Below are 57545 nucleotides of genomic sequence, written 5' to 3' on the forward strand. Positions count from 1 at the left end.
TCAGCGCTCGGGCATTGTCATCGATGCAATAGCCGTGGCGGCGATCGGGCACCGAATAGATCGAATGCTGGAGCATGGCGGTCGAGTCGGTCATCCGCTCGACCGCGCTGAAATCGGGCTTCAGCGGGGCGAACGACGCGGCGACGCCCGCCAGCCGCCTAGGGCGGGCGGCCACCATGTCGCCGATCGCCTGCATGCCGAGTTCGGCAAGGCGCGGCCAGATCATCGTGCGACCGCGCGCATAGGCACGTTCCGACAGGCGCTTGCGGTTGCGGTCGCTGCCGAGCAGCGCGTTGATCTCGCGCGCGAAAGCGGCGCTGTCGCCGAAATCGACCAGCACGCCGTGCCCGTCCGCCAGGATTTCCGTGGCGTGGACGTAGGGCGTGGAGATGACAGCCTTGCCGACGCCGACCGCGTAGCTGAGCGTGCCCGAGGTGATCTGCGCCGGGTTCACATACGGCGTCGCGTAGATGTCGGCGGCCTGCAGGTAATTGATCAGGTCGTCGTGATCGAAGAATTCATCGATGAATTCGATATTGCCCGACACGCCGCGCTCGGCAGCGAGCGCCTTGAGGCCGTCGCGATACTTCTCGCCCTCATGCGCGACGAGGTTCGGATGCGTCGAGCCAAGCACGACATAGAGCAGTTCCGGGTGCTGCGCGGCGACGGCGGGCAGCGCCTCGATCATCGTCTCGATGCCCTTGCTGGGCGCGAGCAGGCCGAAGGTCAGCACGACCTTGCGCCCCTGCCAGCCGAAGCGCGGCTTGAGCGTATCGGGATCGACGAAGGCGCGATCGGGAACACCGTGCGGGATCATCACGATCGTGCGGTCGCTGGCGCCGTAGACGCGCTCGAGGATCTCGCGGCCGCGCTCGGCCATCACGACGACCTTCGACGCACGGCGGAGCAGACCCTCCATCACGCGGCGCTCGTCCGGGTTGGGCTTGTCGAGGATGGTGTGCAGCGTGACGATGACCGGCAGCGTCACCCGGTCGAGCAGCGCGAGGATATGCTCACCGGCCGGGCCGCCGAAGATGCCATATTCGTGCTGCAGCCAGATCGCCTTCGCCCCGCTCTGCTCGATCTCGCGAGCGGCGGTGGAATAGGCGAGCCGGTCCTGATCGGGGATGCTCATCGTCACTTCGGGCGGGTAATCGTAGAGGCCCGGATGATCGTCCATCGCGTAGACGTCGATCTTGAGATCGGGGAAACGGCCCTTCAGCGCGGTGTAGGTGTCCGTCGTATATGTTGCGAGGCCGCATTTGCGGGGGAGAAAATTGCCGATCAGCGCGATGTGATCGATCGGAGATACCGCATCTGCTGCTTGCGTCATCGGTGTTTCCCTACGTGAACCTGGGCTTAATGACCCACTCTGGCTATCTCCGAACGGCCTAGTGACAATATGGTTGCACTCATGCTGCACCGCAACAGATGAATCGTGTTAACGCCGATCAACCCGGCGCTGGATTCGGGCCCTTCAGCCTCTTCCGCGATATCCTGGCACATCCTGCGACGGCAGCCAAAGGCCTTCGGGCGGTGGGCCGGACTGCCAGAACACATCGATGGGAATGCCGCCGCGCGGATACCAATAGCCGCCGATCCGCAGCCACAGCGGCGCCATTTCCGCGAACAGCCGCTCGCCGATGCCGACGGTGCAATCCTCATGGAAGGCCTGATGATTGCGGAAGCTGCCGAGGAACAGCTTGAGCGACTTCGATTCGACGATCGTTGCTGCGGGTGCGTAATCGATCACCAGATGCGCGAAATCGGGCTGTGCCGTCACCGGGCAGAGCGACGTGAACTCCGGCGCGGTGAAGCGCACCAGATACGGCCGGCCCGTGCGCGGATTGGGGACGTAATCGAGGACGGCTTCCTCGGGCGATGCGGGCAGCGTGCTTGGCTTGCCGAGATGGGTCGGTGTCATGGCGCGTGATGTAGCGCGCAGCGAACTCGACGCAATGACCGGGTGGGGTTAGAGGGTCGCTAACTGCATTCGGCCCATTCCACCGTTCGGGCTGAGCCTGTCGAAGCCCTGCCCTTTCTTCGGGCCAAGAAGGACAGCCCTTCGACAAGCTCAGGGCGAACGGGGAAGGTTCGGGGATCAATATGGACGCTCTTGTAACCACCGACTGGCTCGCGGGCGAAAGCGACGCCGCCGATCTCCGCATCGTCGATGCGACCTATTTCGCGAATTTCCCCGGCGAGCCGCCGCGCGACGGGCGCAGCGAGTACGAGGCCGCGCATATTCCCGGGGCGGTGTTCTTCGACATTCCGGCGATTTCGGACAAGGCGAGCCCGCTGCCGACCATGCTCCCCTCGCCGGAGCAGTTCACGGCGCAGATTCGCGCGCTCGGCATTTCGGATGCGACCCGCATCGTCCTTTACGACAACGCCCCGCACAAGACGGCGGCGCGCGCGTGGTGGATGCTGCGGACGTTCGGCGCGCGGCACGTCGCGATCCTCGACGGCGGCCTCGCGAAATGGCGCGCCGAGGACCGCCCGCTCGCGAACGGTGGTGAGACCCCCGCGCCCGGCCACTTCACCGCCGCGCTGAACGCGGGCGGCGTGCGATCGATCGGGGAGATCAAGGCCAATCTCGACACGCAGGCCGAACAACTGATCGACGCCCGATCCGCCAGCCGCTTCACCGGCGAGGAGGCCGATCCCCGCCCCGGCGTCGCATCCGGCCATATTCCGGGCTCACGCCACCTCGTCTATTCGAAACTCTTCAACGCCGACGGCACGTGGAAGCGCGGCGAGGCGCTGCGTGCCGAGTTCGATGCCGCCGGAGTCGATCTCGCCAAGCCCTTCGTCACGACCTGTGGCTCTGGCATCACCGCCGCGATCCTGCTGTTCGGCGCGCATCTGCTCGGCGCCGACGGCGCGCTTTACGACGGGAGCTGGTCCGAATGGGGCGCGGACGCGGACGCCCCCAAGGCGACGGGTGCGGCATGAGCGGCAGCGACACGCCCAAGGGCCCCTCCACCAAGGTCGTCGGCGCGGGGCGGCGCAAGGAATGGACGCAGGGGATCGTCAACACGCCGGTCTGGCGCGCCTCCACGATCCTCTACGACACCGTCGCCGATCTGCGCGCGAGCGGAGCGGCCGACACGCACCACCGCCTGTTCTACGGCCGGCGCGGCACGCCGACGCAGTGGAGCCTCGCCGATGCGCTGACCGAGCTGGAACCCGGCGCGGAAGGCACGTTCCTCTACCCCTCCGGCGTAGCGGCGATCGCCGCCGCGCTGCTGTCGGTGCTGTCGCCGGGCGACGAACTGCTGCTGGTCGACAGCGCCTATGATCCGACGCGCGGGATCGCGAACGGGCTGCTCAAGCGGATGGGGATCACTACGCGCTTCTACGATCCGCTGATCGGTGCCGGCATTGCCGAACTGATCGGCGACAAGACGAAGGCAATCCTGCTCGAAAGCCCCGGCAGCCTCACCTTCGAGGTGCAGGATATTCCCGCCATCACCGCCGCCGCCAGGGCGCGCGGGGTCGTGACGCTGCTCGACAATACCTGGGCGACGCCGCTGTTCTTCCCGGCGATCGAGCATGGCATCGACCTGTCGATCCTCGCCTGCACGAAGTATGTCGTCGGCCATAGCGACGTGATGCTCGGCTCCGTCACCGCTGCGCCGGGGCATTTCCGCAAGCTCCGTGAAACGAGCTTCCAGCTCGGCCAGGTCACCAGCCCCGACGACGCCTGGCTCGGCGCGCGCGGGCTGCGGACGATGGCGGTGCGGCTCAAGCAGCATGAGGCGAGTGCGCTGAAAATCGCGCATTGGCTGGCCGAGCAGCCCGGCGTGGCGCGCGTCTTGCACCCGGCGTTGCCCTCCTGCCCCGGCCACGACGTGTTCGTGCGCGACTTCAAGGGATCGTCGGGGCTGTTCTCCTTCGTGCTCGACGGCGGGGACGAGGCGGCGCGCGCGGCGCTGATCGACGGTCTTGCGCATTTCGGTATCGGCTATAGCTGGGGCGGGTTCGAGAGCCTGGCGCTCCCTGTCGATCCTGCGCGGCACCGCAGCGCAACCACGCGCGACGATGCCGGCCCGATGATTCGCCTGCAGATCGGCCTTGAAGATGCCGACGATCTGATCGCCGATCTCGACGCCGGCCTTGCGCGCTTCCGGGAAACCTCCGGCAAATAATCGCGCCTGTTCAAAGAAGTCCGGTTTGCCACGTCTTTGGCGCGGCTTTCGCGGTGTTGCGCGCGAGCCACACACGAGAAACAATTCAGACACGATCCAGCCACGCATCAGCAATATTTTGTTGTGCAACGCGGCATTACTCGGCAAGCAAAGAACACCGACGGCAAGTCTCGCGGGGGATTTCGATCCTTACAGACGCGGCTGCCTGAGTGTGCAGGCGGGGACGACGCATTTTCGAAAGGGAATCGATGCGCATCTCCACAATCGCTATCGGCGGGCTGATGCTCGCTGCCTCCGCCACGCCGGCCTTCGCGGATGACGCCGCGCCGCCGCCGGAATTCACCATCAACGGCACCGCCGCCGTCGTCAGCGACTATCGCTTCCGCGGCATCTCGCAGACCGACAAGAATGGCGCGATCCAGGGCTCGATCACGATCACGCACAAATCGGGCTTCTACGCCTCGGTCTGGGGTTCCTCGATCGACGATTACGTGACGGCTGCCGGCACCGGCAATCAGGAAATCGACATCATCGGCGGCTACAGCCACAGCTTCGGCTCGATCAAGCTCGACGGCGGCGTGCTGTACTACTTCTACCCGAAGACCAAGGTCGCGGGTGTCAGCTCCGACTTCTTCGAGCCGTATTTCGACGTCTCGACCACGGTCGGCCCGGTTTCGGCCAAGGCGACGGTCAACTATGCCCCCGCGCAGAAAGCGCTCGGCGTCTGCCAGGGCGGTTGCGGCGAGAAGGCCAATGACAACGTCTATCTCGCGGGCGACTTCTCGGTGGCGATTCCCAAGACGCCGCTGGGCCTGACCGCCCATGTCGGCCACTCCTGGGGCCCGACCTGGCTGACGATCGGCAACGAATATACCGACTACAGCTTCGGCGCGACGGCGACCTACAAGATGCTGACGCTGGGCGTGTCCTATGTCGGCACCGACGGCGACTTCATCACGCCGAGCGGCAAGAACGCGAGCAGCGGCGGGGCCGTCTTCTCGTTGACCGCCGCTTTCTAAAACCAGGCGTCATTCGAAACGAAAAGGGGGAGCGGTGCGAACCGCTCCCCCTTTTTGTGTCTTACCTCCTCCCGCGAAGGCGGGAGGAGGCGAGAAGCCGATTACTTCGAGGTCGAAGCGCGCGCGGCCTGCCCGTCGCCCTGCGGCGCGGCGACGAGATCGCGCGTGGTCGAGCCCTTGTCGACCACCGTCGTGCCGGGATCGTCGACCGAGCTGCGGATGCCGGGATCGTCGCTGTCCGCGCCGGCCGCGCCGATCGTCGCGGTCTCCGCGCCGCTGCGCGCAGCCGCACCGCCGAACAGCGCGTCGAGCGCCTGCGCGTTGGGGCTTATGTCGTTGGCGCGCGCGGCGCCCGGCTGCGGCGGGGCCAGCGAGAAATCGGGCGGGATCACCAGCGGCGCCTGGCGCGCGACGGCGTATTCGTCCGGCCCGCTGGTGCGGCCGATACGCTGACGGGCGCACCCCGACAGGAGGACGGCAGCAAGCCCGAGGCCGCCCACGACGATCGCCACTTTACGCATTCGAATTCTCCACAGAAGCTCGTTCCGCCCGGGGTTTGTCGCGAACCAGAAGCGCGCGCGCGAACAGTACGAGCACCCCCATCGTAATCATCACATCGGCGGTGTTGAAGACCAAAAACGGTTGCCATGCGCCGATGTGAAAGTCGAGGAAATCCACGACATAGCCGAGCCGCACGCGATCGAGGATATTGCCCAGCGCGCCGCCCAGCACGCTGCCGAGCGCAATCTGCTCGACCCGGTTCTTCTCGCGCAGCATCCACACCAGCACGCCGCCCGCGATCAGCCCGGTCATCACCACCAGCGCCCAGCGCATCGTGTCGCTGTCGGCATGAAGCAGCCCGAGCGACACGCCGCGATTGGCGACGAAGCGGATGTTGAAGAAGCTGGTGACATAATGTTCCAGCGTCAGTTCGTTCAGGCCCATCACCTCGGTGACGCCGTATTTGGCGGCCTGATCGGCGACGAACAGGACGAGGGCGGCGGCGAGGCCGGCGATCGGCAGCTTGCTCATGCGCCCACCACCTCTTCACAGCGCGCGCAGAGCGACAGGTCTTCCGTCACCTCGGGCAGCAACCGCCAGCAGCGGCCGCATTTGTGGAAATCGGTGCGCGTGACGGCGATCGGCGCGGTGTTGGCGCCGGTCGTCACCTTCGCGACGATGAAAACCTCCGCCAGCGCTTCGGGCTTCAGCGGCGCGCGCGGCACCGCCACCTCGGCCTCGAGGCTGGAGCGCACGATCTTCTCGCGGCGCAGCGGCTCGATCGCCTCGGTCACCTGCGCGCGCAAGGCCCGCACGTCGGCCCATGAGGTCGAGACCGCATCGTCGCCCGGCAGGCCCGGCAATTCGGGCCATTCGAGGAAATGCACTGACCCGTCCTCGCTCGGGTAGCGCGCCTGCCACACTTCCTCGGCGGTGAAGCACAGGATCGGCGCGGCATAGCGCACCAGCGCGTGGAACAGGATGTCGAACACCGTCCGCGCCGAGCGCCGCTTGATATCCGTCGGCGCGTCGCAATAGAGCGAGTCCTTGCGGATATCGAAGTAGAAGGCCGACAGATCCTCGTTGGCGAAATCGGTCAGCAGCCGCAGATAGCGGTTGAATTCAAAGGCATCCGCCGCCGCCTTCAGCTCCATGTCGAGGTTGCCGAGCAGGTGGAGCACGTAGCGCTCCAGCTCGGGCATGTCCTTGGGGGCGACCTTCTCCGCCTCCTCGAACCCGTCGAGCGCGCCGAGCAGGTAGCGGAAGGTGTTGCGCAGCTTGCGATATGCGTCGGAAGTGGTGTTGAGCACCTCCTTGCCGATGCGCACGTCCTCGAAATAATCGACCGAGGCGACCCACATGCGCAGGATATCCGCACCGCTCTCACCGATCACCTTGAGCGGATCGACGACGTTGCCGAGGCTCTTCGACATCTTCCGCCCGTTGCCGTCGAGCGCGAAGCCGTGCGTCAGCACCGCATCGTACGGCGCACGCCCGCGCGTGCCCGCGCTTTCCAGCAGCGACGACTGGAACCAGCCGCGATGCTGGTCCGATCCTTCGAGATAGAGGTTCGCGCGCACGCCCTCGCCGTAGCGCGCCTCGATCACGAAGGCGTGCGTCGAGCCGCTGTCGAACCACACGTCGAGAATGTCGGTGATGACGTCGTAATCGGCGGCGTTGTAGCCGGGGCCTAGCAGCGCCTGATGATCGGCCGCGAACCACGCATCCGCACCGCCCGCCTTGAAGGCGTCCACGATGCGTGCGTTGACGGCGGGATCGTTGAGATACGCGCCCGTCTTGCGATCGACATACAGCGCGATCGGCACGCCCCACGCGCGCTGGCGGCTGATGACCCAGTCGGGCCGCTGCGACACCATCGCGTTGATGCGATTCTTCGACCGCTCGGGCACCCAGCGGGTGTGTTCGATCGCGTCGAGTGCGATCTCGCGGAGGGTGGCGCCGTTTCCTTTAAGCCCCTCCCCTTCAGGGGAGGGGTTGGGGTGGGGCCGTGCCGCCGGCTCCCACGCCTCGCTTCGCGAGCCGATCTCCGCGCTGCGACCATCCCCCGGATGGTCGCTGTTCGCGCTCCGATCCATCGGAATGAACCACTGCGGCGTGGCGCGGAAGATCACCTTCGCCTTCGAGCGCCAGCTATGCGGATAGCTGTGCGCGAAATCGTCCGACGCCGCGAGCAGCGCCCCCGCCGCGCGCAGGTCCGTGCAGATCGGCCCCTCGGCGCTGACGAACTTCTTGTTGATGACGCTGCCCTGCCCGCCCAGCCACAGCCAGTCGTCACGGTACATGCCAGCACCATCGACCGCGAAGACCGGATCGATGCCGTTCGCCTTGCACAGCAGGAAATCGTCCTCGCCGTGGTCGGGCGCCATATGGACGAGGCCCGTACCCGCATCGGTCGTGACGAAATCGCCCGCGAGGAACGGCCGCGGCTTGGCGAAGAACCCGCCGAGATGGTGCATCGGGTGGCGAGCTACGGCACCGGCAAGTTGGGAGCCTTTGCCAGTCCACAGCGTGTAGACGTCATCGAGCGTAACGGCAGCACCCCACTCCACGGCGCGCTTCAGCGAAGCCAGCACGCGTGCAGCGAAAGTGTCGATCAGATCGGTCGCGATGAGGAACGAGTTCTCGCGAAAGAAATCAACGCTGGCCATCCAGGCATGAAGCTCTGGCGAGCCATCTGAAAGGTCTCGTTCGATATCGAAACTGAGATTGATGCGCTTATACTCAATCTCCGGCCCATACGCCAAAGCCTGGTTCACCGGGATCGTCCACGGCGTCGTCGTCCAGATCACCGCATGCGCGCCGACCAGCTCGGGCGCGTTCGGTGCCTCGACGATCTCGAACGCGACGTCGATCTGCGTCGACACCACGTCCTCATATTCGACCTCGGCCTCGGCCAGCGCGGTCTTCTCCACCGGGCTCCACATCACCGGCTTCGCGCCGCGATAGAGCTGGCCGCTCTCCGCGAACTTCAGCAGTTCGCCGACGATCGCGGCCTCGGCCTCGTATTTCATCGTCAGGTACGGGTCTTCCCAGTCGCCCATCACGCCCAGCCGCTCGAACTGCGCGCGCTGCACCGCGACCCATTTCTCGGCATAGGCGCGGCACTCGGCGCGGAACTGCGCGACCGGTACCTGATCCTTGTCGAGCTTCTTGGCGCGGTACGCCTCCTCGACCTTCCATTCGATCGGTAGGCCGTGGCAGTCCCAGCCGGGAACGTAGGGCGCATCCTTGCCCATCAGCGACTGGCTGCGGACGATGATGTCCTTCAGCACCTTGTTCATCGCATGGCCCATGTGAATGTCGCCATTCGCATAGGGCGGGCCGTCGTGGAGGATGAAGCGCTCGCGCCCCTGCCGTTGCTTGCGCAGGCGATCGTACAGGCCGAGCTTCGCCCAGCGCTCGAGGATCGCCGGCTCCTTCTGCGCGAGGCCGGCCTTCATCGGGAAATCGGTCTTCGGCAGGAAGACGGTATCGCGCCAGTCTGGTGGGGTGGTGTCAGTCATGGAACGGCGGCCTTAGCCGGAAGGCGCGCGCTCTAAAAGCCCCGTGATCCCCAGCGAAGGCTGGGGCCCAGTCGGGAAAAGCGGCGGCAACGGATCGCAGCGCCCGATCACCGAACGCTCCGTAACTGGGCCCCAGCCTTCGCTGGGGATCAGGACAGCGCCAGTACGGTATCATACAAATCCGCCCATTCGGGATTGAGGCCCTCGATCTCGCGCACTTTCCATGCGCGCTTCCACGCTTTCATTTGGCGCTCGCGAACGCGCGCGGCCTCGATGGAATCGCAGGCTTCGTACCAGACCAGCAGCGTGCAGCCATATTGCTTGGTGAAACCGTCGATCGCGCCGGTGCGGTGTTCGTGCGCGCGTTTTGCAAGGTCACTGGTCGCGCCGAGATAGATCGTGCCGTTGCGTCGGCTGGCCATGATGTAAACAAAGCCAGGCTTCTCCATCGAACGTCCCGCAACTGGACCCCGGCCTTCGTCGGGGATCTACTTTCGGCTAAGCCCTCACCACCGCGACACCATCCCCACGTCGCGGAACGGCTTGGGCTCCAGCGGCGGGAGGCTCGCCTGGTTGAGCTCGCATTGCCAGAAGCCGACGTCGATCCAGCGGCCGTCCTTGTAGCCCGCCTCGCGCAGCACGCCGGTGCGCTTGAAGCCGACCGACTCGTGCAACCGGATCGCCCAGTCGTTAGGGAGCGTCAGCACCGATATGGCGTGCGCGAAGCCCTGCGTGCGGAGGGTGTCGATGAGCGCGTGATAGAGCTGCCGCCCGTTGCCCTTCCCCTGCGTGCCCTGCGCGAGATAGACCGAGGTCTCGACGGTATATCTGTACGCCGGCCGGTCGCGGAACGGCGTCGCGTAGGCGTAGCCGATCACGGTGCCCTCGGCCCCCGCCTCGCCCTCGACCACCACCAGCCACGGCAGGAAGCCGTCGGAGGCGAGCATGCGGCTGCGCATCTGCCCGGTGTCGGGCGCCTTGGTCTCGAACGAGACGGTGCCGCTTTCGACATAGGGCCGGTAGATGCCCGCGATCGCCGACGCATCGGCTGGCTCCGCCGGCCGGACGGCGATCACCACCCGAAGCGCGCCAGGATCAGCTGCATCAGCGCGACGTCGCCCTGCACTGGCCGCTGGCTGCCAAGCGCCTCGCACTCCAGGCAGCGCGCCTGGACGGCGGCACCCGTGCCGATCCGCTTCACGTCGCCCACCGCGCGCGCGAACACCGCGCGCCGCTCGGCCGAGATGCGCGAGAAGGCGTCGCCGCCGCTCGTCGCGGCATCCTCGTCGTCATTGTTGCTCTTGGTGAACTGCTCGATCAGCTTGGCGAAGGCGCCCGGCTTCTTCTCGAGATATTCGGCGTGGTAATCGCCCGCCTTCAGCCCGGCGCGCTTCGCGGCTTCGGCGATCGCGTCGTTCAGGCCGCCGAACTGATCGACCAGCCCGAGCTGCCGCGCGGTGCCGCCGTCCCACACGCGGCCCTGGCCGATCTCGTCGACCTGCGCCGGCGTCTTGTGCCGGGCATTGGCGACGCGCGTGATGAACTGGCGGTATCCGTTCTCGATCCCCGCCTGGAAGATCGCGTCGGTTTCCGCATTGGTGCCGGAATAGATGTCGGGCTGGCCCGAGATCGGCGTGGTCTTCACGCCGTCGGTGGTGACGCCGATCTTCTTGAGCGTGTTCTCGAAGGTCGGGATGATGCCGAAGATGCCGATCGAGCCGGTGATCGTCGTCGGCTGGGCGAAGATCCTGTCGCCAGCGGTCGACACCCAATAGCCGCCAGACGCCGCGACGCCGCCCATCGAGACGACGATCGGCAGCTTCTGCGCCTTGGCCTGCGAGATGGCGGTGCGCATCACTTCGGACGCGAGCGCGGAGCCGCCCGGCGAGTCGACGCGCACGACCAGCGCCTTCAGATCCTTCTTGGCGAGCCCGTCGAGCACCAGCTTGGCGACGGTGTCGCCGCCCGCGCTGCCGTTCTGCGACTTGCCGTCGATGATATCGCCCGCGATCGTGATGACGCCGATCTTGCCGCCGGTGTCGGACAGCGGATTGGCGGCGAGGTACGCGTCGTACTTGATCGTCTTGTAGCTGCCGGCCGGCTTGTCCTTCTCGGCACCGACGAGGTCCGCGACATGCTTGTTGAAGTCGAGACGGCTGCCGAGCTTGTCGACGATACCGGCGTCGAGATTGGCCTTGGCGATATCGCCCTGCGCGGCGACGATCACCTTGTCGGGCGTCGCCAGGAAATCGGCGATCCGTGCCTTCGGACGCGCCTTGGCGACCGCTTCCTTCCACTGGCCCCACAGCACTTCGTAGAGCTTGACGACCTCTTCCTTCGCTTCCGGCGACGCGGCGTCGCGGGTGTAAGGCTCTACGAACGACTTGTACTTGCCGACGCGGTAGACGTGAGCGTTGATGCCGAGCTTGTCGATGAGGCCCTTGTAGTAGAGCTGCGATCCGCCGAGGCCCATGAACAGCGTGCCGCCCATCGGGTTCATCCAGATTTCGGAAGCGTTGGCGGCGAGACGGTATCCGCTGTCAGTGTAGGCGGTCGCGTAGGCCAGCACGGTCTTCTTGTCGCGCACGCGGCGCACGGCCTCGGCCACCTCGTTGGTGACGGCCGGATAGCCGCCGCCGAACGAATCGAGATCGAGCACGACCGCCTTCACCTTGTCGTCGCTCGCCGCCTTGTCGAGCGTGCGCACCACGTCGCGCAGGCGGTATTCCTTGGGGGAACCGTCACCGCTCAGCGCGGCGAAGGGATCTGCCTCGCTGGTCTGTTCGACGATCGGACCGTCGAGCTTGAGCAGCAGCGCGCCCTCACCCACCGGCTTCGCGCCGCCGCCGCGCGCCGCCATCGCGCCGAACAGCACGCCGAAGAACAGCAGCATGGCGGCCAGCACCATCAGATCCTTGATCCCGACCAGGATCTTCCACATGGCCCGAAGGAATTTCACCCTGCCGCTCCCCTGTTGGCATTCATGAACGCGACGCTAGAGCATCGCCGCGGGCACGTAAAGCACCCGTATTAGTCGCGCAATACAGGTTCGGAAGCGGAAACATTTTTCACGTCGTGCCTGCCGCCCGCCGGTTGACGAAGTCGGGGGCCAGGCACATATGCCGGCCGCTGGCACTCGCCTGCGATGAGTGCTAACAACGATTCACATTACCTAGCAGAAGGACTAAACGCATGGGTTTTCGGCCGTTGCATGACCGCGTCCTCGTTCGCCGTGTCGAGGCGGAAGAGAAGACTGCGGGCGGGATCATCATCCCCGACACCGCCAAGGAAAAGCCGCAGGAAGGCGAAGTCGTCTCCGTGGGCACCGGCATCAAGAGCGAAGAGGGCAAGGTTACCCCGCTCGACGTCAAGGCCGGCGACAAGATCCTGTTCGGCAAGTGGTCGGGCACCGAGGTCAAGGTCGACGGTGAAGACCTGCTCATCATGAAAGAGTCGGATATCCTCGGCATCGTTGGCTGAGCTTCCGTTTTCTCCTCACAATCTAATCTGAAAGGTCAGCCAACATGGCAGCCAAGGACGTAAAATTCAGCCGCGACGCGCGTGAGCGCATCCTGCGCGGCGTCGACATCCTCGCCGATGCGGTGAAGGTCACGCTCGGGCCGAAGGGCCGCAACGTCGTGATCGACAAGAGCTTCGGCGCGCCGCGCATCACCAAGGACGGCGTCACCGTCGCCAAGGAGATCGAGCTCAAGGACAAGTTCGAGAACATGGGCGCGCAGATGGTGCGCGAAGTCGCCTCGAAGACCAACGACATCGCCGGTGACGGCACGACCACCGCGACCGTTCTGGCGCAGGCGATCGTTCGCGAGGGCATGAAGTCGGTTGCGGCCGGCATGAACCCGATGGACCTGAAGCGCGGCATCGATCTCGCCGTCATCAAGGTCGTCGAGGACATCAAGTCGCGCTCGAAGCCGGTTGCCGGCACCTCCGAGATCGCCCAGGTCGGCATCATCTCGGCTAACGGCGACAAGGAAGTCGGCGAGAAGATCGCGGAAGCGATGGAGAAGGTCGGCAAGGAAGGCGTGATCACCGTCGAGGAAGCGAAGGGTCTCGATTTCGAGCTCGACGTCGTCGAGGGCATGCAGTTCGACCGCGGCTATCTGTCGCCGTACTTCATCACCAACCCGGAGAAGATGACGGTCGAACTCACCGATCCGTACATCCTGATCCACGAGAAGAAGCTGTCGAACCTGCAGGCGATCCTGCCGATCCTCGAAGCCGTGGTGCAGTCGGGCCGTCCGCTGCTCATCATCGCGGAAGACATCGAGGGTGAGGCTCTTGCCACGCTCGTCGTCAACAAGCTGCGCGGCGGCCTCAAGGTCGCGGCGGTCAAGGCTCCCGGCTTCGGCGATCGCCGCAAGGCGATGCTCGAGGACATCGCGATCCTGACCAAGGGCGAGCTGATCTCGGAAGACCTCGGCATCAAGCTCGAGAACGTCACCGTCGGCATGCTCGGCACCGCCAAGCGCGTCTCGATCGACAAGGACAACACCACCATCGTCGATGGCGCCGGTGATGCCGAGGCGATCAAGGGCCGCACCGAGGCGATCCGTGCGCAGATCGAGAACACCACCAGCGACTACGACAAGGAGAAGCTCCAGGAGCGTCTCGCGAAGCTCGCCGGCGGCGTGGCCGTCATCAAGGTCGGCGGTGCTTCGGAAGTCGAAGTCAAGGAGCGCAAGGACCGCGTCGACGACGCGCTGCACGCGACCCGCGCAGCCGTCGAAGAAGGCATCGTCCCCGGTGGCGGCACGGCCCTCCTCTACGCCACGAAGGCCCTGAACGGCCTGACCGGCGCGAACGAGGACCAGACGCGCGGCATCGATATCGTCCGCAAGTCGCTGACTGCGCTGGTTCGCCAGATCGCGCAGAATGCCGGCCATGACGGTGCGGTCGTCTCGGGCAAGCTGCTCGACCAGAGCGACACCTCGTTCGGCTTCAACGCTTCGACCGACGTGTACGAGAACCTCGTCACCGCCGGCGTGATCGACCCGACCAAGGTCGTCCGCACCGCGCTGCAGAACGCGGCCTCGGTCGCCGGCCTGCTTATCACGACGGAAGCCGCCGTGTCCGAGCTGCCGGAAGACAAGGCTCCGGTCGGCATGCCCGGCGGCGGCATGGGCGGCATGGGCGGCATGGACTTCTGATTTTCGACCGGGGCAGCAAAAGCTGCCCCGAACAGAAAATCAGAATGGCCGGCAGGTCGGCGAAGCCGAACCTGTCCGACGAGGCCACGGCTTTGCCGGGGCTGTTCAGATCACCAGTCCTCTACGGCTGTACCAAAAGCAAAGGGCCGCAGGAGCAATCCTGCGGCCCTTTCGCGTGGCTCAATCGTCGTTGGTGTACAGCAACTCGGGCCGGGCCGCGACGGCCGCCGGGGCGGGCGCCGCCGGCATCCGGCACCGCTTCGCCAGCCCGAGGCCCTTGAGATAGCCGCGCCGGATCGATCCGGCATAGACCGCCGCCTCGACGCGCCGCTGCTGCTTGTCGGCGCCGGTCAGCACCTTGACGAGCCCCAGACCGGGGATGAGCGTGTTGACCAGCGCCCGTGCGCCCGCCGCCGCCACTGCCGAGCTTTCGCCCTTCTTCACCGGATCGGCATCGACGTCGCGGCCGAGTGCCTTGTCGAGCGCGGTGATCTCGCTGGCGATCGCCGCGCAATTGCCGGTGTGCGCGTCCGAATAGGGTGCGGTCGCGGCATATTGCAGCACCTCGGGGATCTTGTCGTCCTTGATGCGGGTGACGCGCAGCGGCTCGGTCGCGGCGCGGCCGACGCTGTCCTGCTGCTGGCCGGCGAGCACCGGCACCGGCGCAGCGATGAGAGAAGTGGCGAGGATCAGGGAAATCGTACGCATGGCGGATCGTCCGTTCGTGAATTGCCGATGCCCCCGCCAACGCACGTAAGGCCGGATTGGTTACATGCCCGGCACGATCTTGCGACGAAGGGATTTACTCTGGTCAGGCACCGCGCCGCTTGGCATCAAAGCGGCAACATTTCCGACAGCAAGGGCCCTTCGCCATGACCGATCTTTCCCGCCGCGACGCGATCGCCGCCGCTTCCATTGCCGTGCTTGCCACGACAATGCCCGCCTGGGCGCAGACCGCGACCGCGGGTGGCGCGGCGTGGGATCTGAGCGATCTGTACGCCGACGAAGCCGCTTGGGACGCCGCGCGCAAGAAGGCGCTCGCCGACCTCCCCGGCCTCGCCAAATACAAGGGCAAGCTCGGCAGCAACGCGGAGACGCTCGCCGCAGCGCTGTCGCTGCAGACCGCGCTCGATCGCGTCATCTCTCGCGTCTATGTCTATGCCAGCCTGAAGGCGGACGCCGATCTCCGCGTTTCCGCCAGCCAGGAAAAGCAGGCGCAGGCGATCAACCTCTACACCGCCTTCGGCGAAGCCTCGTCGTGGATCGCGCCGGAGCTGCTGACGATCGGCAAGGCGAAGATCGACGCCTTCGTCGCCGCCAACGAAACGCTGCGCACGCATTTCGATTTCATCCTCGCCGATGCGCTGCGTCAGGCTGAACACACGCTGTCGCCCGAGGGGGAGATCCTGCTGGCGGGCACCGCTGCGCCGTTCAGCGGCGCGCGCGACATCCGCGAACAGCTCGCCGCGTCCGACATTCCCTGGCCGACCGTCACGCTGTCGACCGGCAAGCAGGTGCGGCTCGACGACCAGGCCTATACGCTCAACCGCGACGCGCCGAACCGCGCCGACCGCAAGCTCGTGTTCGACAGCTTCTGGGGAGAATACGGCAAGTTTCAGAGCTCGCTCGGCGCGGCCTATCTCAGCCATGTGAAGGCCGACATCTTCGGCATGAAGGCGCGGAAATATCCGACCTCGCTCGCCGCCGCTCTGTCAGGTGGAAACGTGCCGGAAGCGGTCTACCGCAGCCTCGTGAAGGAAGCGAATGCCGGCCTGCCGCAGCTCCATCGCTATTTCGAGCTGCGCCGCAAGCTGCTGAAATTGCCCGACATGGCATATTACGACATCTATCCGCCGCTCGTGCAGCTCGACAAGAAAGTCGGCCTTGCCGAAATGCGGACGACGACGATGGCTGCGCTGAAACCGCTCGGTCCGGAATATGGCGCGATGTTCGCCGAGGCGACGGGCAAGAAGTGGATGGACCCGCTGCCGCGCCCCGGCAAGAAATCGGGTGCGTACATGAACCCCGGCGCGGCATTCGACGTGCATCCCTATCTGCTGCTCAACCTCGGCGAGAACTACGAGGGCATGACGACCTACGCCCATGAATGGGGCCATGCGATGCACACTTTGCTCGCGAACAAGAACCAGGTCTATGAAAAGACCAACTACCCGATCTTCCTCGCGGAAATCGCCTCGACCTGCAACGAGATGCTGCTCGCCGCGTACATGGTGGCGAACGCCAAGACCAAGGCGGAGAAACTCTTCTACCTCGGCCAGCAGCTCGAGGCGATCCGCGGCACGTTCTTCCGCCAGACGATGTTCGGCGAATTCGAGCTTCTGATCCACGACAAGGCGGAAGCCGGCGAAGGCCTGTCGGGCGAGGCGCTCAGCAAGCTCTATCTCGACCTGCTGCGCCGTTATCACGGGCCGAAGGTAGCGGTTTCGGACACATACGGGTCTGAATGGGCGTACATTCCGCATTTCTATTCGAGCTTCTACGTCTACCAATATGCGACCTGCATTTCGGCCGCGTCCTATTTCTCGCGCGCGATCCTGAAGGGCGGCGCGAAGGAGCGGGACACGTATCTGGCGGTGCTGAAAGCTGGCGGATCGGACTATCCGGTCGATATCCTGAAGCGTGCGGGTCTCGATATGACGGGCGGCGCGCCGTATCAGGCGGTGGTCGCGACCTTCAAGGATACGCTCGATCAGTGCGAGGCGCTGATCTCGTAACGCGCTTTACCGCGAACGAGGTCGGTGCTTCATCGATACGCAACACGATGAAGCGCCGTCTCGTTCGCGGCCATGACGCGGGCTCTGGCCTGCCACCAACGCCGGGAGGGAGCGTGGTGGGAGGCTGCCCTCTCACGAGATTGGGATTGGGCCGGAATCGTTACCGAAACCTTGCCGGCAGGGCTGCGGAGGCGGTGGTTTCGACCAAGGTCTAATGGGCTGGGAAAGAACGCGTTTTTTCAAGGGGCGCCGCGGCGGAGCCGCGTCGTCGGTCGGCGCTATTGCGCCGCCGTCCGGGCGAGCCGCTTCGCGCCGCTCGGCATAGCTTCGCTACGCCTTGGGTTCGCTCGCCTTCATCTTTTCGATCAGCTTCTTCACTTCCTGGCTGCGGCCGCGCGGCAGGATGAGGATGTCGTTGCCCGACGCGACAACGATCAGATCCTCGACCCCGACCAGCGCCACCCGCGCACCGTCGGTGCGGACGAGGCAATTCGCGGTGTCGATCGCGATAACTTCGCCGGGGCCCGCATGCGCGTTGCCGGCATCGTCGCGGTCGCTGATCTCGTGCAGCGCGTCCCAGCTGCCGAGGTCGCTCCAGCCCATGCTGACCGGCACCACCGCGACGCGCTCGGCCTTTTCCATCACCGCATAGTCGATCGAATCGTCGGGCGAGGCGGCGAAGGCATCCTTGTCCGGGTAGATGCGCGTGCCGTCGCGCACCGCCTTGTCCATCGCCTGCTGGCACGCCGCCAGCATGTCGGGCGCATGAACCGACAGCGCCCCGAGATAGATGTCGGCGCGGAACAGGAAGATGCCGCCGTTCCAGGCATGATCGCCCGCCGCCAGCATCGCCTCGGCCTTGTCACGCGGCGGCTTCTCGACGAACTTGGCGACGCGGTGGACGCCGCCCGAAATCTCCTCGCCGACATGAATCCAGCCATAGCCCGTCTCGGGCGCGAGCGGATCGATCCCGAAGGTCACCAGCCAGCCGTCTTCGACCAGGGGCAACGCCGCATGGATCGCCGCGTGAAAGGCATCGACATCGGCGATGACGTGATCGGACGGCATCACCAGCAGCGGGCTCTTGTCCCCGGCGGCGATCGCGGCGAGCGCGATCGCGGGTGCGGTGTTGCGGCCCATCGGCTCCAGGATCAGCGCCTGCGCCGCCGCCTCGACATGCCCGAGCTGCGCGTCGACCATGTCGGCATGGCGTGCGTTGGCGACGACGATCGGGCTCGCGAACCGCTCACCGGTCGCACGCTTCGCGGTGAGCTGCAGCATCGTTTCTTCCGCCGTCAGCGCCAGCATCTGCTTGGGGCGTTCCGGGCGCGACATCGGCCACAACCGCGTCCCCGATCCGCCAGAGAGAATGACAGGCACGATCGGCGGCGAAAGCGGCATGGGTATCCCTTCGGGTGAAACCGACGCCTAGACCAAGGCGGGGCTTGAGAAAAGCAATACGACCTTGATCGCAATCGGTTTCCGCCGTGGGGCGGCGTTCAACCTTTGTTTGTCAATTTCTGCGACAGCCGAACGTGTGTCGGAATTGCTTACACACGCCACTTAAGGCCCGCTGCGACGATGATCAGGCTGTTCAAGCATTATATCCCCAATGCCGTGCTGCTGCTCGGGCTGTTCGACATCGTCCTGCTGCTGCTTGCGGGCGAGCTCGGCTACGAACTGCGCCTGCACCAGCTCGGCAGCCTGGTTGATCCGGTGCAGAACCGTATCGCGCAGCTCGCGACCTTCGCAGGCTCGGTCGAAGTCGCGATGATCGCAGTCGGCGTCTACGGCGCGGGCGCGCTGCAGTCGCTGCGCTTCGCGACGGCGCGGCTGCTGGTGGCGATCTCGCTCGGCGTCGTCGCGCTGAGCGTCATCTACTTCCTGCTGCCGGGCGTGACCTTCTGGCGCTCCAATCTGCTCTATTCGATGGGTTTCGCGGCAGTGCTGATGATCGGCCTGCGCATCCTGCTCGGCAAGACGCTCGGCGGGCAGGTGTTCAAGCGCCGCGTCGTCGTGCTCGGCGCTGGCGCGCGCGCGGCGCGGCTGAAGGCACTGGCGGCAACGCCGGGCGCGGGCTTTGTCGTCGTCGGCTATGTCTCGATGAGCGAACCCGCGCGCGTCATCCCCGAGGCGATCGCGCGCGACGCAATCTACAACCTCGCCGATCATGTCGTGCTGCTGAATGCGAGCGAGGTCGTGCTGGCTCTGGAGGAACGCCGCAACGCCCTCCCCCTGAAGGATCTGCTGCGCATCAAGACGACGGGCGTCCACGTCAACGAAATCTCGACCTTCCTTGAGCGCGAGACCGGCCGCGTCGATCTGCAGAGCGTCAACCCGAGCTGGCTGATCTTCTCCGACGGTTTCTCGTCGGGCCGGATGCTGTCGAGCGCGTTCAAGCGGCTGTTCGATATCGCCGCGTCGGCGACCCTCCTCACGCTCGCAGCGCCGGTGATCATCGCGACCGCCATCGCCATCAAGTTCGAGAGCAAGGGCCCCGCCTTCTACCGTCAGCGCCGGGTCGGCCTCTACGGCGTCGGCTTCGACTGCATCAAGCTGCGCTCGATGCGGCAGGATGCCGAGGTCGGCGGCAAGGCCGTCTGGGCGGAGAAGGACGATCCGCGCATCACCCGCATCGGTCGCATCATCCGCAAATGCCGGATCGACGAACTGCCGCAGACGTGGAGCGTGCTGAAGGGCGAGATGAGCTTCGTCGGCCCGCGCCCGGAGCGACCGCAGTTCGTCGACGATCTCGAACAGCAACTACCTTACTATGCCGAGCGGCACATGGTGAAGCCGGGCATCACCGGCTGGGCGCAGATCAACTATCCCTACGGCGCATCGATCGACGATTCGCGGCAGAAGCTGGAATACGATCTCTATTACGCGAAGAACTATTCGCCCTTCCTCGATCTGCTGATCCTGCTGCAGACAATCCGCGTCGTGATCTGGCCGGAAGGCGTGCGCTGATTCCATGATCGCGGGGGTGATCCTATGGAGCCACGCGCTCGCCGCCCTGCTGTTCGCGGGCGTGGCGATCACGCGGCTGCGCGAGGCGGGGTCGGCATTGCCGCGCCTCACCTTCACGGTCGCGCTGGTCGCCACCGCGCTGTGGGCGTTGGCGGTGGCGGGGATCGATGCGCGCGATTTCGTGACGCGCGTGGCGGAGTCGTTCCGCAACCTCGCCTGGCTGGGCTTCATGTTCGCGCTGATGCGGCGCGATCCGGCATCGCCGCAGCGCAAGGCGGTAGCCGCAATCTACGGCATCGTCGGCATGCTGATCCTGACCAACATCGGCCTCGCGAGCGCGGAGGAGATCATCGGCCGCGGCGTCGTGCCGAGCCTGCACGAGATCCGGTTGCTGTTCCGGGCGATGGTGTCCGTCAGCGCGCTGGTGCTGGTGCAGCATCTCTATGCTGCGGCGGCCCCGCGCGCGCGGGGCGGCATCCGCCTCGTCGTCATCGCGCTCGGCGCGATGTGGAGCATCGACCTGCTGCTCTATGCGACCGCGTATTACACCGGCGAAGTGCCGACCACATTGATCGCCGGGCGCGGCATCATCATTGCTCTAACAGCGCCGATCCTGGCGGTGGCGGTGCAGCGCAACGGCGACTGGACATTGCAATTGTCACGCACGGTCGCCTGGCAGACGGTCTCGTTCGCGGCGATGATCCTCTATATCGTGGCGATGCTGGTGGCGGGGAACGTCATCGCGGCGTTCGGCGGCCAGAATGCGCGGCTGATCGAGACGGCCTTCGTGTTCGGCACCACCGCCGCGGGGCTCACGCTCCTGTCGTCGCCGTGGATTCGCGCCTGGGCGAAGGTGAAGCTCGCCAAGCATTTCTTCCGCCACCGCTACGACTACCGCGCGGAGTGGGTGCGCTTCACCGATACGCTGGGCAAGCCCGATGGTGCGGCACCGCTGGCGGAGCGTATCGTCAAGGCGGTCGCCGACCTGACCGATTCGCCCGCTGGCCTGCTGCTGGTGCCGGAAGGCGCCGCGCTCGGCATCGGGCCGGGCTGGAACTGGGACCGCGGCACGCTGCCGGCGACGGGGGCCGGCGAGGAGCTCGCGCAGTATCTTTCCGGCAGCGGCCGCATCGTCGAGCTCGACACGGTGCGCGGTGGTACTGCCGACGCAGCCGAGCTGGCTTGCGTGCCGGAGTGGATGCTGTCGACCGATGCCTGGGCTCTGGTGCCGCTCGTCCATCTCGGCCGCTTGCAGGGCGGCATCCTGCTCGCCCGCCCACCGATCGACCGTGCGCTCGACTGGGAGGATTTCGACCTGCTGCGCATCGCCGGGCGCCAGGTGGCGAGCTATCTCGCCGAAGCGCGCGCGCAGGAGGCGCTGGCGGAGGGCGAGCGGTTCGACGAGTTCAACCGGCGCTTCGCCTTCATCATGCACGACATCAAGAACCTCGTGAGCCAGCTCTCGCTGACCGCCCGCAATGCCGAGCGCCACGCGGAGAACCCCGCCTTCCGCGCTGACATGATCGCGACGCTGAAGGATTCGGCCGGGCGGATGAACGGCCTGCTCGCCGCCCTGTCGCAGCATCATTCGGGGCGGGCGGAGGCGCTGGCGACGGTCGATCTCAAGGCTCTGGCCGAGCGCGTCGCGGGGCACCGGCGCGCGCAGCATCCGATCACCGTGTCGGGCAAGGCGGGCATCACCGCGCATGCCGATGCCGGGCAGCTCGAACAGCTTCTCACGCACCTGATCCAGAACGCGATCGAGGCGAGCGGGCCCAACCAGCCGGTCGGCATCACGATCGGCGGCACGCCGGAGGCTCCCGCCGTCACCGTGTTCGACACCGGCTGCGGCATGTCGCCCGCCTTCGTGCGCGAGCAGTTGTTCAAGCCGTTCGTCTCCTCAAAGCCCGGCGGCTTCGGCATCGGCGCGTTCGAGGCGCGCAAACTCGCCGAGGCGATGGGCGGCAGCGTCTCCGTCACCAGCCGCGAGGGCGAAGGCACGCAGTTCACCGTCACCCTCCTCCCCGCTCAGATTACCACCTTGGAGCAGGCCGCATGAGCGCCCCTCAGACCGAACGCCCGAAACTCCTGATCGTCGAGGACGACCTTGGCCTGCAGCGCCAGTTGCGCTGGGCCTACGAAGGCTACGACGTGTTCGTCGCGGGCAGCCGCGCCGAGGCGATCGATATGCTGCGCGCGGAAGAGCCCGCCGTCGTCACGCTCGATCTCGGCCTGCCGCCCGATCCCGACGGTACGACCGAGGGCTTCGCCACGCTGGCGGAAATCCTCGCGCTGAAGCCCGACACCAAGGTGATCGTCGCCTCCGGCCACGGCGCGCGCGATTCGGCGCGGCAGGCGATCGCGGGCGGCGCGTGGGACTTCTACCAGAAGCCGATCGACATCGATGCGCTCGGCCTGATCGTCAGCCGCGCCTTCCACGTCCATGCGATCGAGGCCGAGAACCGCCGCCTCGCCGAGCGCGCGAGCGGTACGGCGCTGGGCGGGATGATTACCGCAGCACCCGAGATGCTGAAAGTGACGCGCACGATCGAGCGCGTCGCGGGCGCCGACGTGTCGGTGATGCTGCTCGGCGCGAGCGGCACTGGCAAGGAACTGCTCGCGCGCGGCGTCCATGACGCATCGCCCCGCAGCAAGGGCGCGTTCGTCGCGATCAACTGCGCGGCGATCCCCGATACGCTCCTCGAAAGCGAGCTGTTCGGCCACGAGAAGGGCGCGTTCACGGGTGCAGTCAAGACCACCGAGGGCAAGATCGAACAGGCGGATGGCGGCACGCTCTTTCTCGACGAGATCGGCGATGTGCCGCTGCCGTTGCAGGTGAAGCTGCTGCGGTTCCTGCAGGAGCGCGAGATCGAGCGGATCGGCGGGCGCAAGGCGATCGCGGTCGACACGCGCATCGTTTGCGCGACGCATCAGGATATCGATGCGATGGTCGCCGCCGGGACCTTCCGCGAGGATCTGTATTACCGCCTCGCCGAGATCGTCGTGCGCATCCCGAGCCTCGCCGAGCGCAGCGGCGACGCGAGTCTTCTCGCCAGCCATTTCCTGAAGAAATACGCCAAGCAGATGCACTCCGCCGTCACCGGCCTCGCGCCCGATGCGCGCGCCGCGATCGATGCCTGGGGCTGGCCGGGCAACGTCCGCGAGTTGGAGAACCGCATGAAGCGCGCGGTCATCATGGCCGAAGGCAAGCTCGTCACCGCTGCCGACCTCGACCTTGCGGAAGGATCCGAGGAAGTGCCACTCAACCTGCGCGCCGCGCGCGAGGGCGCGGACCGCAAGGCGATCCGGCAGGCGCTGGCGCGGGCGGAGGGCAATATCTCGAACACGGCCAAGCTGCTCGGGGTGAGCCGGCCGACTTTGTACGATCTGCTCAAGAGCTATGACCTCCATGCTTGAGACGCGGATCGAGAAGCGGACGTCGTCGCGCGACGGGCGGCGCCGCTCGTCGCGCACGGCGAAGCGGATGTGGCGGCGGATCGGGCTGTTCGCCGTCATCGCGGGCATGGCCGCGCTCGCCGTGACCCTGTTCGCGATCAACGCGGCCAGACCGCATGCCGCCGACCCTGCGCTGGCGCGCGACGAGGTGCGGCAGAGCATCGCGCTGCTCGACGCCGGTAACTACAGCGCGGCGCGGCTGCACGCGCAGAACGCGGTGACCGCCGATCCGAAATGGGGCCTCGCCCACGCCCTGCTCGCGCGCACCTTCCTCGCGCTCGGCAATGGCGACGCGGCCGAGGGCGAGCTCGACCGTGCGACCGATGCGGGCTTCGATCCCGAGCGCGCGCACCATCTCTACGCGCATGCCTGGCTGTTGCAGGACGATGCCGATGCGGCGCTGACCGAGGCGGCCAAGGCACCGCCGCGCTATGCCGGTTATGCCGTGCGCATCGGCGCGCAGGCGCTGGCGGCGCAGGGCGACGTGCCGCGCGCGCAGCAGGTGCTGAGCGACATGCTCGACGCCAATCCGCGCGACGCCGCCGCCTGGGCCGATCTCGCGCAGATCCGCGCCGACGCGGGCAATGGCGCGGGCGCGATCGACGCGGTCGGGCGCGCGCTCGCGATCGACGGCAACAACCTCGCGGCGTTGACGCTGCGCAGCGAGCTGGTGCGCGACCAATATGGCCTCACCGCGTCGCTGCCGTGGTTCGAGGCGGTGCTGAAACGCGACGCTTATTATTACGACGCGCTGATCGACTATGCCGCCACGCTCGGCGATGTCGGCCGCTATCAGGACATGCTGGAGGCGACGCGCAAGGCGCTGGCGGCGCGGCCGGGCAGCGCCGATGCCTATTACCTGCAGGCGGTGATGGCCGCGCGGGCGGGCAATTTCGACCTGTCGCGCACGCTGTTCGCGCGTGCCAAGCCGACCATCGGCGACACGCCGGGCGCGCTGCTGCTCGGCGGGACGCTGGCGTTCAAGGCGGGGGCGTACCAGCAGGCGATCGACCAGTGGCAGGCGCTGATCGACCAGCAGCCGATGAACCTGACGGCGCGGCGGCTGCTCGGCCTTGCGCTACTGAAATCGGGCGATGCGCGCGGGAGCCTCGATGCGCTGCGTCCGGCGGGGCTGCGCGGCGATGCCGACAGCTACACGCTGATGCTGATTGCGCGCGCGTTCGAACAGACGGGCGAGCGCGACTGGGCGGCGAAATATCTCGACCGCGCGGCGTGGCCCGCCGGATCGGGGGCCAGTCCGTTCGGGGTCGACGACGATACGCCGACTCTGGCCGACGCGGTAAAGACCGCGCCCGACGAGCCGACCGCGCGGCTGAGCTATGTGCGCGGGCTGCTCGAATCGGGCGACCGCGACGAGGCGCTCGCACAGGCGCAGGCGATCGTGAAGATGATGCCGGGTGCGCCGACCGCCTATCTCGCGCTCGGCGATACGCTGGCGGCGCTGGGGCGCTACGGCGAGGCGGCGGCGGCGTATCGGAGTGCCGCCGGCCTGCGCTTCGACGAGCCGACGATGCTGCGGATGGTCGACGCGCTCGACCGCGCGGGGCAGCGCCAGGCGGCCCTCACCGCGCTGACGCTGTACCTCTCGCAGAACCCGCAGAGCATCGCCGCGCAGCGCATCGCCGCGCACTGGCAGATCGCGGGCGGCGAGTGGGACGCGGCGATCGAGACGCTGGAGAACATCCGCCAGCAGACCGGCAGCCGCGACGTGGCCTTGCTGGTTGATCTGTCGGCGGCGTATCTGGGGGGCGACGATGCCGATCCCGATACGGCGCTCGCCTATGCGAAAGCGGCGTACCGGCTCGCGCCGATGAACCCGGCGGCGGCGGACGCCTATGGCTGGGCGCTGCATCAGACGGGGCGCGACGATCAGGCGTTGCAGTTGCTGCAGAAGGCGGTCGCGATCGCGCCGGGGAATGCGCAGGTTCGCGAGCATCTGGCGGCGGTGCGCAAGCCCTGAGACCGATCGCCCTGAGCATGTCGAAGGGCTGTCCTTCTTTTCCGAAGAAGAAAGGGCAGGGCTTCGACAAGCTCAGCCCGAACGGTAAAGGAAGCGCATGACCGAATCTCCTTCCACAGCCGACCCCCTGGACCGTATCGCGGCGGCGCTGGAGCGGCTGTCGCCGCCGCGCCCGCAGCCCGCCGACCCGCTCGCGCATCCGGCCTATGTCTGGCGTGGCGGGGCGCTGACCGCAGCGCGCGCGTTCGCGCCGCAGCCGCTCGACGCGCTCTACGGGCTGGAGGCGCAGAAGGCCGCGCTGTTCGATACGCTCAGCCGGCTGGCGACGGGTGCTGCGGCGCACGACGTGCTGCTGTGGGGCGCGCGCGGGACGGGCAAGTCGGCGTTGGTCAAGGCGTGCGTCGGCGCGGTGCAACAGGCGGGCGGCAATCTCGCGCTGGTCGAGGTGCCGGGCGGCGGGCTCGACAGCCTGCCCGCGCTGTTCGCCGATATCGCCGGCGCCGCCCGCGCCTTCGCGATCTTCATCGACGATCTCGGCTTCGACGCGGCGAGCGACGCGCGCGCGCTGCGATCGATGCTCGACGGCGGGGCGGAGGCGCGGCCCGCCAACGCGCGGCTGTTCGTCACCTCGAACCGCCGCCACCTCGTGCCGCGAGACATCGAGGAGCAATCCTCCGCGATCAATCCGCGCGACGTGGTGGACGACAATCTCGCGCTGGCGGATCGATTCGGGCTGAGCCTCGGCTTCCATGTCATCGATCAGGACGCCTATCTCGCCATCGTGCGCGGCTATGCCGAGGCGCACGGCCTGCCCTTTGACGCGCAGGAGGCGGTGGGGTGGGCGACCAGGCGCGGCAGCCGGTCGGGGCGCGTAGCCTGGCATTATATCGTTGATCTTGCAGGACGAAACGGGCGGGCGCTGGCGGAATGACGACGCTCTAGAGTGATAGCTCGCTTGACAGATTGACGCCTGAATCGAAAATGTAAGGCGCGATCGTTTCCAAAATTGCACCGATCGCGAACGCGCATCGCGGTTGCCCGCAAGGCCGCGTTTCGATGGAGGTAGCCGGCGATAAGAAAGAGCGACGGCGACTGTCGCAGATCGGCGGCGTGTAGGACAGTGGCCTTGTTTGCCCTCTCCCGCCTTCGCGGGAGAGGCTACGGAGACTTGGTCCGCATTCTTCATGCGGGCCTAGTCGTAGTCGGTGAGGGTCTTCTTCTTTTCGCCGACCACGCGAAGAAGAAGACCCTCCCCTGCCCCTCCCGCGAAGGCGGGAGGGGGGAAGAAGGTGGCGTCGGCGAAACCTAAGCCGTGCCCTCGACCATTTCCGCCAGTTCCAGCCAGCGCAACTCGGCCGCTTCCTTCTCCGCGCGGGCGGCTTCGATCGCTTTCGTCAGCTTCTCGAAGCGCGGGAAATCCTTGGTGTAGAGTGCCGGATCGGCGAGCAGCGCCTCGTCGCGGACGATGGTGCCGTCGAGTTCCTCGATCCGCTTCGGCAGCAGCTCGAAATCGCGCTGGTCCTTGTAGCTGAGCTTCACGCGCGGCGGCGGAGGTGGCGGTGCGGTCGGCTCGACCTTGCGCGGGCCGGGCTTGCCGCCGCCGCTCGCGCGCAGCTTGCGGCGCTTCGCCCAATCCTCATAGCCGCCCGCGACGACATCGACGCTGCCCGATCCGTCGAGCCCGAGCGTCACCGTCACGGTGCGATCGAGGAAATCGCGGTCGTGGCTGACGATCAGCACGGTGCCGTCGTAGTCGCCGATCACGTCCTGCAGCAGATCGAGCGTTTCGAGGTCGAGGTCGTTGGTCGGCTCGTCGAGCACCAGCAGGTTCGACGGCCGGGCGAATTCGCGCGCGAGCAGCAGGCGCGAGCGTTCGCCGCCCGACAGCGTGCCGATCTTGGCGTCGATCATGCTGCCGTCGAACAGGAAATCCTTGAGATAGCCGATGACGTGCTTGCGCACCCCCTGCACGTCGACCCAATCGCCGCCGTCTGAGAGCACGTCGCGCACCGTCTTTTCCGGCGCCATCTTGGTGCGCTGCTGATCGATGACGATCGCCTCGATCGTCTTGGCGAAACGGATGTGGCCGCTGTCGGGCTCCAGCTCGCCGGTCAGCAACTTGAGCAGCGTCGACTTGCCCGCGCCGTTCGCGCCGACGATGCCGATGCGGTCCTTGCGCGTGATGCGCAGCGTGAGGTCGTCGATGATCTTGCGCGCGCCGAACGCCTTGGAGACGTGTTTGGCGTCGATCACGACCTTGCTCTTCGCGTCGTCGGTGCCGATCGTGAGGTTGGCGGCCCCCTGCGGGCCGATCATCGCGGCGCGTTCGGCGCGCATCTCCTTGAGCTTGGTCAGGCGGCCCTGGTTGCGCCGCCTGCGGCCGGTGACGCCGCGCAGCAGCCAATGCTCCTCGATCTTGAGCTTGGCGTCGAGCTTCTGGGCGTTGCGCTCCTCCTCCGCATAGACTGCTTCCGTCCAGGCATCGAAGCCGCCGAAGCCGATCTCGGCGCGGCGGAGCAGCCCGCGATCGAGCCACAAGGTCTGCTTGGTGAGGCGCGTGAGGAAGGCGCGGTCGTGGCTGATGACGACGAAGGCGCCGCGAAAGCGCGAGAGCCAGTCCTCCAGCCATTCGATCGCGGCAATGTCGAGATGGTTGGTCGGCTCGTCGAGCAGCAGCACGTCGGGATCGAGCGCGAGCGCGCGGACGATGGCGGCGCGGCGGCGCTCGCCGCCCGAGGCGCTGGCGGATTCGCGGGAGAGATCGATGCCGAGCTGATCGGCGATGGCGTCCGCCTCATAGGGCTGCGGCGCGTCGTCGCCGGCGAGCACGTAATCGCGCAGCGTCGGAAAGGCGCGCAGATCGGGCTCCTGCTCCAGCAGGATCACGCGCGTGCCGGGCACGATCGTGCGGCGGCCCTCGTCGCTGTCGATGATTCCGCCGATCAGCTTCAGCAGCGTCGTCTTGCCCGCGCCGTTGCGCCCGATCAGCGCCAGCCGGTCGCGCGCGCCGATGTGGAGATCGAGGCCCTGGAACAGCCAGCCGGAGCCCTGGATGACGCCAAGGTTTTCATATGCGAGTATTGGTGCGGCCATAGGCGTGCGCCCCTAACGCCTTAGCGCAGCTAAAGCGAGGGCCACGCGCACGCCCGGCCGCCCTTCCCCGTTCGTCCTGAGGAGGAACGCGCGAAAGGGTATCGGCCGTTACTGAACACCAAGCGCCCTTCCCATTCATAGGCTATTCAACGCACCCCCCCTATGCGACACCCCATGAAGATGCCCGTCGCCCTAGCATTCTCCCTGTTGTTCGCCGCCGCCTCTGCGCCTCCCGCGGATGCCGGGGAGCAGCGCCGCGACCAGCGCGAGGCGTTCGATGCGCGCCGGCAGGGCCGCATCCTGCCGCTGCGCGAGATCGAGCAGCGCGTCGTGCCGAGCATGCCGGGCAGCCAGTATCTCGGCTTCGACTTCGAGGCCGAAACGGCCATTTACACGCTCAAGTTCGTGCGCGATGGCGTCGTCATCTGGGTCGAGGTGGATGGCCGCTCGGGGCAGGTCGTCGGCCGCACCGGGCGCTGAGCGAGAATAGCAAGGGGACTGACATGCGCGTTCTGATCGTCGAGGACGAACCGAATCTGGGCCAGCAGCTGAAGAACACGCTCGAAGGCGCGGGCTATGCCATCGACCTCGCGACCGATGGCGAGGAGGGGCATTTCCTCGGCTCCACCGAGAATTACGACGCGGTCGTGCTTGATCTCGGCCTGCCCGAGGTGGACGGGCTGACCGTGCTCGACCGCTGGCGCAAGGAGGGCAAGACGATGCCCGTCCTCGTGCTGACGGCGCGCGACAGCTGGTCCGACAAGGTCGCCGGGCTTGACGCAGGCGCCGACGATTATGTCGCCAAGCCGTTCCAGTCGGAAGAGCTGATCGCGCGGCTGCGCGCGCTGATCCGCCGCGCATCGGGCAATGCCTCGTCGGAGCTGACGGCGGGCGACGTGCGGCTCGACACGCGCAGCGGCAAGGTGACGCTGGCGGGCGAGCCGGTGAAGCTGACCGCGCAGGAGTATAAGCTGCTCAGCTATCTGCTGCATCACAAGGGCAAGGTGGTGAGCCGCACCGAGCTGATCGAGCATATCTACGACCAGGATTTCGACCGCGATTCGAACACGATCGAGGTGTTCGTCACGCGCATCCGCAAGAAGCTTGGGCAGGATGTGATCACCACGATCCGGGGGCTGGGGTACAGCCTCGAAGAGCCTGCATAAGATGACTCGCTCTTTCCCGTTCGGGCTGAGCCTGTCGAAGCCCTGTCCTTCTTTCTGACGATGGCAGAAGAAGGACAGCCCTTCGACAAGCTCAGGGCGAACGGTGGTGTAGCCGCGTCACCCCCCACCCCGCACCCGCGCGTGCGGACGACGGGATCGCTGTCGCGCCGCATGATCGTGATCGCGGCGGCGTGGATCCTGCTGCTGCTGGCCGGTGGCGGTTTCGCGCTGGACCGGGTGCTGAGCGCCGCCGTCACGCGCAATGCCGACGACCAGCTCGAATATGTCCTCAACGCGCTGATCCTCGCGTCGCAGATCGATGGCGAGGGGCAGGTGATGTTCACGCGCGAAGCCGCCGACCAGCGGTTTCTGGAGCCCAATTCGGGGCTTTACTGGCAGGTCAGCGCGCCGGGGCAGGAGCCGTTTCCGTCGCGATCCTTGTGGGACCGGCGGCTGGCCTACGGCGGCAAGCACAACGACCTCGGCGTGCATTATTACGACAGCAAGCAATTCCGCGACGAGGCACTGCGCATCGTCGAGCGCGACGTGCAACTGCCGGGGTCCAAGGTGCGCTGGCGTTTCCAGGTCGCGCAGACGCGCGCGGGGCTGGACGAGCAGATCAAGGTGCTGCGCAGCACGATCTTCAAGAGCTTCGCGATGCTCGGCCTCGGGCTGTTCGTGCTGGCGATCCTGCAGACCTTCTACGGCCTGTGGCCGCTGCGCAAGGTGCGCGAGGAGATCGCGCGGATGCGCGCGGGCAAGGCGCGACAGGTCGAGCGCGCGATGCCCAACGAAGTCGCGCCGATGGTCGAGGAGCTCAATGCGCTGATCGACCATAACGAGCGCCAGGCGGAAGAAGCGCGCCGCCACGCCGGCAACCTCGCCCATGCGCTCAAGACGCCGCTGACGGTCATCATGAACGCCGCCACCGCGCAGAGCGAGGATCTTGCCGAGACGGTGATCCGCGAGGCGCGGACGATGCGGCGGCAGGTCGATCATCACCTCGCCCGCGCGCGCGCCGTGGGGCGGCGCGGATCGGCGCACAGCCGCGCCGACGTGTGGCCGAGCCTCGAATCGGTCGAGCGCGCGGTGTCGCGGCTCTATCGCCACGTCCGCTTCGACGCCGACGGGCCGAAGGATCTGCAGGTTCATGTCGAGCGGCAGGATCTCGACGAGATGCTCGGCAACCTGATCGAGAATGCCGCCAAATACGGTGGCGGCAGCGTGTTCGTGACGGTGCGGGCGCTGGCCGGCTTCGTCGAATTCCTGATCGAGGACGACGGCGCGGGCATCCCCGAGGAGCAGCGCGTGCGCATCTTCGATCGCGGCGTGCGGCTCGACACCGGCAAGCCCGGCACCGGGCTCGGCATGGCGATCGTGCGCGACGTGGCGGAGATCTACGAGGGCACGGTCAGCCTCGAGGAGAGCGAGGATCTCGGCGGGTTGCTCGTGCGGCTGCGGTTGCCCGCCGCCAACTGATCCCGGCTCCTTGTTTCCGTTCGCACTGAGCCTGTCGAAGTGCTGTTCTTTCTTCGTGCCAAGACAGGGCTTCGACAAGCTCAGCCCGAACGGATTTGTGCGGCGTTACGCCGCGACCTTCAGATCCTGCATCACGGCCGCCGCGATCTCCAGGCTGCGCTTGCGGGCGTCGTGATCGAACATCATGCTCGTCAGCATCAGCTCGTCGACGCCGGTGCGCTCGATGAAATCCCCGACGCCGCGCGCGACGGTGGCAGGCGCGCCGATCGCCGAGCATTGCAGCACGTGCGAGAGCAAAGCGTTGCCCTGTACGCCCAAAGTCTCGCGATAGCCGCGCACCGGCGGCGGCAGGCGGCCCGGCGTGCCGGTGCGCAGCGCGACGAACGCCTGCTGCTGCGAGCTGGCGAGATATTCCGCCTCCTCGTCCGTATCGGCGGTGATGACGTTGAAGCCCGCCATCAGATACGGCTTGTCGAGCACCGCCGAGGGTTTGAAGTCGCGTCGGTAGATATGGATCGCATCCATCAGCGAATCCGGGGCAAAATGCGAGGCGAAGGCATAGGGCAGACCCAGCATCGCCGCGAGCTGCGCGCCGAAGGTGCTGGAGCCGAGGATCCACAGATCGACCTTCGCGCCCGCGCCCGGCGTGGCGGAAATGCCGGTCTGGCCGTCATCGGCGAAATAGCTCTGCAGCTCGAGCACGTCGCGCGGGAAGGCGTTGGGATCGCTCTGCAGCGTGCGGCGCATCGCCTGCGCAACGCGCTGGTCCGATCCCGGCGCGCGGCCGAGGCCGAGGTCGATGCGGCCCGGAAACAGCGCGTCGAGCGTGCCGAACTGCTCCGCGATCAGCAAAGGCGCGTGATTGGGCAGCATGATGCCGCCCGCCCCGACGCGGATCGTCTCCGTCGCGGCGGCGACATGGCCGAGCACGACCGCGGTAGCGGCGCTGGCGATGCCAGGCATGCCGTGATGCTCCGCCGTCCAGTAGCGCGTGAAGCCGAGGCGTTCGGCATGTTTCGCCAGATCGGCGGCATTGGCGAGCGACTGCGCGACGCTGCCGCCCTGCACGACGGGGACGAGATCGAGGAGGGAATATGGGGTCATGCGAGCGAATGTGGGGCGGCGATGGGCGCAACGCCAGCCCCGATCTCGCACCGGAAGCGCCTCAGCTGCGGTTGATCGCCTGCTGCGCGAGTGCCGCCTCGACGGCGGCAAGGCCCTCGATGCTTTCGATCGCGCGGTCGAGCGGCCGTCCGAGGCCGGCCTGATCCGTGTTGAGGAAGGTCATCGCGGCACCGGCCGGCAGGGATCGCAGCGCCGCGGAGACGACGCGCCCCTGCCGTGCGGCCTGATCGGCGGAGAGCCGGGGCTGGTCCTTGCGATGGCCGAACTGCCGCCGCGCGGGCGATTTCTTCTCGTACAGCGACGGCTCTTCGGCGGTGTCCGCAGTGGCGGCGGGATCGGCCGGCATCAGTTGCTCTTGTTCTGCGTGAGCTTGACCGCGTTCTTGTCGACGGTCAGCGGCGTGGTGGCCTTGGCCTCCACCTTCTTGGGTTTGCGCACTTCCTTGTTTCCGCGCTTCTGGGCCTTCGCCATGAGACGTTCCTTCGTGATGGTGGAAAATCGGCGAGCACCGGGCCCGCCGCCGGATCAGGCGCGGCGGCTCATGAAGGCGGTGCGCGCGACGGTGCCGGTGATGATGCTGGTGCGGAACGCCTTGGCGATCACCGCGGTGTCGTCCGCATTGTTCAGGACGACGCGGGTGCCGCCGGCGGGCAGCGCCTCGATCGCGCTGATCGCGACCTTGTGGCGCGTACACATGGCGGCGACTTCGGCTTGCGTGACGGTGAGATTGATGGCGCGAGACATGCAGACCCCTCTTTTCGAGCGGGAGCATATCGTCTCTCAGTCACGCCATGCCCGGAGCTTTGGCGCGATGGACCCTATATGGTGACGCCGTAACGATCCGCAACGCGCGCCGCCGGATATATTCCGTCGCTAGAAGCCCGCCGACCACCGGAACGCGCCGCCGACATCGGTCGGCAGCAGCGCGAAATTGCCCGGCTGGCGACGCACGAACAGATTGGTCTGCAGATTGCCGATCCAGACGGGGCGCGAATAGCGCGCCTCCATGTCGATCTCACGGCCGGTGGGGGCGAGATTGATGCGCTGCGTCGCCCAGGCGGAGACCGCGCCGGTGTCGTAGTCGTAGTCGGTCGGCAGGACGAGATCGAGCCCGCCGCTCGCCACGCGCAGCGGCTGCGCGATGCGAAGGCCGAAACTGTCGTGCCCGAATATGCCGTTCTTGCCGATGTCGGCGGCAAAGGCATTGGTGCGGAGGACGCCCCCGCCCCTGAGCCCGCCGCCGACCGAGGCGAAGGTCCAGCCCTGCCGCAGCGACCCGCTGAGCGACCAGCCGCCGTCCAGCTCCAGCCGCGCCGCCGCATCGAGGAACCAGCTCGACGCGCGCGCGCCGCCCAGGCCGCTGCCGAAATGCGCGCCGAGCATCGAGCCCTGTTCGTTGAGGTTGCTGCCCGTCACCGCCAGCGCCAGCCCGCCGAAACGCCGGTCTAGCGTCAGCGCGGTGCGATCGTAGCCGAAGCGGCGGTAGTTGCCGCGCGCCGCAGGCAGTGCGTCGCCGTCGCGCGACAGCACGTCGCCGCTTTCCGCCGTCGCGGTCAAGCCGTAGCGGCCGAGCTGCTGGCGGTATGCGGTCGAAGCCTTGACCGCGCTGTCGAAGCCCGCGCCGCGCACCGGATCCTGCGCGACGAGGAAACCGGGCGCGGAGATGCCGCCGAGCGTCTGCGACAAAGCCGCGCCGCTTTCCGAAAAGCCGAAGGCGATGCTGGAAGTACGGGTCAGCCGGTTGGTGATGATGCCGGCAACCGCGCGGGCGGTGCGCGCCTGCCCGTCGCTGAGCTGCAAGCGCCCGACCGAGACGCCGCCGCCTGCGGTGGGCTGCACCGTCAGCGCCATCGTCATGTTGCCCGAGGCGATCGAGAGGTTGCGCGTGCGCGACGAGAGCGAGGCGGCGAGCGTCCGCTCCGGCCCGCTGCGATTGATCGTGCCGGCGAGATCGACCGAAAAGGCGCGACCGAAGCCGTCGAGGATGACCGCGCCGAGCGGCCCCTGGTGCGCGTCGCCCATCGGTGCCGACAGCATCGCGTTCGAACCGAGCGACACGGGTGCGGGCACGCCCGCGATCATCGTCGTGCCGATCGGCGAGAAGGCGCGCGTCAGATCGAGCACGCCCTGACCGTAGATAGGGTCCACCCCCGCCGCCCCCGCGTCCCGCGCCGAGGTGAAGAGCAGGTTGACGATCTGGGCACTCGTCAACGTCGGGAAGGCTTGTGCGAGCAAGGCGGCGGCGCCGGCGATCTGCGGGGCGGAGAAGGAGGTGCCGGACCAGAGATAGGCGACGTTGTTCTGGTCGGGCGCGCGCACGCTTTCGCCGACCGCGGTCAGGAAATGCGCGGCACCGTCGCCGGCGCGGTCGCTGAAGGTCGAGATGACGTCGGCACCGGGGGTTCGCGAATCGTTCGCGCCGACCGATCCGGCGATGATGACGAGCCCGCGCGCCTGCGGGCGGTTGGCGATCTCCGCGAAGGGATCGGGATTGACGGTGCCGTCATTGCCCGCCGCGATGACGATGATGACGCCCGCCGCCGTCGCGCGGTCGATCGCATTGGTCAGCGTTGCATTGGGTGCGCTGCCGCCGAGCGACATATTGATGACGCGCGCGCCGTTGGCGACCGCCAGATCGACGCCGCGCGCGATCGAGCTGTCGTTGAACTTGCAATCGGGATTGCCCTTGGCATCCATCGTCGCGCAGGTGCCCGGCGTATCGGCGCGCGCGACGATCAGCGTCGCGTCGAAGGCGATGCCGTGCGTGCCCGCGTCGTTGCGCCGCCCGGCGATGGTGAAGGCGACGGCGGTGCCGTGGCCGCCTTCGTCATCGACGGTCGTGCCGCCCGCGACGTTGGCGGAGGCCGACGAGATGCGCGAACCGAACTCGGCGCTTTGCAAGTCGATACCGCTGTCGATCACGCCGACCGCGATCCCCGCGCCGGTGCCGCCGTGGCTGTAGGCCGTCAGCGCGTTGGCGGAGACGGCGCCTGCGGTCGCGCGATATTCGGCGGTGTCGTAGTTGATCGGGCTGGGCGTTGGCGTCGGAGTTGGCGTTGGGGTGGGTGTCGGAGTCGGCGTCGGCGTCGGCGTCGGCGTCGGCGTCGGAGTTGGGGTCGGCGTCGGGGTCGGAGTTGGTGTCGGAGTTGGTGTCGGTGTTGGTGTCGGTGTTGGTGTCGGTGTTGGTGTCGGTGTTGGTGTCGGAGTAGGTGTCGGTGTGGGTGTGGGTGTCGGCGCAGGCGTGGGCGTCGGGCTCGGCGACGGACTGGGGCTTGGCGAAGGGCTGGGGCTCGGCGAAGGGCTCGGTGCCGGAGTCGGCGCGGGCGTGCTGCCGACACCGCCGCCGCCACCGCCGCTGCACGCGGACAGACAGGCGAACATGACGAGCGCCGTCCCGGCCAGCAACGACGATCGACTCACGCCGCGCACCATCATGACATTCTCCCCCGAGGCCGCGCTTTGCTGACTGATACAGAGCCGGATTTTTGTTAACGAATCGTAAAAAGTCTATTCCGCAAGCACCCCGGGTTGACGCCGCCTCCCTTGCGCGCCGCCGCCTGTTTCACGTTGCCGATCCCCGGCGCACGCCGTACAGGCCGCCCTCGATGCTTGCGCGCCTTGGCCATATCCGCAACTGGATTTTCGATCTAGACAACACGCTCTATCCGGCGAGCGCGGACCTGTTCAGCCAGATCGACGCGAAGATGACGGGCTATATCGCCGATCGCTTCGATCTCGAATGGGCGGACGCGCGGCGCATCCAGAAGGGCTATTTCCTCGATCACGGCACGACGCTTGCGGGGCTGATGCGCGAGCATGACGTCGATCCGCACCATTTCCTCGATTACGTCCATGATATCGAGATGGACGTGCTGGAGGAGAACGCCCCGCTCGCCGCCGCGATCGCCAAGCTGCCGGGGCGCAAGATCGTCTTCACCAACGGCGACGGCCCCTATGCGACGCGCGTGCTGGCGCGGCTCGGCCTCGGCGAGACCTTCGAGGCGGTACACGACATTCACGCGATGGACCTGAAGCCCAAGCCGCAGGCCTCCGCCTATGCGGGGCTGTGCGCCGCCTTCGGGCTCGATCCGGCCGAAAGCCTGTTCGCCGACGACATGGCGCGCAACCTCGCGCCCGCCGCCGCCATCGGCATGACGACGGTGTGGGTCGACAACGGTTCCGAACAGGCGGCCGACGCCGACCGCAGCTTCATCCATTTCACCACGCACGACATCACGCACTGGCTTCACGAGGTTCTGGAATGAGCGACGACCTGCAGACGACGATCGAAGCCGCCTGGGAGGCGCGCGACACGCTCGGCTTCGCCACGACCGGCGCGGTGCGCGATGCGGTCGACACGGCGATCGGCCTGCTCGATGCCGGCAAGGCGCGCGTCGCAGAGCCGACGGCGGACGGCTGGACGGTGAACCAGTGGCTCAAGAAGGCGGTGCTGCTGTCGTTCCGGCTCAACGACAATTTCGTGGTCGAGGGTGGCTCGGGCGGATCGCCGGCGTTCGACAAGGTGCCCTCCAAGTTCGCGGGCTGGGGCGAGGCGGAGTTCCGCGCGGGCGGTTTCCGCGTTGTGTCGGGCGCGGTCGCACGGCGCGGGAGCTTCATCGGCAAGGGCGCGGTGCTGCTGCCGAGCTTCGTCAACATCGGCGCCTATGTCGGCGAGGGCACGATGGTCGATACCTGGGCGACGGTGGGGTCGTGCGCGCAGATCGGCAGGAACGTACACCTGTCGGGCGGCGCGGGCATCGGCGGCGTGCTGGAGCCGTTGCAGGCCGATCCGGTCATCATCGAGGACGGCGCGTTCATCGGCGCGCGCAGCGAAGTGGCCGAGGGCGTGCGCGTCGGCGAGGGTGCGGTGCTGTCGATGGGCGTCTACCTCGGCGCATCGACCAAGATCGTCGACCGCGCGACCGGCGAAATCTTCCAGGGCAAGGTGCCGCCCTATTCGGTGGTGGTGCCCGGCACGCTGGGCGGCGGGGACGGCAAGCCCGCGCTCTACTGCGCCGTCATCGTCAAGCGCGTGGACGCGCAGACGCGCAGCAAGACCAGCATCAACGAGCTGCTGCGCGACTGATGCGGCGGCTCGCGCTCCTCGGGCTCCTGCTGCTGACCGGGCAGGCCCCTGCCCCGCTGCCGCTGGAACCCGCGAAGGTGATCGCGCACTTCCCGCACGATCCCGGCGCGTACACCGAGGGGCTGTTCTACCGCGACGGCGATCTCTACGAGAGCACCGGGCTCGAGGGGCGATCGAGCATTCGCCGCGTCGATATCAAGACCGGCACAGTCCACCAGAAGGCGACGATCTCGCCGGCCTATTTCGGCGAGGGCATCGTCGACTGGGGCGACCAGATCATCAGCCTGACGTGGCAGAACGGCGTCGGCTTCCGCTGGTCGGTGAAGAGCTTCAAGCGGCTCGGTAGCTTCCGCTATCCGGGTGAAGGCTGGGCGCTGACCAAGGACGCGCACGACATCATCATGTCGGACGGGACGCCGGTGCTGCGCTTCCTCGATCCCAGGACGCTGAAGGTGCGCAAGCGCGTAACCGTCACGGTCGACGGCAATCCGCTCGAGCGGATCAACGAGCTCGAATATGTCGACGGCGAGGTGCTGGCCAACATCTGGCAGACGCAGCTGATCGCGCGGATCGACCCGGCGAGCGGGCATGTCGTCGGCTGGATCGACGTCAGCGCGCTGACCCGTCAGGCCGGCGTGAGCGGAGCGGACAGCGTGCCCAACGGCATCGCCTGGGACGCGAAGGGCCGCCGCCTGTTCGTGACGGGCAAGAACTGGCCGCTGATGTTCCAGATCGCGCCACCGAAGGGCAAGTAGAGGCGTAAACGCGCCCGAATCGCATCGACAACGTCACAATGCCTGCCTATCCGACTCGATAGGCCAAAGGGGAAAAACCGAACCATGCCCAACGCGACCGTCAGCAACGTCCTCGACCGTGTCCTCGTCCTCGAAATGGTGCGCGTCACCGAAGCGGCGGCGATCGCCTGCTCGACCCTGATCGGCCACGGCGACGAGAAGGCGGCGGATGCGGCGGCGGTCGATGCGATGCGGACCGCGCTCAACGAGCTCTACATGGACGGCACCGTCGTGATCGGCGAGGGCGAGCGCGACGAGGCACCGATGCTGTTCATCGGCGAGAAGGTCGGTTCGGCGATCGGCAAGGGGCCGAAGATCGACATCGCGCTCGATCCGCTCGAAGGCACGACGATCTGCGCGACCGGCGGTCCGAACAGCCTCGCCGTGCTCGCCGTCGCCGCCGAGGGCGACCTGCTCAACGCGCCCGACGTCTATATGGAAAAGATCGCGGTCGGCCCGGGCTACCCCGCCGGCATCATCGACCTCGACAAGTCGCCGACCGAGAACGTCAAGGCGGTCGCCGCGGCGAAGGGCGTCGATCCCAAGCTGATCGTCGCCTGCGTGCTCAACCGCCCGCGCCACGAGAAGCTGATCGCGGAGCTGCGCGCGCTCGGCTGCGGCGTGATGCTGATCGGCGACGGCGACGTGGCCGGCGTGATCGCGACGACCAACCCCGACACGACGGTCGATATCTACATGGGCTCGGGCGGCGCACCGGAAGGCGTGCTGGCGGCGGCGGCGCTGCGCTGCGTCGGTGGTCAGTTCAAGGGCCGCCTGCTGTTCCGCAACGACGACGAGCGCGCGCGTGCCGCCAAGTGGGGCGTCACCGATCTCGACAAGCAGTACGACCTGACCGAACTGGCCAAGGGCGACTGCATCTTCGCCGCGACCGGCGTGACCGACGGATCGCTGCTGGAAGGCGTGAAGCGCAAGAAGGGCATGATGACCACCGAGAGCGTGGTGATGCGCGCGTCGTCGGGCACGGTGCGCTGGGTGAAGGGCGAGCATCGAATCTGATCCGTCGCCCCGGCGCAGGCCGGGGCCGTTGCGTTTGACGCGGACCTGTTGCCCAAAATCCAGCGGCCCCGGCCTTCGCCGGGGCGACGGTTGTGGCTAGAGGCTCCGCTGCATGTAGAGCGTGTCGAGCAGCCGGCCGAATTTCTCGCCGATATTGCTGAGCCGCCCGGCCTCGCGGAAGCCCAATTTCGCGTGGAGCGCCACCGATGCCGGTTCCGGCCCGCCGATGACCGCGACGATCTCGCGGAAGCCCGCCTCGCGCGCGGCGACGACCAGCGCCGTCAGCAAAATGGTGCCGATCCCCGACCTGCGCAGACCGGCGGCGATGTAGATACTGTCCTCGCACGAGCGCGCGTAAGCGGCGCGGTCGCGGAATTGCGTGGCATAGGCGTAGCCGGCCACCGCCCCTTCCCGCTCCGCGGCCAGGAACGGCCATCCCTGCGCGGTGACCTCGGCGATCTTGTCGGCCCAGACATCGACTCCGCGAGGCGCGGTGTCGAAGGTCGCCGTGCCGTGCAGGACGTGATGCGCGTAGATAATGGCGATCGCCTCCGCATCGGCGGGTGTGGCGGGGCGGCAGGTGATCGCGCTCATCGGTGCATCTCACCGCCTTTGCGCGTGCGGATCAAGCCGCTACGCTTGCGCCTGCACTGGGAGACTTCGATGCGCCTCAGAATCCTCGCAACGCTGCTGGCTGCCCCGCTGCTTCTCTCTGGTGCCGCGCCCACGTTCGCCGCGCAGGACGTGCCGGCGATGCGCGTCGCCGACGCCTCGCCCTTCACCTTCGAAAAGGTGATGATCCCGATGCGCGACGGCGCGCGCATGGAAACGGTGGTGATACGCCCTAAGGACGCGAAGGGCGCGCTGCCGATCCTGTTCCAGCGGACGCCTTACGGCATACCGCAGTCGGCACCCAAGGCGACCTCCCCAGAGATGCAGGCGCTCGTCAGGGACGGCTATATCTTCGTCTACCAGTCGATGCGCGGGCGCTTCGGATCGGACGGTGTGTTCACGCTGTCCACCGCCGTGCATCCGAACGACCGCGCCGTTGATTCCGGGGCGGTGGACGAGGCCACCGACGCCTATGATTCGATCGACTGGCTGGTGAAGCACCTGCCCGGCACGAACGGCCGCGTCGGCATGTGGGGCATATCCTATGCCGGTCTTGCCGCCGGCATCTCGCTCGCGCATCCGCACCCTGCGCTGAAGGCGGTGAGCCCGCAGGCGGCCTGGGTCGATTACTGGCAGAACGACGACCTCCATCGGAACGGCGCGCTGCGGCTGAGCTACACCGCCGACTGGGTCTCCTCGCTGCAGGTCGACAAGACGCAGAACGAGCGGTTCGATTACGGCACCGTCGATACTTACGACTGGTTCCTCGCGCTCGGGCCGGTCGAGACCCTCGACACACGCTACTTCAAGGGATCGGTGCCGATGCTGCGCGCGCTGCTTGATCACCCAAATCACGACGCCTTCTACACCGATCAGAACTGGCACAAGACGCTCGGCAGGACGACGGTGCCGACGCTCAACGTCGCGGGCTTCTGGGATCAGGAGGATCCGTGGGGATCGTGGCAGATCTACGCCAGGCAGAAGGAGAACGACCCCGATCACCTCGCGCAGATGGTCGCGGGGCCGTGGGTGCATGGCGGCTGGGCGCGCGACAGCGACATGCTCGGGCATATCCCGCTCGGGCGCGATGCGGCGGCGGAGTTCCTCGACCAGATCCAGGCACCGTTTTTCCGCTACTGGCTGCACCAGAAGGGCCCGCGCCCCGCCTTCGAGGCGAAGATGCTGCAATCGGGATCGAACGTCTGGAAGACCTATGGGCAATGGCCGCCCAAGGGCACGACCGCGACCGACCTCTATCTCCACGACGACGGATCGCTGAGCTTCAAGGCCCCCGCAGCCGGCGAGGCCTGCCGGGACTACGTGTCCGATCCCGCCAATCCGGTGCCGTTCCGCCCGCGCCCGATCTCGCCGACCTATCCGCGCCCCGAATGGCGCTGGTGGGAGGCGGAGGACCAGCGCTTCGTCGATCACCGGCCCGACGTGCTGAGCTATGTTTCAGCACCGCTGGCGGCCGACCTGACGGTGACGGGCAAGATCGCCGCGACGCTGATGGCGAGCACGAGCGGCACCGACAGCGATTTCGTCGTCAAGCTGATCGACGTGCTGCCGCAGAATTTCGAGCAATTCGACGCCGCCGCCCCGCTTGGCGCCTACACGCGCCAGCTCAACGGCTATCAATGGCCGATCGCGATGGAGGTACGGCGCGGCAGGTTCCTCGCCAGCGACACGAACCCGCAGCCGCTGGTGCCCGGCAAGGTGATCGCGTGGGATGTCGCTTTGCGCGACCACGACCATGTCTTTCAGAAGGGCCACCGCATCATGGTGCAGGTCCAGTCGAGCTGGTTCCCGGTGATCGACCGCAATCCGCAAACCTTCGTGGCGAACATCGCGCGCGCGAAGCCGGGCGATTTCGTCAAGGCGACGCAGAAGGTGTGCGCGGGGTCGCGGATCAGCCTTCCGATAATGAAGTGACTACTGCTTGAGCCGCCAACCCGTGCGGAAGATCCACGCCACCACAATGAGACTGCCGACGAGGAACAGCGCCGTCACGCCGAGGCTGAGCGCGATGCTGACGTCGCCCTTGCCGAAGAAGCTCCAGCGGAAACCGCTGACGAGGTAGACGACCGGGTTGAATAGGCTGACCGTCCGCCACACCGGCGGCAGCATGTCGATCGAGTAGAACGCGCCGCCGAGGAAGGTGAGCGGCGTCACCAACAGCGACGGCACGAACGAGAGCTGTTCGAACCCGTTGGCCCAGATGCCGATGATGAAGCCGAACAGGCTGAAGGTGATGCTGGTGAGGATCAGGAACGCCACCATCGCCCAGGGATGTTCGATGTGCAGCGGCACAAACAGCGCCGAGGTCGCGAGGATGATGAGGCCGAGCGCGATCGACTTGGTCGCCGCCGCCCCGACGAAACCCGCCACCATCTCCATCGGCGTGACGGGGGCGGAGAGCAGTTCGAACACGGTGCCGGTGAATTTGGGGAAGTAGATGCCGATCGACGCATTCGAAATGCTCTGCGTCAGCAGCGAGAGCATGACGAGGCCGGGCACGAGGAAGCTGCCATAGCTCACCCCGTCGACGCTGCTGATGCGCGACCCGATCGCGCCGCCGAACACGACGAAATAGAGCGAGGTGGTGATCACCGGCGCGGCGAGGCTCTGCCACAGGGTGCGCAGCGCGCGCGCCATCTCGAAGCGGTAGATCGCCCAGATGCCGTGGGTGTTGATGAGGGGCGTGCTCATGCCGCCTGCTCCCGATGTTCGACGAGATCGACGAAGATATCCTCGAGCGAAGATTTGCTCGTCTCGAGATCCTTGAAGCCCACGCCCAGTTCGGCGAGCTTGCGCAGCAGCGAGGGGATGCCGGTGCGTTCGGCCTGCGCGTCGAACACGTAGCGCAAAGTATGGCCCTCGTCGGCGAGTTCGAGGTGCCATTCGGCGAGATCGCCCGGCACTGCGTCCATCGGCTCCTGCAGCGCGATCAGCATCTGGCGCTTGCCGAGCTTCTTCATCAGCTCGGTCTTTTCCTCGACGAGGATGATCTTGCCCTTGTCGATCACGCCGACGCGATCGGCCATTTCCTCGGCCTCCTCGATATAGTGCGTCGTCAGGATGATGGTGGTGCCCTTCTCGCGCAGGCGGTGTACGAGCTTCCACATATCGCGGCGCAGCGCCACGTCCACGCCGGCGGTGGGCTCGTCGAGGAAGAGGATGTCGGGTTCGTGAGAGAGCGCCTTCGCGATCAGCACGCGGCGTTTCATGCCGCCCGACAAGTCCTTGATCTTGGCGTTTCGCTTGTCCCACAGCGAGAGGTCGCGGAGCACCTGTTCGATATGGGCGTCGTGGCCGGGATGGCCGAACAGGCGGCGGCTGTAGCGGACGGTCGCCAGCACCGTTTCGAACATATCGACCGACAGTTCCTGCGGGACCAGCCCGATGCGCATCCGCGCGGCGCGGGTTTCCCGGAGCGCGTCGTGCCCCATCACCGTGATCGTGCCCGACGACGGCGTGACGATGCCGCAGATGATGCTGATCAGCGTCGTCTTGCCCGCGCCGTTCGGCCCGAGCAGCGCGAAGATCTCACCCTTGTTGATCTCCAGATCGACAGGCTCGAGCGCGCGCTGGCCCGAGGCGTATGTCTTCGACACGCCTTTTACGGATAGGATCGGATTCATCTGTGCGCCCCTTGCTGGACGCGCAGATAGGGACGCGGACGCGGCGGAACAACCGGCCCTCGCCCCGGCCTAGAACTTCGCGTCGACGCTGATCGTGAACGAACGGCCGCGCGGATCGCCGACGCGGGGTTCCCAGCCGCCGCCGCCGGCGCCGAGATTGCCGTCATAGGCGATCGCGAAGGGCGGATCGACGTTGAAGATGTTCTTGATGCCGGCCGTCAAGACGAACCGCTCGGCCACGCGCTGCGTGATCGAGAGGTTGTAGGTGATGTAGGGCTCAACCCGCGGATTGAAGTCCGGGCGAACGAACGCGCCGGTCAGCAACCCGGCGTTGAGCGCCTGGTTCTGATAGCCGTCCCGGTAGATCTGCGAGAAAGTGATGCCGAAATCATTCTGCTCGTAGGTGATGAAGGCATTGTATTTCAGCCGCAGGCCGAGATCGCCTGTCAGGCTGAACACGCCGAGCAGGTTCGAATAGGGCAGGTTCGGCAACAGCTTCTCGCGCTTGTCGAGCAGCAAAGTGCCGTCGAAGCCGCCAGTGAAGCGCCCGCCCAGCGCCTCGATATCGCCGCGCCCGGAGAATTCGAGGCCCTGCGTGCGGCGCGACCCGAAATTGCCGGTGCGCAGGTCGACGAGGGTGATGACACCGCCCGTCCGCGTGATCCGGTCCGAAAAGGCACCGATGTTCTGGAAAAGCTGCGGAATGGTGATCGTGCCGATGACGTTGTCGACCGCGATCGACCAGAAATCCGCCGACAGGCTGAGGTGGCGCGACGGCTGGAACACCGCACCGAAGCTATATTGCTGCGACGTCTCCGGCCCGAGGCCGAGGTTGCCGCCGCTCAGCGAATCCGGCGTGATCGCAGCACAGCCGCCGGTGCCGACCACGCCCGACGGGCAGGTGGTGGGATCGACCAGGCTGGTGCCGGGGTTGGGCGACTGCGTGACGCCGTTGAAGATCTGGTTGAAGCTGGGGACGCGGAAACCCGTATTGTACGATCCGCGGAACATCAGCCATTCGACAGGGCGGAACTTGGCGGTGAACTTCGGATTGAAGGTCGATCCGAAGCCGGTGTAGTCGTCGACGCGGCCCGCCGCGCTCAGTTCGAGCTGCTTGAACACCGGGATCAGGATTTCGGCATAGGCCGCCTTCACGTCGCGCGACACGCGGCTGAGCGCGTTGACGTTGTCGAACGCGACGTTGAAGATATCGGGCGAGGACAGATCGCCCGCCGACGATCCGTCGAACTTGTAGGTCTCGCGCCGGTAATCCACGCCGAAGGCGAGTTGCACCGTGCCGCCGGGCAGCTGGAACAGCTTGCCCGAGACCGAGCCGTCGAACTGCACCACCTCGTACTTGCCGCCGTAGAGCTTCACGCCCTTGGCCGAGATCGCGTCGAGCCCGGCCATCGCCTGCGGCGACTGCGTGACCGAGAAGGGATTGATGATGCCGCTGTTGAACAGGCCGACGATGCCGGGCGCGGTCGCGCCCGGTGCGGTCGGCGCGCGCGGGTCGGCACCGCCCACCACCGCGCCGGCGATGCCCGAGGCGGCGGCGGCGGCCGCACTCGCGAACACGCCGCGATAGACATAGCCGGTGCCGAGCGTCGAGCTCGACGTGCTGCTCGCATACGATCCGCCCGCGCGGTAATCCCAGCCGGTGAACAACGGGCCGTCGATGCCGATCGCGGCGCGGAAGGTCTGGGTGTTGGTCACATACTCGCGTGGGCCGCAGGTGATGCAGCGCCAGCGGAACGCGATCGGCTTGCCGTAATTGGCGGCGATGCCGGGCAGCGTGCCGACGATGCTGTTGTAGACCGCATTGTAGACCGGCGCCGTCAGCCCGTTGAGCGGGTAGGCGATCGGCATGTTGGTGTTGTTGGCGCTATACTGGTTGTTCGAGAAGATCTTGCGCGCCTCGGCGTCCGATCCCGTCACTTCCGCGAAGATCGTATGGCTGCCGCCGATCCGCGCGGTCGCGCGGCCGTAATAGGTCAGCGTTTCGAGCGGCTGCTGCAGCACGGCGGCGCTGGCCGTGTCCCACGCGCAGGCGAGCGCCGCAGTCGGCACGCTGAACAGCGCCGAATCGTAGTTCATGCCGCCCGGCATCGAGGTGCAGCCCGCCCCGCCCGGCAGGCGCAGCGTGTTGACGCCGCCCGTCGCCAGCGTGGTGGTGCCGGGGATGAAGAAGCCCGGCCCGGTCAGCGCGGTCGCGCCTGTCGTTCCGCCGAGCAGCGTACCACCCTGCGTGATGCCGACACCCGCCGCGGTCGGGTTGATCGAGAAGGCGGTGGCGACCGGCGTGCCGCGCGTGTCGATCGACAGGCCGCGATTGGGCTGGTTGCCGTTGAGGAACGCGCGGTCGCGGCCGTAGAGCGCGCCGTTCCAGCTCTTGCTGACCGCGCCCATGATGTTGAAGCCCTGATCGTCGAGCTTGCCGTAGCCCGCCGTCGCCGACAGCCGGTAGATCGGGCTGTCGCCGAGTTCGGTGATATCGGTGAAGCCCGACAGATCGACGCCGGTGAAATCGGTCTTGGTGATGAAGTTGATGACGCCGCCGACGGCATCGGTGCCGTAGATCGCCGAGGCGCCGTCCTTCAGCACCTCGACACGCTCGATCGCGGCGAAGGGGATCTGGTTCACGTCGACGGCCGAGCCCTGCAGGCCGTGCGCGGCGACGCGGCGGCCGTTGAGCAGGACGAGCGTGGAGGCGCTGCCCTGCCCGCGCAGGTTTGCGGCGGACAGGCCGTTGGTGCCGCGCGCACCACCCGAGACGACATCCGAATTGGACGCGAGATTGTCCGCGCCGTTGCCGTTGCTCGACAGGAAGGAGATGAGCTGTTCGGGGCTGTTGATGCCTTCGCGCAGGAAATCCTTGCCGGTGATGATCTGCAGCGGCGAGGCGCTGTTGTTCGGATCCTGCTTGATGCGCGAGCCCGTGACGAGGACTTCGGGTGCGCCGGCATCTTCGGCTCCGTCGCGCGCGGGGTCCGCCTTCACGGTCGCGCCGCTTGGCGTACTTTGCGCGAAAGCGGGAGTGGCGGCCAGCGCCGCGAACGCGCAGCCGGAAGCGAGCACGACTCTGAGTGTCGAGAAATCGACCATGTGAAACACCCCCGTGTTTGTCGCGCTGCCGGGCCCCTGTTGCCCACGCGTCATCGTAGCGTAACAATGGTGTAGCGCACGCGCCATAGTTTTTGTTGACCTCCAGCGACTTGCGGCCGAGCCTGCAGACGTTTCGGGGAAAAGGGGTGGCATGGCAGCAACGATCGCGTCTTCCGGTGCCGCCGCAGATGGCGCGCGCGGCGGGGTGCTGGCGTCGCCGCGGGCGCGCTTCGCCTTGTACCTGCTGCTCGGGTTTTCGGCGGGATTGCCCTATTATATATTCTCGACGGTGCTGTCGGCGCGGCTGACCAAGCACGGCGTCGATCTCGTGCTGATCGGCTTCTTCGGCTGGGTGCAGCTGCTGCCGACCTTCAAATTCGCCTGGGCACCGTTGCTCGACCGGTTCGCGGTGCCGGGGTTCGCGCGGTTCTTCGGCAAGCGGCTCGGGTGGATCATCCTGTCGCAGATCGGCATCGTGCTTTCGATGGTGGCGATGGCGTTCACCTCCGCCGACACCGACCTGCCGGTGGTGGCGCTGTTCGCGGTGCTGCTCGCGTTCTGGACGACGACGCTGGAGGTCTCCGCAGATGCGTGGCGGATCGAGCTTGCGCCGACCGCCGAGATGCAGGGGCCGCTGACGGCCGCGAACCTGTGGGGCTATCGCAGCGCGATGGTGGCGGCGGGATCGGGCGCGCTGATCGTGGCGGATCGATCGGGCTGGACAGGCGCGTACCTCGCGATCGCGGCGGGGGCGTTCGTGCCGCTGCCGATCCTGATGAGCCTGCGCCGTTCGGCCGAGGGCAGCGGCGAGCGACTGGTGTCGCTGGCGACGGGGCTGCTGGCGAGCGCGGTGGTGCTGGCGGGGTCGCTTGTCCTCGTTGCCGTCGCCGGCTGGCTGGTGCTGAGCGCGGCCGCCGGGATCGGCATCAGCGCCAAGACCGATGCGACGACGGCGGTGCTGGTGCTGTGCATGCTGCCCTTCGTCATCATGGCGCTGGCGCTGCCGCGGATCGTCAACCTGCCCGCCACGGCGCGGCTGCGGACCTCGACGATGATCGGGCCGTATGTCGATATCTTCTGGCGCTTCGGATACCGCGTGCTGCCGCTGCTCGGCTTCGTCACCTTTTACCGGATGGGCGACGTGCTGACGCTCGCCATGTCGAAGCCGCTGGAAATCGCCGCGCACTACGACCTGACGACGATGGGCGTGGCCGACGGCTTCGTCGCGCTCCCTTCCAGCATGGCGGGCGTTGCGATCGGCGCGCTGCTGGCGGTGCGGATGAAGCTGATCCGCGCGCTGGCGCTGGGGGCGATCGGGTCGGCGATCGGCAACTGGATCTTCGTGTGGCTGTGGTTCGCCCCGCCCAGCCCGCACGTCATCTACATCTCGACCGCGCTCGACCAGTTCGCGCACGGGATGGAGGGGGCGATCTTCGTCGTCTATCTCTCGCTGCTGGTGAACCCGAAATATCCGGGCGCGCAATATGCCTTCCTGTCGGGCTTCGCCTTCCTGCTGCCGCGCCTGCTGGCGGGGGCGGGGGGCGTGATGGTGAAGCATATCGGCTTCGACGGATTCTTCTGGCTGTCGGGCGCGCTGAGCCTGGCGGCGGTGGTGTTCCTGCCCTTCATCGCGAACGCGAAGCCGCGCAGCGATGATTGATGTGGACGCGGCCTTCGCGCCCGCCACCGGGGCGGTGGCGCGCGGCGACATACCGGGCGCGACGCTCGGCATCGTCACCGCTGCGGGCGAGCGCGCGGTGCGGTGGACGGGGTCGGCGGTGCCGGAACCGCTGACGCGCGACCACTGGTTCGATCTCGCCTCGGTCTCGAAGGTGATCGCCACGACGACGATGATCCTGGCGCTGGCGGACGAGGGCCGGATCGATCTCGACCGGCCGCTGACGGACGCCATCCCGGACCTGCGCCAATACGATGTGGCGAACGCCGCCGAGCGCAAGCTGACGTTCCGCGATTGCCTGGCGCATCGCACCTTCCTGCCCGCGGTCGAGCCGATCTACACCTATGGCGACGATCCGGCGCGGCTGCGCGCGTTCGTGCTCCAGCGCGAATGGAAGCATGGCCCGAGCGTCTATTCCGACATCAACTTCATCCTGCTCGGCATCGCCATCGAGCGGATCACCGGCAAAGCGCTGTCGGAATGGCCGATCGGGCCGGGGCTGACCTACGGCCCGCCCCCCGGCCCCGCCGTCGCGACCGAGTTCTGCACGTGGCGCGGGCGCATCCTGAAGGGCGAGGTGCATGACGAGAATGCGGCAGCGCTGGGCGCGGCGCCAGGCCATGCCGGGCTGTTCGGCACCGTCGACGGCGTGCTGGATTTCGCTGAGGGTCTGCTGCGCGGCGGCGGTTCGCCCGAGATACGGACGCGCATCAACGGCCACCGCACCTGCGGCTGGGACGCGGCGCATCCCGGCTGGCCGGGTGGCGACGCCTGTTCAGCCGACACGATCGGCCATACCGGCTTCACCGGGACGGGCCTGTGGGTCGATTTCGCGAACGGTGTCGCGTGGACTTTGCTCACCAACCGCGTCCACCCTTCGCGCCACGGCGAGAAGGCAGCGAGCATCTTCGCGCTGCGGCCCGCGACGGGCGAGGCGGTATTCGCCGCGCTATAGCTTACGGTGCATCACCAGCGCGTCGACATAGCCCATCGCCGGATGCAGGAACGCGCGCGGCAGCGTGCCCACCACCGCGAAGCCGCAGAGTTGCCACAGCGCCACGGCGCGCTTGTTGGTGCTGACCACGAAGTTGAACTGCATGTCGTGAAAGCCCGCCGCGCGGGCGCGGTCCACCGAATGTTCGCACATGCGCCGCCCGATGCCGCGCCCCGACGCGCTCTCGCGCACGATATAGCCGCAATTGGCGACATGCGCGCCGCCGCCCGCGTGATTGGCGCGCAGATAATAGCTGCCGATGATCGCGCCGTCGTCGTCGGCGACGAACACCGTCTTGTCGGGCGCGAGCCAATACGCCAGCGCATCGTCCTCGCTCATGTCGCGCGGCAGCGCATAGGTGTTGCCCGCGCGGATGACGGGTTCGAGCACCGCCCAGAGCGCAGGCCGGTCCGCGAGCACGAAGAGTCGGATCGGCATGTCAGTTGGCGTCCGCGATGACCACCAACGCGGCGTCCATCGCCTTCGTCGCGGAGCCGCCGTCGGGAATGTCGTTGGCGAGGATCGAGAAGGTAAGCGTGCGGCCGCTCTTTGCGATCATCCAGCCCGACAGCGCCGCGGTGGCGTTGAGGCTGCCGGTCTTGGCGAACAGCTTGCGGTCGAGCGTCGTCCCGCCGAAGCGCCGTGCGAGCGTGCCGTCGAGCCCGCCGACCGGCAATGTCTCGCGCCACGCCGCGCCCCAGGGCTGGGCGGTGATCCAGCGCAGCAGCAAGACGGCGGCGCGCGGGGCGATGCGGTTGTAGGTCGACATGCCCGAACCGTCCGAGAAATCGAATGCCGCGCGCGGCACGCCCGCCGTCGCCATCACCCGCCGCAGCACCGCCTGGCCGTCCGCGATCGATCCGCTGCCTGCGATATGGCCGACACGGCGCAGCAGCAGTTCGGCATGGAGGTTCTGGCTGACCTTGTTGGTGATGCGCACGTCCTCGGCGAGCGGGCCGGGCAAGAGCGCCGCCAGCGCGGGCGCTTCCGGCGGATGCGCGGGCGGAGCGGCGCCGCGCTTCGCCGGATCGTCGGAGGCGTCGAGCGAGCGATGGCGCGTCGTCACCGCGCCCGTCACCGTCACGCCGCGCGCGCGGAGCATCGTGCGGAAGGTCCAGGCGGCATAATGCGCGGGATCGTCCACGCCGATGCGCTCCTTGTCGGGCGCGGCACCCACCGCGATCGTGCCGGTGAGGCGCAGGACAGTGCCGTTCGGCACGCGGTCGAAGGCGATATCGGTCTTGCCCGACGCGACCGTCACCGCGCGGTTTTCCAGCGCGTAATAGGCCGGCATCGTCACCCGCGGCGGCATACCGAGGGTGCCGGGCGTGACGGTCAGCGCGATCTCGTTGTCGTCGAGCGTCAGCGCGGAGATGCCGGTGCCCGAGCGCGTCGGGATGTTGTTCCAGCTCATGCCGGGGCTCCAGCGCTCGTCGGGGAACCAGCTATCGTCGCCGACCACGTCGTGGACGCGGCGGGTCTTTGCCGCGACCGCGTCGGCGAGCGTGGCAAGGCAATCGGTGGTGCAGTCGGGTGCGGCGGACAGGCGTGCGTCGCCGCGTCCCTGCAGCACGGCGTCTCCTTGTTCGATCCGCACGCGCGTGCCCGCCGCCGCGTCGGGGTGCGTGAGGTCGCCGAGCGACGCATAGGCGGTGGCGGTGGTGAAGATCTTGGTGTTGGAGGCGGGGATGAAGCGCTTGTCGGGATCGATCGCGACGATCTCCTTGCCGCTGTCGTCGACGACCAGCAGCCCGAAGCGCGTCCCCGCCGGCGCGGTGGCGAGCGCGGTATCGACGTCGCGGCGGAGCGAATCCTGCGCGACGGCGGGGCTCGCGATCAGCAGGGTTGCGAGGAGGAGGAGGCGCTTCATGCGGCGACCTTAGATACAGCATTCGTCGACACAACCTTCCGTTCGCCCTGAGCGAAGTCGAAGGGCGTCTTACGGGCGCTGCGTTCGGAACACGTGCTTCGACTTCGCCCAGCACGAACGGCCTGAGAGCATTCAAACCTTGCGCCCCGCCCCTCGCCCCCTATCCTCGCCGCCATGATCTCCCACGCCCTCCTGCGTCTCGCGCTTGCCGGGTCGGCGCTCTTGTCGGGGCTGGGTGCGCCGCCGCCGTCCGAGCGGCAGACGCTGATCCGCGGCGCGCGCGTGTTCGACGGCAGCGGCACGCCCGCCGTGATCGAGGACGTGCTGATCGAGGATGGCAGGATCGCCGCGATCGGCACGCACCTCACCGCGCCGCCGCATGCGCGCATCGTCGATGCGAAAGGCATGACGCTGATCCCCGGCCTGCACGATCTCCACACGCATCTGCGCGCGCCGGCCTATGACGCGCCCGACGACATGGGGAAGGCGTGGGCGGGCTATCTCGTCAACGGCATCACCACGGTCGATGATTTCTCGGTCGCGGGCGAGATGCTCGCCCCCATCCGCGAGATGGCGGCCGCGCACGCCCCCGAAGCCCCGCACCTCAACCTCGCGATACGGCTCGGCGTGCCGGGCGGGCATGGGACGGAGTTCGGCTGGGGCGACATGTTCACGCTGCAGGCGACGACGCCGCGCGCCGCGCACCTCGCGATGGCCAAGGCGCTGCCGTACAAGCCCGATCTCATCAAGGTGTTCGCCGACGGCTGGCGCTACGGCCGCGACCCCGATCTCAACAGCATGAACGTCGGCACCCTCTCCGCCATCGTCGAGGATGCGCACAAGGCCGGGTTGCCGGTCATCACCCATACCGTGACGCTGGAGGGCGCGAAGGTGGCGGCGGCGGCGGGGGTCGATGCGGTCGGCCACGGCGTCGGCGATGCGCCGGTCGACGACGACCTGATCGCGCTGATGAAGGCGCACCACACCGCCTATATCCCGACGCTGGTCGTCTACGAACCGCAGCAGGAGCGCCGCTTCGTGCCCGGCGAATATGCCGCGCTCTCGCCGCCCGAACGCAAGCGCGAGACGGCCTATCAGACGCTGCTCAAGGAGACGCCCGAGCCGGTCGAACCCTATGACGCGAAGCGCTGGGCGATCATGCAGGACAATATCCGGCGAGTGAAGGCGGCGGGCATCCGCATCGGCATCGGCACCGACAGCGGCATCGGCGGCGTCTATCACGGGCCGGGCGCGATCCGCGAGATCACCTGGCTGACGAAGCTCGGCTTCACGCCCGCCGAGGCGCTGGTCGCGGCGACGAGCACGAGCGCCGACATCATCGGCCAGGCGAAGGACCATGGCCGCATCGCGCCGGGGATGCGCGCCGACGTCGTGCTGGTGAAGGGCCGCCCCGACGAGGATATCGCCGCGCTGTGGAACGTCGCGCAGGTGTTCGTCGCGGGGCGCGCGGTGCAGCTCGAACCGTTGCGCAAACTGCTGGCGAGCGACGCGCCGACGCCGTTGCCCGTACATCCGATGTCCGGGCCGATCGACACCGGCGCGCGCGGCGACGGGCGCACCGATCTCGACACCTTGCCGGTCGAGGGCACCGAGGCCGGCAGCGACCATAGCGACGTCGCCTTCGTGCGGCCCGACGCCCAGCGGCTCTTCCTGCTCGCAACGATGGGCGCGCGGGCACAGCCCTATGCCCAGCTCAACCTGCCGCTGACCAAGGGATCGGTGCAGCTCGCCGATGCGCGCGGCTTCACCGGTGTCGTATTCGAGGCGCGCGGAAACGGCGACTATGCTTTGCTGTTCGACAGTTACGCGCTCGATCAGGATGCTTGGTTCAAGACAGATTTCACCGTCGCGGCCGGCGCGCGGAGCGAGGTGCGCATCCCCTTCACCGCCTTCCGATCGGCCGATCCGGCGGCGAAACTCGACCTTGCGAAGCTGCGCACGCTGATCGTGCGGCTGAAGGGCACGCCGGGCGGGACGGCGTGGCTGCAACTGGAGAAGGTGCGGTTCTACTGATCCACGGCGGATCGATACACCGCCTCGTCCAGCTCCCCCTCCCACTTCGCGACTGTCGTCGCGACCGCGAGGTTGGCGCTGGCGCTCGGCACGGTGCGCGTCATGTCGAGCAGGCGGTCGAAGGGGAGGACGAAGCCGACCACGAGCGCCGTCTGTTCGGGCGCGATGCCGACCGCCGACAGCACCGCCGCCAGCATGAACAGCGAGGCGCTCGGCACCGGCGCCGTGCCGAACGCCGCCAGCGCGCCGGTCAGCAGCACCGTCGCATAGACCTGCGGCGACAGCGGCGTGCCGAACGCCTGCAGCGCGAACATGCTGAGCAGCCCGACGTACATCGCCGTGCCGTCCTTGCCGATGCTCGCGCCGAGCGGCAGCACGGTCGAATAGATTGGCCGCGCCACGCCGAGATTGTCGCCCGCCACGCGCATCGCCACCGGCAGCGTCGCCGAGCTCGACGCGGTCGAGAAGGCGATCGCCAGCGCATCGACGATGCCGCGGAAGAACGACAGCACCGGCAGCCGCGCGGCGAAGCGCAGCAGAAGGCTGTGGACGACGAGCATCTGGATCAGCGAGCCCAGCACCACGGCGAGCGCCAGCCAGCCGACATGGACGAACACCGCCGCGCCGTTCGCCGCGACGGCATTGGCGATCAGCGCGAACACGCCGAACGGGGTCGCCTCCATGACGATGCCGACGACGCGCAGCAGCACCGCCGACAGCGACTGGAGCAGCGCCGCGAAGGGCTTGCCGGGCTCGCCCGCCACGACGGTGCCGACGCCCACCAGGATCGCGACGAAGATCAGCGCGAGCATGTCGCCCTTTGCCAGCGCGTCGGCGATGTTGAGCGGGACGATACCGATGAGCTGGTCGTAGGGCGTCACCGGGGCCCCCAGCGGATGCGGTGCGGCGGTGCCGAGCGGCGCGCCGATGCCGGGCTGCACGATGCTGGCGACAATCATACCGACGGAGACGGCGAGGAAGGTCGTGAGCGCGAACAGGCCGATCGTGCGCCCGCCGAGGCCGCCGAGGCGCTTGGGATCGGCGAGCGCGGTGATCCCCGCCGCGATCGTCACCAGCACGATCGGCGCGACCAACATGCGGATCGCGCGTACGAACAGATCGCCGAGAAACTGGACGTAGGGCGTCGCGCGCGGGGCGACGAGCGCAAAGGCGATGCCGAGTGCGAGCGCGCCGAGCACGCGCTTCCACAGCGGGATGGCGAACCAAAGGCGGATCACGCCCCCTCCCCCGTGGAGTGGTGAACGATCATTGGCGTTTCGGCTTGTGGCTCAGCGCCCGTCCGCCCGCCTTGCCGGTCAGCACGCCGCCATCGACCGCGACCACACCGTTGACGAGTACCGTGCGCACACCGCTCGCGGTGAGCGTCGGTTGTTCGTAGGTCGCGCGGTCGGCGTAGGTCTTGGGGTCGAATACCACCACATCGGCATGCGCGCCTGCACGAAGGTGCCCGCGCCCGGCGAGGTGGAAGGTGTCCGCCGTCAGCGCGCTGCTCGAGTCGACGAACTGGCGCAGTGAGATTACCTTGTCGGCCACGACGTATTTCGCGTATTTTCGTGCGAAGCTGCCGTAGACGCGCGGGTGGCCGCCCGATGCGTCGGAGCCGGTCATCACCCACGGCTGGGCCATGAAAGCGGCGATGTCGGCCTCGCTCTGGTTGAAGGAGACGGTGGCGGGATCGGCCTGGCGGATGACGGCGATGGCCGCTTCGGTCGCATTGACGCCCTGCGCCTTCGCCACCTCGGCGAGCGTACGACCCTTGGACGGCCCCTCGACGATCAGCAGTTTCTCCGCGCCGCCGCGCTTGCGGAGATTCTCGACCATGCCGGCGCGCAGCTTCATCGCCAACGCCACATCGTCGAAGCGCTTGAGCAAGGCCGCGCGCCCGCCGTCCTGCGCCCATAAAGGCACGAGGCTGGCGACGAGGCTCGTTCCGCTGGCGTCATAGGGATATTGATCGGCGGTGACGTCCTGCCCGGCGCGGCGCGCAGCCGCCACCTTGGCGATGATCGCGGGCGCAGTGCCCTGCACATCGACGCCGAGCGCCTTGATGTGGCTGATATGGACCGGGATATGCCCCTCGCGGCCGATCGCGATGGCCTCGTCGATCGCCGCTGCCAGACCTACCGTGTAGGAAGATTCGTCGCGGATATGGCTGTCGTAGCTGCCGCCACAAACCCCCGCGACCCGCGCCAGCGCGACCACCTCGGGCGTCTTGGAGAAGCTCTGCGGCGCGTAGAACAGGCCGGTGGAAAGACCGAGCGCCCCCTGCAGCATGCCCTGCCGTACCAGCCGCGCCATCTGCGCCGCCTCGACGGGGGTCGGGTCGCGGTTCGCCGCGCCGATCACTTTCGCACGGATGCTGCCGAAGCCGATATAGGTGGCGTAGTTGATGCCGACCGGCCACTTCTTCGCGCTCGCCAGCGTGCCCGCGACGTCAATCTCGCCGCCGCCGTCGTTGCCGATGAAGGCGGTCGTCACGCCCTGCATCAGGAAGGCGGGGACCAGCCGCCGCTTCGCGTCGGGCGAGGCGAGGTCCGGCCCCATATGCGTATGCGGATCGATGAAGCCGGGGGCGACGATCAGGCCTTTCGCGTCGATCGTCCGCGCGGCGCGCAGCGCGAGGTGCGGGCCGACCGCGACGATCCGGTCGCCCTTCACCGCCACGTCGCCGGTGAAGGGCGCGGCCCCGCCGGGATAGACCGTGCCGCCCCTGATCAGCAGATCGGCCCCGTCGGCCTTTGGCGGCGCGGCGCTCGTGCCGAGAGTGAGGCCCGCGAGCAATAACGTCAGCCCGCGTGCGATCATGTCGTTCCCCAAAAGCCTTTTGCGGGTGGCACCATGTAGCCGCTTTCGTCGCGCACCCCGCCGGGGCGATCCTCGGCGAGCCATGTCGGCCCGTCAAGATCGGCGAAATCGGACAGGCGCGCGATGTGCATGGCCGGCGCGATCGACAGCGAGGAGCTGACCATGCAGCCGGTCATCAGCCCGAGCCCGCGCGCCCGCGTCTCCCGCGCCAGTTCCAGCGCGGCGGTGAGCCCGCCCGCCTTGTCGAGCTTGACGTTGACGATCTGATAGCGCCGCGCGACCGTGTCGAGATCGGCGGCCGTATGCACCGCTTCGTCGGCGCAGATCGGCACGGCGGGGGTGAAACCCTCCAGACAGGCATCGTCCCCAGCGGGCACCGGCTGCTCGAGCATCGCCACTTTCAGTTCGACCAGCCGCGGCATCAGCCTCTCGATCAAGGCGCGGTCCCAGCTTTCGTTGGGATCGACGATCAGCGCCGCCCCCGGCGCGGCCGCGCGGACGGCGCGAAGGCGCGCTTCGGGATCGGTCGCGTCGACCTTTACCTTGAGCAGCGGCGCGGCGGCGACCTCTGCGGCGGCGGCGGCCATCGCCTCGGGCGTGTCGATGACGATGGTGAGCGCGCTCACCAGCCGCTCCGGCGCGGGCGCACCGATCAGCGCGGCGACGTCCGTGCCCGAAAGCCGCGCCTCCAGATCCCACAAGGCGCAATCGACGGCGTTGCGCGCAGCCCCCGGCGGCAGCAGGCCGAGCAGTTCCTGCCGCCCCGCGCCGTCCGCGATCGCGCCGCCTATCCCCTCGATCTGCGCGAGCGCGCTCTCAATCGTCTCGCCGTAGCGGGCATAGGGCACGCCCTCGCCCTGCCCGGTCGCGCCGCCCTCGCCGATCGCCACGACGATCACCTCCGCCGCCGTCCTCACCCCGCGCGATATGCGGAACGGGCGGTTGAGCGGCAGGCTGTCGTGGCGGAAGGCGAGGCTACGCATCCAGCATGTCTAGGATCGGATCGAGACTCATGGTCATCGGATCGACGCACGGCAGCCCGGTCTCCGCCGCGATCGCCTCACACAGCGGCGCAATCGCGTCCTTCGCCATCGCCGAGGTGTTGAGGCACACGCCGACCGCGCGCACGTGCGCGCTCGTCAGCCGCGCGACCTGCAGATTGGCGGCGAGGCATTCGACGATCCCCGGCAATTTCCGCCCCGGCAGCCCGCGCATGCTCTCGCGCACCGGATCGTGACACATCACGATCGCCTCGGCCTGCGCGCCGTGCAGCAGCCCGGTCGAGACGCCCGCGAAGCTCGGGTGGAACAGCGAGCCCTGCCCCTCGATCACGTCCCAGCCCCTGTCGGCGCGGCCCGGCGTCAGCATCTCGATCGCGCCCGAGATGAAATCGGCGACCACCGCGTCGACCGGCACGCCCTCGCCCGCGATGAGGATGCCGGTCTGCCCGGTCGCACGGAAATCGGCCGGGATGCCGCGTGCCTGCAGCGCGCGGGTCAGCGCGATCGTGGTGTACATTT

At 67.5% G+C, this 57545-nt stretch carries 49 protein-coding genes (1 of these 49 running past the window's edge); 23 read left to right on the top strand and 26 right to left on the bottom strand.

Translation table 11 applies throughout. From position 1 onward, the window contains the following. Together Q5H94_RS19400 and queF are read right to left on the bottom strand one after the other, a co-directional pair. Positions 1-1333: glycosyltransferase family 4 protein (locus Q5H94_RS19400; RefSeq protein ID WP_304562909.1), on the bottom strand; the 1333-nt coding region annotated here is incomplete at its 3' end. Between the two features lie 144 nt (positions 1334-1477). Beyond that, the gene (gene queF, locus Q5H94_RS19405) at positions 1478-1924 is read right to left on the bottom strand and encodes a preQ(1) synthase (RefSeq protein ID WP_304562910.1); all 447 of its coding nucleotides are present in this window, start codon (positions 1922-1924) and stop codon (positions 1478-1480) included. A 182-nt stretch (positions 1925-2106) separates the two neighbouring features. Here queF and sseA point away from each other — a divergent pair, with 182 nt between their 5' ends. From sseA to Q5H94_RS19420, 3 genes are all read left to right on the top strand, one after another. Beyond that, positions 2107-2955, top strand: coding sequence for a 3-mercaptopyruvate sulfurtransferase (gene sseA / locus Q5H94_RS19410; RefSeq protein WP_304562911.1), 849 nt, complete (start codon positions 2107-2109; stop codon positions 2953-2955). Further along, the gene (gene metC, locus Q5H94_RS19415; protein WP_304562912.1) at positions 2952-4151 is read left to right on the top strand and encodes a cystathionine beta-lyase; all 1200 of its coding nucleotides are present in this window, start codon (positions 2952-2954) and stop codon (positions 4149-4151) included. The genes sseA and metC overlap by 4 nt, the downstream gene beginning before the upstream one ends. Positions 4152-4399: 248 nt before the next feature. Continuing rightward, positions 4400-5170 (top strand): TorF family putative porin, encoded by a 771-nt coding sequence (locus tag Q5H94_RS19420; RefSeq protein ID WP_304562913.1) that lies wholly within the window; start codon positions 4400-4402, stop codon positions 5168-5170. Positions 5171-5271: 101 nt separating this feature from the next. On the opposite strand, the gene Q5H94_RS19425 is transcribed toward Q5H94_RS19420, so the two are convergent. The 6 genes from Q5H94_RS19425 to sppA all read right to left on the bottom strand — a co-directional run bounded on the left by Q5H94_RS19425 (position 5272) and on the right by sppA (position 12136). Next, positions 5272-5691: a DUF3035 domain-containing protein gene (locus Q5H94_RS19425; RefSeq protein ID WP_304562914.1), complete on the bottom strand. Its 420-nt coding sequence runs from the start codon at positions 5689-5691 to the stop codon at positions 5272-5274. After that, positions 5684-6202: a signal peptidase II gene (gene lspA / locus Q5H94_RS19430; RefSeq protein ID WP_304562915.1), complete on the bottom strand. Its 519-nt coding sequence runs from the start codon at positions 6200-6202 to the stop codon at positions 5684-5686. The genes Q5H94_RS19425 and lspA overlap by 8 nt, the downstream gene beginning before the upstream one ends. Next, positions 6199-9195: an isoleucine--tRNA ligase gene (ileS, locus tag Q5H94_RS19435; RefSeq protein ID WP_304562916.1), complete on the bottom strand. Its 2997-nt coding sequence runs from the start codon at positions 9193-9195 to the stop codon at positions 6199-6201. The genes lspA and ileS overlap by 4 nt, the downstream gene beginning before the upstream one ends. A 149-nt stretch (positions 9196-9344) precedes the next feature. After that, a complete protein-coding gene (locus Q5H94_RS19440; RefSeq protein ID WP_304562917.1) occupies positions 9345-9644 on the bottom strand; it encodes a GIY-YIG nuclease family protein in 300 nt (99 codons plus the stop codon). A gap of 57 nt (positions 9645-9701) precedes the next feature. After that, positions 9702-10271, bottom strand: a complete 570-nt coding sequence (locus Q5H94_RS19445) for a GNAT family N-acetyltransferase (RefSeq protein ID WP_304562984.1) — start codon at positions 10269-10271, stop codon at positions 9702-9704. After that, the gene (gene sppA / locus Q5H94_RS19450; RefSeq protein WP_431312199.1) at positions 10268-12136 is read right to left on the bottom strand and encodes a signal peptide peptidase SppA; all 1869 of its coding nucleotides are present in this window, start codon (positions 12134-12136) and stop codon (positions 10268-10270) included. Before sppA ends, Q5H94_RS19445 begins: the two co-directional genes overlap by 4 nt. Before the next feature lie 251 nt (positions 12137-12387). Between sppA and groES the strand changes: the two genes are divergently transcribed. Together groES and groL are read left to right on the top strand one after the other, a co-directional pair. Further along, positions 12388-12675 carry a co-chaperone GroES gene (gene groES / locus Q5H94_RS19455; protein ID WP_304562919.1) on the top strand — a complete coding sequence of 96 codons (288 nt, stop codon included), beginning with the start codon at positions 12388-12390 and terminating at the stop codon, positions 12673-12675. Positions 12676-12719: 44 nt separating this feature from the next. Continuing rightward, positions 12720-14363: a chaperonin GroEL gene (groL, locus tag Q5H94_RS19460; protein ID WP_304562920.1), complete on the top strand. Its 1644-nt coding sequence runs from the start codon at positions 12720-12722 to the stop codon at positions 14361-14363. A gap of 180 nt (positions 14364-14543) precedes the next feature. Here the strand turns inward: groL and Q5H94_RS19465 are convergent, their stop codons facing one another. Next, the gene (locus Q5H94_RS19465; protein ID WP_304562921.1) at positions 14544-15071 is read right to left on the bottom strand and encodes a hypothetical protein; all 528 of its coding nucleotides are present in this window, start codon (positions 15069-15071) and stop codon (positions 14544-14546) included. 164 nt (positions 15072-15235) lie between these two features. Here Q5H94_RS19465 and Q5H94_RS19470 point away from each other — a divergent pair, with 164 nt between their 5' ends. Next, positions 15236-17098, top strand: coding sequence for a M3 family oligoendopeptidase (locus tag Q5H94_RS19470; RefSeq protein ID WP_304562922.1), 1863 nt, complete (start codon positions 15236-15238; stop codon positions 17096-17098). Positions 17099-17428: 330 nt separating this feature from the next. Here the strand turns inward: Q5H94_RS19470 and Q5H94_RS19475 are convergent, their stop codons facing one another. Beyond that, positions 17429-18499 (bottom strand): mannose-1-phosphate guanylyltransferase/mannose-6-phosphate isomerase, encoded by a 1071-nt coding sequence (locus Q5H94_RS19475; RefSeq protein WP_304562923.1) that lies wholly within the window; start codon positions 18497-18499, stop codon positions 17429-17431. Positions 18500-18679: 180 nt separating this feature from the next. Here Q5H94_RS19475 and Q5H94_RS19480 point away from each other — a divergent pair, with 180 nt between their 5' ends. From Q5H94_RS19480 to Q5H94_RS19500, 5 genes are all read left to right on the top strand, one after another. Beyond that, positions 18680-20068: a TIGR03013 family XrtA/PEP-CTERM system glycosyltransferase gene (locus Q5H94_RS19480; protein ID WP_304562924.1), complete on the top strand. Its 1389-nt coding sequence runs from the start codon at positions 18680-18682 to the stop codon at positions 20066-20068. A 4-nt stretch (positions 20069-20072) separates the two neighbouring features. Continuing rightward, positions 20073-22127, top strand: a complete 2055-nt coding sequence (gene prsK, locus Q5H94_RS19485) for an XrtA/PEP-CTERM system histidine kinase PrsK (RefSeq protein WP_304562925.1) — start codon at positions 20073-20075, stop codon at positions 22125-22127. Continuing rightward, positions 22124-23485, top strand: a complete 1362-nt coding sequence (prsR, locus tag Q5H94_RS19490; protein ID WP_304562926.1) for a PEP-CTERM-box response regulator transcription factor — start codon at positions 22124-22126, stop codon at positions 23483-23485. Before prsK ends, prsR begins: the two co-directional genes overlap by 4 nt. Next, positions 23478-25505, top strand: coding sequence for a tetratricopeptide repeat protein (locus Q5H94_RS19495; protein ID WP_304562927.1), 2028 nt, complete (start codon positions 23478-23480; stop codon positions 25503-25505). Before prsR ends, Q5H94_RS19495 begins: the two co-directional genes overlap by 8 nt. Positions 25506-25602: 97 nt before the next feature. Next, positions 25603-26436, top strand: coding sequence for an ATP-binding protein (locus Q5H94_RS19500; protein WP_304562928.1), 834 nt, complete (start codon positions 25603-25605; stop codon positions 26434-26436). A 374-nt stretch (positions 26437-26810) separates the two neighbouring features. On the opposite strand, the gene Q5H94_RS19505 is transcribed toward Q5H94_RS19500, so the two are convergent. Further along, on the bottom strand, positions 26811-28598 hold the full coding sequence (locus Q5H94_RS19505) for an ABC-F family ATP-binding cassette domain-containing protein (RefSeq protein ID WP_304562929.1): 1788 nt from the start codon (positions 28596-28598) through the stop codon (positions 26811-26813). A 174-nt stretch (positions 28599-28772) separates the two neighbouring features. Between Q5H94_RS19505 and Q5H94_RS19510 the strand changes: the two genes are divergently transcribed. The 3 genes from Q5H94_RS19510 to Q5H94_RS19520 all read left to right on the top strand — a co-directional run bounded on the left by Q5H94_RS19510 (position 28773) and on the right by Q5H94_RS19520 (position 31243). Then, a complete protein-coding gene (locus tag Q5H94_RS19510) occupies positions 28773-29078 on the top strand; it encodes a hypothetical protein (protein ID WP_304562930.1) in 306 nt (101 codons plus the stop codon). A gap of 23 nt (positions 29079-29101) precedes the next feature. Then, entirely contained in the window at positions 29102-29764 is a 663-nt protein-coding gene (locus tag Q5H94_RS19515) for a response regulator transcription factor (protein WP_304562931.1), read from the top strand. 171 nt (positions 29765-29935) lie between these two features. Continuing rightward, entirely contained in the window at positions 29936-31243 is a 1308-nt protein-coding gene (locus Q5H94_RS19520) for a sensor histidine kinase (protein WP_304562985.1), read from the top strand. A gap of 105 nt (positions 31244-31348) precedes the next feature. Here the strand turns inward: Q5H94_RS19520 and Q5H94_RS19525 are convergent, their stop codons facing one another. From Q5H94_RS19525 to Q5H94_RS19545, 5 genes are all read right to left on the bottom strand, one after another. Continuing rightward, complete coding sequence (locus Q5H94_RS19525; RefSeq protein WP_304562932.1) at positions 31349-32347, bottom strand: LLM class flavin-dependent oxidoreductase; 999 nt, start codon at positions 32345-32347, stop codon at positions 31349-31351. 61 nt (positions 32348-32408) lie between these two features. Further along, complete coding sequence (locus tag Q5H94_RS19530; protein ID WP_304562933.1) at positions 32409-32714, bottom strand: hypothetical protein; 306 nt, start codon at positions 32712-32714, stop codon at positions 32409-32411. Further along, the gene (locus tag Q5H94_RS19535) at positions 32714-32839 is read right to left on the bottom strand and encodes a hypothetical protein (RefSeq protein ID WP_304562934.1); all 126 of its coding nucleotides are present in this window, start codon (positions 32837-32839) and stop codon (positions 32714-32716) included. The genes Q5H94_RS19530 and Q5H94_RS19535 overlap by 1 nt, the downstream gene beginning before the upstream one ends. Positions 32840-32893: 54 nt before the next feature. After that, positions 32894-33112, bottom strand: coding sequence for a hypothetical protein (locus Q5H94_RS19540; protein ID WP_304562935.1), 219 nt, complete (start codon positions 33110-33112; stop codon positions 32894-32896). Positions 33113-33241: 129 nt separating this feature from the next. Then, the gene (locus tag Q5H94_RS19545; RefSeq protein ID WP_304562986.1) at positions 33242-35395 is read right to left on the bottom strand and encodes a S8 family peptidase; all 2154 of its coding nucleotides are present in this window, start codon (positions 35393-35395) and stop codon (positions 33242-33244) included. A gap of 214 nt (positions 35396-35609) precedes the next feature. On the opposite strand from Q5H94_RS19545, the gene Q5H94_RS19550 reads away from it, so the two are divergent. The 5 genes from Q5H94_RS19550 to glpX all read left to right on the top strand — a co-directional run bounded on the left by Q5H94_RS19550 (position 35610) and on the right by glpX (position 39265). After that, complete coding sequence (locus Q5H94_RS19550; protein ID WP_304562988.1) at positions 35610-35834, top strand: hypothetical protein; 225 nt, start codon at positions 35610-35612, stop codon at positions 35832-35834. Positions 35835-35973: 139 nt separating this feature from the next. After that, on the top strand, positions 35974-36633 hold the full coding sequence (locus tag Q5H94_RS19555; protein ID WP_304562936.1) for a pyrimidine 5'-nucleotidase: 660 nt from the start codon (positions 35974-35976) through the stop codon (positions 36631-36633). Further along, a complete protein-coding gene (gene dapD, locus Q5H94_RS19560) occupies positions 36630-37454 on the top strand; it encodes a 2,3,4,5-tetrahydropyridine-2,6-dicarboxylate N-succinyltransferase (protein WP_304562937.1) in 825 nt (274 codons plus the stop codon). The genes Q5H94_RS19555 and dapD overlap by 4 nt, the downstream gene beginning before the upstream one ends. After that, a complete protein-coding gene (locus tag Q5H94_RS19565) occupies positions 37454-38209 on the top strand; it encodes a glutaminyl-peptide cyclotransferase (RefSeq protein ID WP_304562938.1) in 756 nt (251 codons plus the stop codon). Before dapD ends, Q5H94_RS19565 begins: the two co-directional genes overlap by 1 nt. An 84-nt stretch (positions 38210-38293) precedes the next feature. Beyond that, complete coding sequence (gene glpX / locus Q5H94_RS19570) at positions 38294-39265, top strand: class II fructose-bisphosphatase (RefSeq protein ID WP_304562939.1); 972 nt, start codon at positions 38294-38296, stop codon at positions 39263-39265. Positions 39266-39361: 96 nt separating this feature from the next. Here the strand turns inward: glpX and Q5H94_RS19575 are convergent, their stop codons facing one another. Next, positions 39362-39859, bottom strand: coding sequence for a GNAT family N-acetyltransferase (locus Q5H94_RS19575; RefSeq protein ID WP_304562940.1), 498 nt, complete (start codon positions 39857-39859; stop codon positions 39362-39364). Positions 39860-39928: 69 nt separating this feature from the next. Between Q5H94_RS19575 and Q5H94_RS19580 the strand changes: the two genes are divergently transcribed. Beyond that, on the top strand, positions 39929-41809 hold the full coding sequence (locus tag Q5H94_RS19580; RefSeq protein WP_304562941.1) for a CocE/NonD family hydrolase: 1881 nt from the start codon (positions 39929-39931) through the stop codon (positions 41807-41809). Here Q5H94_RS19580 and Q5H94_RS19585 read toward each other — a convergent pair whose 3' ends face one another. From Q5H94_RS19585 to Q5H94_RS19595, 3 genes are all read right to left on the bottom strand, one after another. Next, a complete protein-coding gene (locus tag Q5H94_RS19585; protein WP_304562942.1) occupies positions 41810-42586 on the bottom strand; it encodes an ABC transporter permease in 777 nt (258 codons plus the stop codon). Further along, on the bottom strand, positions 42583-43518 hold the full coding sequence (locus tag Q5H94_RS19590) for an ABC transporter ATP-binding protein (RefSeq protein WP_304562943.1): 936 nt from the start codon (positions 43516-43518) through the stop codon (positions 42583-42585). The genes Q5H94_RS19585 and Q5H94_RS19590 overlap by 4 nt, the downstream gene beginning before the upstream one ends. Before the next feature lie 69 nt (positions 43519-43587). After that, complete coding sequence (locus Q5H94_RS19595; RefSeq protein WP_304562944.1) at positions 43588-46623, bottom strand: TonB-dependent receptor domain-containing protein; 3036 nt, start codon at positions 46621-46623, stop codon at positions 43588-43590. Positions 46624-46774: 151 nt separating this feature from the next. Between Q5H94_RS19595 and Q5H94_RS19600 the strand changes: the two genes are divergently transcribed. Beyond that, complete coding sequence (locus tag Q5H94_RS19600; RefSeq protein WP_304562945.1) at positions 46775-48283, top strand: MFS transporter; 1509 nt, start codon at positions 46775-46777, stop codon at positions 48281-48283. Further along, positions 48276-49256: a serine hydrolase domain-containing protein gene (locus Q5H94_RS19605; protein WP_304562946.1), complete on the top strand. Its 981-nt coding sequence runs from the start codon at positions 48276-48278 to the stop codon at positions 49254-49256. The genes Q5H94_RS19600 and Q5H94_RS19605 overlap by 8 nt, the downstream gene beginning before the upstream one ends. On the opposite strand, the gene Q5H94_RS19610 is transcribed toward Q5H94_RS19605, so the two are convergent. Both Q5H94_RS19610 and dacB read right to left on the bottom strand, forming a co-directional pair. Then, positions 49251-49733: a GNAT family N-acetyltransferase gene (locus tag Q5H94_RS19610; RefSeq protein WP_304562947.1), complete on the bottom strand. Its 483-nt coding sequence runs from the start codon at positions 49731-49733 to the stop codon at positions 49251-49253. The two genes, Q5H94_RS19605 and Q5H94_RS19610, sit on opposite strands and share 6 nt — an antisense overlap. Before the next feature lies 1 nt (position 49734). Continuing rightward, entirely contained in the window at positions 49735-51165 is a 1431-nt protein-coding gene (gene dacB, locus Q5H94_RS19615; protein WP_304562948.1) for a D-alanyl-D-alanine carboxypeptidase/D-alanyl-D-alanine endopeptidase, read from the bottom strand. A 174-nt stretch (positions 51166-51339) separates the two neighbouring features. Here dacB and Q5H94_RS19620 point away from each other — a divergent pair, with 174 nt between their 5' ends. Next, positions 51340-53199: an amidohydrolase family protein gene (locus Q5H94_RS19620; RefSeq protein ID WP_304562949.1), complete on the top strand. Its 1860-nt coding sequence runs from the start codon at positions 51340-51342 to the stop codon at positions 53197-53199. On the opposite strand, the gene Q5H94_RS19625 is transcribed toward Q5H94_RS19620, so the two are convergent. The 4 genes in view from Q5H94_RS19625 to dgcN are tightly spaced (at most 28 nt apart) and all read right to left on the bottom strand, a layout consistent with a single transcriptional unit that may run on beyond the window. Further along, the gene (locus Q5H94_RS19625; protein ID WP_304562950.1) at positions 53193-54437 is read right to left on the bottom strand and encodes a dicarboxylate/amino acid:cation symporter; all 1245 of its coding nucleotides are present in this window, start codon (positions 54435-54437) and stop codon (positions 53193-53195) included. The two genes, Q5H94_RS19620 and Q5H94_RS19625, sit on opposite strands and share 7 nt — an antisense overlap. A gap of 28 nt (positions 54438-54465) precedes the next feature. Further along, positions 54466-56025: an N-acyl-D-amino-acid deacylase family protein gene (locus tag Q5H94_RS19630; protein WP_304562951.1), complete on the bottom strand. Its 1560-nt coding sequence runs from the start codon at positions 56023-56025 to the stop codon at positions 54466-54468. Continuing rightward, positions 56022-57008 carry an N-acetyl-D-Glu racemase DgcA gene (gene dgcA / locus Q5H94_RS19635; protein ID WP_304562952.1) on the bottom strand — a complete coding sequence of 329 codons (987 nt, stop codon included), beginning with the start codon at positions 57006-57008 and terminating at the stop codon, positions 56022-56024. Before dgcA ends, Q5H94_RS19630 begins: the two co-directional genes overlap by 4 nt. Continuing rightward, positions 57001-57545 carry the 3' portion of an N-acetyltransferase DgcN gene (gene dgcN / locus Q5H94_RS19640; protein WP_304562953.1) on the bottom strand. Its footprint extends 454 nt past the window's final position, so the window shows 545 of its 999 coding nt (coding positions 455-999); its start codon lies beyond the right edge, outside the window; it ends in the stop codon at positions 57001-57003. Before dgcN ends, dgcA begins: the two co-directional genes overlap by 8 nt.

This window comes from Sphingomonas immobilis, from assembly GCF_030580995.1.
Lineage (GTDB): Bacteria > Pseudomonadota > Alphaproteobacteria > Sphingomonadales > Sphingomonadaceae > Sphingomonas > Sphingomonas immobilis.

Coding starts and splice junctions, on each gene's coding strand:
- queF (WP_304562910.1), bottom strand. CDS start 1,924: ATGACACCGACCCATCTCGGCAAGCCAAGCACGCTGCCCGCATCGCCC.
- sseA (WP_304562911.1), top strand. CDS start 2,107: ATGGACGCTCTTGTAACCACCGACTGGCTCGCGGGCGAAAGCGACGCC.
- metC (WP_304562912.1), top strand. CDS start 2,952: ATGAGCGGCAGCGACACGCCCAAGGGCCCCTCCACCAAGGTCGTCGGC.
- Q5H94_RS19420 (WP_304562913.1), top strand. CDS start 4,400: ATGCGCATCTCCACAATCGCTATCGGCGGGCTGATGCTCGCTGCCTCC.
- Q5H94_RS19425 (WP_304562914.1), bottom strand. CDS start 5,691: ATGCGTAAAGTGGCGATCGTCGTGGGCGGCCTCGGGCTTGCTGCCGTC.
- lspA (WP_304562915.1), bottom strand. CDS start 6,202: ATGAGCAAGCTGCCGATCGCCGGCCTCGCCGCCGCCCTCGTCCTGTTC.
- ileS (WP_304562916.1), bottom strand. CDS start 9,195: ATGACTGACACCACCCCACCAGACTGGCGCGATACCGTCTTCCTGCCG.
- Q5H94_RS19440 (WP_304562917.1), bottom strand. CDS start 9,644: ATGGAGAAGCCTGGCTTTGTTTACATCATGGCCAGCCGACGCAACGGC.
- sppA (WP_431312199.1), bottom strand. CDS start 12,136: ATGTGGAAGATCCTGGTCGGGATCAAGGATCTGATGGTGCTGGCCGCC.
- groES (WP_304562919.1), top strand. CDS start 12,388: ATGGGTTTTCGGCCGTTGCATGACCGCGTCCTCGTTCGCCGTGTCGAG.
- groL (WP_304562920.1), top strand. CDS start 12,720: ATGGCAGCCAAGGACGTAAAATTCAGCCGCGACGCGCGTGAGCGCATC.
- Q5H94_RS19465 (WP_304562921.1), bottom strand. CDS start 15,071: ATGCGTACGATTTCCCTGATCCTCGCCACTTCTCTCATCGCTGCGCCG.
- Q5H94_RS19470 (WP_304562922.1), top strand. CDS start 15,236: ATGACCGATCTTTCCCGCCGCGACGCGATCGCCGCCGCTTCCATTGCC.
- Q5H94_RS19475 (WP_304562923.1), bottom strand. CDS start 18,499: ATGCCGCTTTCGCCGCCGATCGTGCCTGTCATTCTCTCTGGCGGATCG.
- Q5H94_RS19480 (WP_304562924.1), top strand. CDS start 18,680: ATGATCAGGCTGTTCAAGCATTATATCCCCAATGCCGTGCTGCTGCTC.
- prsK (WP_304562925.1), top strand. CDS start 20,073: ATGATCGCGGGGGTGATCCTATGGAGCCACGCGCTCGCCGCCCTGCTG.
- prsR (WP_304562926.1), top strand. CDS start 22,124: ATGAGCGCCCCTCAGACCGAACGCCCGAAACTCCTGATCGTCGAGGAC.
- Q5H94_RS19495 (WP_304562927.1), top strand. CDS start 23,478: ATGCTTGAGACGCGGATCGAGAAGCGGACGTCGTCGCGCGACGGGCGG.
- Q5H94_RS19500 (WP_304562928.1), top strand. CDS start 25,603: ATGACCGAATCTCCTTCCACAGCCGACCCCCTGGACCGTATCGCGGCG.
- Q5H94_RS19505 (WP_304562929.1), bottom strand. CDS start 28,598: ATGGCCGCACCAATACTCGCATATGAAAACCTTGGCGTCATCCAGGGC.
- Q5H94_RS19510 (WP_304562930.1), top strand. CDS start 28,773: ATGAAGATGCCCGTCGCCCTAGCATTCTCCCTGTTGTTCGCCGCCGCC.
- Q5H94_RS19515 (WP_304562931.1), top strand. CDS start 29,102: ATGCGCGTTCTGATCGTCGAGGACGAACCGAATCTGGGCCAGCAGCTG.
- Q5H94_RS19520 (WP_304562985.1), top strand. CDS start 29,936: ATGATCGTGATCGCGGCGGCGTGGATCCTGCTGCTGCTGGCCGGTGGC.
- Q5H94_RS19525 (WP_304562932.1), bottom strand. CDS start 32,347: ATGACCCCATATTCCCTCCTCGATCTCGTCCCCGTCGTGCAGGGCGGC.
- Q5H94_RS19530 (WP_304562933.1), bottom strand. CDS start 32,714: ATGCCGGCCGATCCCGCCGCCACTGCGGACACCGCCGAAGAGCCGTCG.
- Q5H94_RS19535 (WP_304562934.1), bottom strand. CDS start 32,839: ATGGCGAAGGCCCAGAAGCGCGGAAACAAGGAAGTGCGCAAACCCAAG.
- Q5H94_RS19540 (WP_304562935.1), bottom strand. CDS start 33,112: ATGTCTCGCGCCATCAATCTCACCGTCACGCAAGCCGAAGTCGCCGCC.
- Q5H94_RS19555 (WP_304562936.1), top strand. CDS start 35,974: ATGCTTGCGCGCCTTGGCCATATCCGCAACTGGATTTTCGATCTAGAC.
- dapD (WP_304562937.1), top strand. CDS start 36,630: ATGAGCGACGACCTGCAGACGACGATCGAAGCCGCCTGGGAGGCGCGC.
- Q5H94_RS19565 (WP_304562938.1), top strand. CDS start 37,454: ATGCGGCGGCTCGCGCTCCTCGGGCTCCTGCTGCTGACCGGGCAGGCC.
- glpX (WP_304562939.1), top strand. CDS start 38,294: ATGCCCAACGCGACCGTCAGCAACGTCCTCGACCGTGTCCTCGTCCTC.
- Q5H94_RS19575 (WP_304562940.1), bottom strand. CDS start 39,859: ATGAGCGCGATCACCTGCCGCCCCGCCACACCCGCCGATGCGGAGGCG.
- Q5H94_RS19580 (WP_304562941.1), top strand. CDS start 39,929: ATGCGCCTCAGAATCCTCGCAACGCTGCTGGCTGCCCCGCTGCTTCTC.
- Q5H94_RS19585 (WP_304562942.1), bottom strand. CDS start 42,586: ATGAGCACGCCCCTCATCAACACCCACGGCATCTGGGCGATCTACCGC.
- Q5H94_RS19590 (WP_304562943.1), bottom strand. CDS start 43,518: ATGAATCCGATCCTATCCGTAAAAGGCGTGTCGAAGACATACGCCTCG.
- Q5H94_RS19595 (WP_304562944.1), bottom strand. CDS start 46,623: ATGGTCGATTTCTCGACACTCAGAGTCGTGCTCGCTTCCGGCTGCGCG.
- Q5H94_RS19600 (WP_304562945.1), top strand. CDS start 46,775: ATGGCAGCAACGATCGCGTCTTCCGGTGCCGCCGCAGATGGCGCGCGC.
- Q5H94_RS19605 (WP_304562946.1), top strand. CDS start 48,276: ATGATTGATGTGGACGCGGCCTTCGCGCCCGCCACCGGGGCGGTGGCG.
- Q5H94_RS19610 (WP_304562947.1), bottom strand. CDS start 49,733: ATGCCGATCCGACTCTTCGTGCTCGCGGACCGGCCTGCGCTCTGGGCG.
- dacB (WP_304562948.1), bottom strand. CDS start 51,165: ATGAAGCGCCTCCTCCTCCTCGCAACCCTGCTGATCGCGAGCCCCGCC.
- Q5H94_RS19620 (WP_304562949.1), top strand. CDS start 51,340: ATGATCTCCCACGCCCTCCTGCGTCTCGCGCTTGCCGGGTCGGCGCTC.
- Q5H94_RS19630 (WP_304562951.1), bottom strand. CDS start 56,025: ATGATCGCACGCGGGCTGACGTTATTGCTCGCGGGCCTCACTCTCGGC.
- dgcA (WP_304562952.1), bottom strand. CDS start 57,008: ATGCGTAGCCTCGCCTTCCGCCACGACAGCCTGCCGCTCAACCGCCCG.